This is a genomic window from Lunatimonas lonarensis, from assembly GCF_000390185.1.
Taxonomy (GTDB): Bacteria; Bacteroidota; Bacteroidia; order Cytophagales; family Cyclobacteriaceae; genus Lunatimonas; species Lunatimonas lonarensis.
This window is the reverse complement of sequence record NZ_AQHR01000041.1, coordinates 1-57671: the sequence shown is the minus strand read 5'-3', so window position 1 is coordinate 57671 and position 57671 is coordinate 1. Positions and strand designations below refer to the sequence as shown.

Below are 57671 nucleotides of genomic sequence, written 5' to 3'. Positions count from 1 at the left end.
TTACTACAGGCGTATAAAATTCAGTCGCCTGAGGTGGAAGTTTTACCTCTTCTTGCTGGGCAAACAGCGGAGACGCCATAAAACAACCGGCCACCATGGCGGCGGATAATAAAGAAAATCTCATGTGTGTTTTAAGTTTACGGTTAATTAATAAATCAAATTAAACCATTTGCCGCTAGAAAACCACGCCTGGGCAAAAAAAATACGTGGTGTTTCCCTCGGTCAGAGGTGGGGACTAATTCCCAACTACCAAAAAAAAAGCCTGACCCATCTAATGGATCAGGCTTTTTCAAATAAGAATTTTGAACCGATTAGTCACCACTCGCCACCAAGGCGGGTGTATTTCGGTTTACGATTGGCCAGATACCCGGAGAGGGTACGCTTACACCTCTTGTCTCACCACGCGCTGCATCCTGTCCAAAGTAATAGAGCGGATTGGCCCGATAGGTGACCTGACCTGTGCCCATTACGCCAAAATCAGCTGCATCCAACAGTGAAGGGACAACAGTCACCTCGTTGGTAAATAGAGGCCAGTTCGCAGGGTTTCCGCCAAAATTGCTCTGATTGGCCACGTCATTTACGAAACGGTACAACGTTCGTCCATTAAAATCGGTAAAATACATGGTGTTTCCGGTGCCTACGGAGATGACCCCCTCCGCATTCACCACATAGCTTTCACCATTATTTCCCACCAATTGGTCGTTTGCAAGCATTACATCGTAATCGGGTTTTGCTACGTACCAATTGCCGCCCCCGGCTCCTTCTCCATTAAAGTCGCCTGCCGTTTCATCGTTTACAAAGGTGTATAGAGGCCATCCGTTGTAGGTAGACTGCATTTCTCCGTTTACATCAATTTCACCTACCAACTCCGGGTCAAATCCGTTACCGGTGATGTTGATGGACGTAGCATGGAACTTAGGCCAATTGTTGGCGCAGCCTCCCGTACAGTTGTTGTTTCCTTTGACATCCCTGGCAAAATAATAAAGGGTCATGCCATTGCCGTCGGTAAATACCATGCCATACTCCGCAGAATCGACCATACGAAGCGTTTTGGTGATTGCTTCGATTAAGGACGGCGGTAAAATCACCGCATCGATCACGTGGACGATGCCATTGCTAGCCTCTATGTCTGCTGCGGCCACGTTGGCGACTCCATTAAAGGTAACAGTAGACCCAACCTGGGTAACAGTAACCGCTTCGCCATTCATTGAAGTCAATTGCTGATTTGCGGTAAGGCTATTGGAAGCCGTCGCACCTGAAAACACATGATAAAGCAACACGGCCTCCAATACAGCGACATCAATGTCAGCAATTGAGTTCCAGCTAGGCTCTGAATCCAATAAAGCCTGAAAAGCTTGATTCGTGGGTGCCAATACGGTAAATGGCCCGGCACCGGATAGACTTTCTACCAATCCCGCCCGGGTCACGGCCTGAACGAGTAGCGAAAGATCGGGAGTATCGGACGCTAGTTGGACGATGGACGGGGGACCTTCAGGTTCCTCCGGAAGGGGATCTTCATCGTTACAGCTCAGGACTAGGCCGAAAACCATAAAAAGGGACAGAATTTTCAATAATTTCATGGCAGTTTAGTTTTGTTTCCAAAGGTTAACTACGATAAGGGTTTATTGTTTCGTTTATGGGAATTTGGCAGGGTATGATATACCTAGGGATGGATATAAAAATCGCCCTATCCACAAAAACCGGAACCTGGCTACCAATACCCTCTAAATTCCGTACTTTTGCACCATGCAATCTACCATCTCATCGCTAAGCCCAGACCATTGGGTCGATTATGAACTCATCGACACCGGAGGTTTTGAAAAATTGGAGCGTTTTGGCGCGTATGTGCTAAGCCGACCAGAACCTCAGGCGATTTGGGACAAGAGCCTGAATGAAGCGGAATGGAGAAAACTTGCCCATGCCCACTTTGCCAAGGAAAAGGGCAATCCGGAGAAGGGAAACTGGGAGATACTGAAAAAAATGCCCCAAAACTGGGAGATCCAATACAAAAATCCAATGGGGCTCCGACTAACGTTAAATTTATCGCTGACTTCCTTCAAACACATCGGGATCTTTCCGGAACAGGCCGTGAACTGGGATTACCTGTCTGAGACGTTGCCTGCCTTCCAAGGCGCTAACCCAAAGGTATTGAACTTGTTTGCGTATACGGGTGCGGCCAGCGTCGCTGCAAGAGCACACGGAGCGGAGGTCACCCACTTGGACGCCGTGCGTCAGGTCATCACCTGGTCCAAATTCAACATGGAGGCTTCCGGCCAAAGTGATATTCGCTGGATCATCGACGATGCGCTCAAATATGCCCAGCGCGAAGTGCGAAGGGGTAACCAATACCAAGGGATTATTTTGGATCCTCCCGCCTATGGTCGAGGTCCCAAAGGAGAAAAATGGGTTTTGGAAGAAAACATCAATGAGTTGCTGAAACTTTGTGGACAGCTTTTGGATCCTGAAAGAAACTTCTTCATTCTAAATCTTTACTCGCTAAGCTTTTCTTCGCTGATCGCCGAAAACCTCGTAAAGGGCAGCTTTAAATCCGTGCTGAACCCTTCGCACGGAGAATTGTTTCTACAAGACAATTTCGGTAAAAAACTGCCTTTAGGGATTTTTTACCGATTTCGAAGTATGCCAACCGGGAAACCATAATCAATACCCTATAGTACCTAATTCACCGAAATGAACAACCGTCAGCTCTTTTTGAACCACTTGGCCCAAACAACTGATTTCCCTTTGGCGATAGAGATCGAAAGGGCCGAGGGAATCTACCTGTATGGCCCGAACGGCGAAAGGTATGTGGATCTTATTTCGGGTATTGGTGTCAGCAATGTGGGTCACCGGCATCCTCGGGTTATTGCCGCCATCCAGGCCCAACTGGAAAAGTACCTTCACCTGATGGTGTATGGGGAGTATGTTCAAAGTCCCCAAACGCTCCTAGCCCAAGCTATCTGCCAAACCCTTCCAAGCCAATTGGACAATGTGTACCTCGTAAATAGTGGATCCGAGGCAGTGGAGGGAGCAATCAAGTTGGCAAAGCGATACAGCAATCGCCGGGAAATTCTTTCCTGCGTCAACGCCTATCATGGATCCTCTCATGGATCGCTATCCGTAGGAGGCAATGAGATGTTTAAACGTGCCTACAGACCGCTTTTACCCGGGATTCGAACCATCCCCTTTGGAGAAGAGGAGTATCTTGCCCACATCACTGAACATACGGCAGCTATCATCATGGAGACCGTTCAGGGAGAAGCTGGTGTACGATTTGCCGATCCAGCCTATTTCGCCGCCCTACGTTCCCGTTGCGATGAAACAGGAACGCTTTTGATCCTAGATGAAATACAATCGGGATTTGGAAGGACAGGAACCTTTTGGGCATTCGAGTCCTATGGCATTGTGCCGGATATCCTCGTTTGCGCAAAAGGCATGGGGGGAGGCATGCCCATTGGTGCGTTTATCGCAGGTAAGGAAGTGATGGGATCCCTGAAAACCAACCCTCTGTTGGGACATATCACCACTTTCGGAGGTCATCCGGTTTCCGCCGCGGCATCACTTGCCACCATTCAGGTCATTCAAGAGGAGAACCTCGCCCAACAGGTGGCTGGTAAAGCGGCCTTGTTCAAAAAACTGCTGGTACATCCCCGCATCAAATCCTGCCGTCATGTGGGACTGATGATGGCGTTGGAATTCGAGTCCTTCGAAGTGCTGAAACCTATCATTGATCGGGCCATATCCAAAGGAGTAATTACCGATTGGTTCCTGTTTTGCGACGATTCCATGCGCATTGCCCCTCCACTTACCATCTCCGAAGAGCAAATTGCTGAGGCATGTAACGTCCTCCTAGATGCCATCGAACACCAAGGTTGACTTTTTTGTTGTCAAGGTATAAAAGGTAAATTATCCAAATGAAAAAAGAAGACCAAAAATCCTTCCCTATACAGCTTTCAGAAGAGGAATGGCGTGCCAAACTTGACCCGGACACCTACTATGTCCTTCGACAGAAGGGAACCGAAAGACCCTACACGGGCGCCTATTATCTAAACCACGAAACCGGAATCTATGAATGTGCTGGGTGTGGCAACGATATTTTCCACAGCGAGGACAAATATGACAGTGGATGCGGATGGCCCAGCTTTACCAAGCCGGTGTCCAAAGAGGCCATAACCGTAAAAATGGATTACTCCCACGGAATGATACGCGAGGAAATACTTTGTGCAGGCTGCGGAGGACACTTGGGGCACCGCTTTCCGGATGGCCCCAGCGACCGGGGAGGGATACGGTACTGTATCAATTCCATTTCCATGAATTTTAACCCCGAGCATTAACAAAATAGGGGTTTTAGGGGCAGATCCTCCAATCCTGGGCATGAAACTTGCAAGTTGATGGCATAATTCAATCTCCTTTGGTTATTTTTGTAAAAAAATAGCCGAAGTAACGCCAATTTTACGTAAAAAGTCATGATGAGAACAAATCATTCCCTGCTCATTTTTCTGTTTTTCACCTTGGGAATCGCCGCTAGCACTGGATATGTAAATGCCCAAGAAGAAGGACTTGACAAGGGTACGATCAGCAGTCAGTTTGATTACGTCAAAAATGTATCCACCAATTACCAAGATTACAAGGTAGTCAAACGGGCTCATCTGGATCGGCTCGAGTCTAACATCAACGACTCCATTAACTCATTTCACAGGCAGGTGGCGGAGTTAAAATCCCAAATCGACACGCAAAAGTCGTCTATAGACCAGTTGAACCAACAGATATCCGAAACAAACCAACAGCTTAGCGATGCCGTAGAGCAACGCGACAGTTTTTCTATTTTTGGCGTTTATTTGCACAAGGCCCTCTACAATAACTTAATGTGGGGTATCGTAATCTTCCTTGCCACGGCTTTGGTGGTTTCTTATTTTAGGTTCCGACGCAGCCATGTGGTGACGGCAGAGACGAAAAAAAGGTTGGAAGAAATTCAGGAGGAGTACGAGCAACACCGAAAAAACACACTGGAGCGCGAGCGCAAACTCAACAGGCAATTGGTCGATGCCCTAAACAAACGGTAACGTGACGAACCTGGCTTCTATCGCAATAGACATGGACGGCGTCCTTGCCGACGTGTACGCCCAGTTTTACGACATGCACTTGGCGGAAACAGGCGAAGAAATCCCCCAAACTAGCATGCAGGGCGTGACGGAACATGCTGCTTTCCCCTTGCTGGAAAAACACGTCAGAACCGCTGGATTTTTTCGCAATGCCAAGGTGATGCCCTCCGCTATTTCAGTGGTGGAAAGGCTAAATCAGCGATACGAGGTTTTCATCGTTTCGGCAGCCATGGAATACCCAAACAGCTTGTTGGAGAAATACGAGTGGTTGCAGGAACACTTCCCCTTTATCACCTGGAAGCAAATTATTCTTTGCGGATCTAAGTCTCCCATAGCTACCGATATCATGATCGACGACCATTTCAAAAACCTAAATGTGTTCCGAGGGTCAAAATCGTATTTGTTCACCCAGCCCCACAATATCTTCGCAGATCCTGGAAGGCACTTGAGGGTAAATGATTGGGACGAATTGGCCAGCTACCTGCTCTAGTGCAACAAAAAGCCGGTTGGGCACTTGCCCCAACCGGCTTTTTTCATGCCAAGCTGGCGAACGACTCTTAATCTCCGCTTTCAACCATTCCTTCCATTCCTTTGTGCTGATTTGGCTTGGGAAGAAAGGCAATAAATACCGCTCCCAATAATGCCACGGCGATTAGGATTGAAAAGCCCAGCGCGTAGCTCTGCGTTTCCTCATTGTACAGCCAACCTAAGATTACCGGGAAAACCGATTCGGCTACCCCATCCGCTACCAGGATAATGCCCATGGTACGGCCCAGGGCTTTCAGTCCAAATAGATCGCCCGCCATCAATGGAATAATCATGTAGTCACCGCCTAGGCCAATCCCGAAAATTACCGCAAAAATGTAGATCCGTCCGGTAAACTCCGGCATCAAAAGCAAGGGGATCGCCAATGCCACAATCAGATAGATCATCAACATCACATACTTTCTGTTGATCAAGTCTGCCAGCCAGCCCATAAGTACACGGCCCACCAAACTGGAAAGCAACACAAAAGACATCACCCGTGCAGCCTCGGCCTGCGTATAGTTCAGGTCACTCAAATACAACTTGATATGCTGGCCAATGCCTCCTACAACACCTATGGAGCACATGCTGCCCAACGCGAGGAGATAGAAATTGCGGTTTCTAAGGATTTCTTTTATCGGTGTGCCTTTTATTTGGGCTTTTTGCTCAATGCGCTTAGAGGGGGAATCTTTGATGAAATAGGAGATCGGAAAGATGATAAAAAAAGCCAAAATCCCCAGTGAAGCCAGGGCAATATGCCAGTCGAAAATACTCTCCAGCTTTGCGGCTATGAGCGGTACAACCGCGCCACCGGCACCGATGCCCAAGTAGGCTATGCCCATGGCCTTTCCTCGGTTCTTATCAAACCACCTGGAAATCAACACCTGACAAGGAAGTGGGCCCCCAAATACATAGCCCAGCGCATTGAATACATAGAAAACGTAAAACATCTCCAACGAACTTGAAAATGCCAAGCCAATGAATGCGGTCGCCAACATAAAGGCTCCGGTCATCATAAGCTTTCGGGGACCGTATTTATCGATCATCCAGCCTGCCAAAAATCCAAACAGGGGCGCAACAATAAGTTTTCCAACAGCATTGCCGGAGGTGACGGTGGCCCGTGACCAGCTTCGCTCCTCCATAATAAAATCAAAAAAGAAGGGAAGGCCGTAATAGCCAAACCCGACGATTGCAAAAAGGGCAAGAAAGGCAGTAACAATGACATACGTCTGCGAGCTTTGGGACGCTGCGTTCTCTATTTCGGAGGCTTGGGAGTGTGCGTTCATTTTTTTGGGTTGATTGGGGTTTGTTTCAAAATGGTAATAATATCGCTTTTCCACTAATAATTTGCGGTATGGGAGGTCATTTATTTTAGATTAAGGGAACCAATACCGAAGTAAATCAAAAATGATAAATCGAACCTATTGGAGGATCCGCTAGGTTCGATTTATACTCAGAGTCTAGGGAGGCTCAATCCCCCATCGACCATGACTACCTGTCCGGTGGAATAAGGGAAGTCACCTTTGGCCAATGAGGCCACGGCCAACCCTACGTCCTCAGGTAGGCCCCAACGGGACTGAACGCAAAGACCGTTTGCGAGAAGGCGGTCGTATTTTTCTTTAACACCGGAAGTCATGTCGGTAGCGATAATTCCCGGACGGACTTCGTAAACCGGAATATTATACTCACCAAGCCGCACGGCAAAGAGTTGTGTAGCCATGCTCATTCCTGCCTTTGCTATGCAGTATTCTCCCCTGTTCACTGATGCGATGGTCGCTGAAATGGAGGATACATTGATCAGGCATCCCTCAAAATCCGGGTTTTCGGCCTTCTGGGAAATCATCCAGTTGGCCGCAGCTTGGGAAAGAAAATAAGCTGAATTAAGGTTGGTTTTCAGGACATAATCAAAACTCTCCTCCGAAGCCTCCAAAATATCCTTCCGCTCCTTCGGAGCAACGCCTGCATTATTGACGAGGACATTTAGCCTGCCATATTCCGCCTTGATCTTAGCAAGTATCTCTTGGCGCTGCACCTGATCTCCCACGTCACCGCGGCAATATACCACCGACGCCCCAAGACACCTAAGTTCGTTTAAGCTGTCCGCTGTGTCTTCCTCTGCCCGCATACCGTTGATGGCAAGGTCAAAACCGTTCTTTGCCAAGCATTTGGCGATCCCAAGGCCTATGCCCCGGGATCCACCTGTTACCAATGCTACTCTTTTCATGTTAAAGCTCCGGAATATCTACCCAACATCTCTTTTCCCAACTCTCCAGGCCCTTTTCCGCGAGTTGGATGCCTTTGGCTCCCTCCTTCATATTCCATGGGAAAGGCTCGTCCAATACCACATGCTTCAGAAACAATTCCCATTGTACCTTAAAGGCATTATCGAAATGCTCCTGCTCGGGTACCTTAGACCATCCTCCATAAAAATCAATGGGCTGCACAATATCAGGGTTCCAAACAGGCTTTGGCGTATTACCGTAATGCTGGATATAGCACTCACGCAGTCCTGCCACCGCAGAGCCCTTCGTGCCATCAACCTGTAGTGTCAGCAAATCATCACGCCTAACTCTCACCGTCCAAGAAGAATTGAAATGGGCTATCACATCCCCCTCCAGTTCAAAGGTAGCGTAAGCAGCGTCATCCGCGGTACAAGTATATGGCTTACCGGATTCGTCTATACGTTCCTTGATGTGCGTGGCACCGAGACAGGAAACCGCCTTGACCTTTCCGAAAATATTATCCAACACATACCTCCAGTGACAAAGCATGTCGACGATGATACCTCCGTCATCCTCTTTTCGGTAGTTCCAGGAAGGCCGCTGCGCGGGAACCGAGTGCCCTTCAAATACCCAGTACCCGAACTCGCCCCTGACAGATAAAATCTCCCCAAAGAAGTCGTTTTCTATCAGTCGCTTCAGTTTACGAAGGCCTGGCAACCATAATTTATCCTGTACCACCCCATGCTTTACCCCCGCTTCCTCACAAAGCTCGAAGAGATCTAAAGCAGTTTGGGTGTCAACGGACACGGGTTTCTCACAATAGACATGCTTCCCGGCTTTCACCGCCTGTTTCACGGCATCTGCCCTTCGTCCGGTTGTTTGCGCATCAAAATACACCGTGTAGTAGGGATCATTCATTACGGAGTCCAAATCGGTGGTCGTTTTGGTGACGCCCGACATTTTGCTCAACTCATCCAATTTGGCCTGGTTTCTGCCCACCAAAACCGGATCGGGCATGATGGTGTCGCCATTGCCCAATTTCACCCCACCCTGCTGGATGATCGCGACTATACTCCTCATTAAATGCTGGTTGGTGCCCATTCTTCCGGTCACCCCATTCATGATAATGCCTATCTTATGTTCCATTTTACTGTTTTTTGTTATTGTAGTTTATTGATTAAAGCAAAATCGATTAACAGCTTTTGTAGCTTGCTACGATTTTTTGCAGGAATTCATCTTGGTCTCCGGCCCAATGTCGATCAGAGAAAATTTCAACTTCATTGAATCCCCTGAATCCGGCTTCTTCTACCCATCCCCGGATCTGTTGGATCGGGATGCACCCCTCTCCCATCAAACCACGGTCATTGAGCATGTCCACGGTCGGACTGACCCAATCGCAGATGTGAAACGCCAACAGATTCCCATTGGCTCCGCACCGTTTGATCTCCTGTTCCAGATGCGGATCCCACCAAAGATGGTAGACGTCAGCGGCGATGCCCACAAAATCAGAACCTATCGACTCTGCCATGTCGTTGGCCTGCTCCAGGGTATTGACTGCCGACCGGGTATCTGCATACATGGGATGCAACGGCTCGATGGCCAGCTTCACGTTATTTGCGATGGCATAGGGCAAAACCCGTTCTATCCCCTCCTGTATCTGTTTTCGGGACACCGTCAGAGACTGCCCCGGATCCGCGCCACACACCAAAACGATCATCTCTGCTCCCAGAGCAGCAGCTTCATCCACCGCTTTAAGGTTATCATCGATCGCTATTTGACGCTGCGCAGCGGAGGTCGAGGGAAAAAAACCCCCACGAACCAAGGAAACTATTTCCAACCCGTGATTTCTAAGCCTTTCTCCCGCCTGGGCGATGTTTCGGCCCTCCAGGTATTGCCGCCAAACGGAAATACCCTTCACTCCAGCCGCTTCGTATCGTTCTCCCGACTCCTCCAAACTCCAGGGTTTAGTGGTAATCGTGTGGATGCACAATTTACGTAGATCAACAATCGGCGCTACACTCATGACAGGCAATTAAAAAAGGTGTAGTACGGCTCGTCGCTGATTACCCGGGTCACATATAGAGCCAGTTCCCTTGCGTGATAGTCGCCCCACATGCTGGATTCCTCGCAGGCAATTTTCCTTCCGGATGGCACATTATCCCATCCATTTGGCTGATGGTAGATGGAATGGAGCAGTATGCCCTGATGGTTTGGATTGGTGGAGAGGTAAGGCTCCTGAAGCAAGGTCCGCAACACCGTTAATCCGGCCTGCCAATACTTCGTGCCTTTTTCTTGATCCCCGCGCTGTTGAAACAACTTACCTAAACGCAGAAGACCCTGTGCGCCGATTGCTGCCGCAGAGCTGTCCACGGGTTCAAAGGCATTGTACGGGTCAGCGGCCCTGGAAAGGTAATCTCCCAAACGATGTAAATTGGGAGCCCCTGTATCCCAGTAAGGAACCCCGTCGACCGGTGTGTGTTCTATGTAAAAATCGCAGGTAGCCTGTGCTGCCTTGAGCATAAATGCCTCAATATCTTTTCGCGACCCATAGGCACCCAAATTCTCATCACTGAGCCCATCAATGTATTCCAGTTCCTCGGCAAATCCACACATCGCCCAGGCCAGCCCTCGGGTCCAGGTAGAGAATCCCGTATAGCCCTGCTGTGCGTTGGGGCATCGGAAGTTGCCGTCGTTTGTGTTAAATACACTCTCATGGGCTGTTCTGCCCCATAGATCGTAGCTATCCCTTCCGGCACCGTAGAAAACGGAATAATCGGCGGTTGCCTTTGCGTGTTGCAATCCCCGAACGAGCAGGTTGACCCGCACGTCGTTTTCCTGCTGGAGGACATGGCCCAAACTGTGGCTTAGCATTAATATACGTACCGTACGTATGGTGTCCACGAACAGCGAATGGGGCCCGTTAAACGAGTAAATATAACCTCCGTCTTTGATGGGCGTCCAACGGCTAGCCTGAACCGCTCCGGATATTTTTAAGGCAAGCTCATAGAAATTCTTTTCCCATTCGTTGAATGGAATTTTCCCTTCTACCATCAGGCGAAGTAAATTCCCATAGGTACTTACGTTGTTGAATCCGTGATCGTGTACACCGGTATGGCTGATATGGGGCGCCATGAGCTTTAGCGTCCTTTCCTTTCCGGAGGCCAAAAAGCGCTCTTCGCCCGTTGCGTCAAACTGAAGGATCGAAGATCCAAATTGAAACCCCTGGGTCCACTCGGTCCAGCCCCGGGTATCGTACTTTCCGTTTACGGTAAAGACCGGCGAACCCTTATCTTGAGGGTAATCGCGCTCGATCGCTTCGATCTTCTCGCCAGATAACTGCCAGAATTTCTCCAATAAACCTTTTAGGTCGTTGGGCTTAAGTTCAAAATCAATTTTTATCATTTTGCGTTGGAAGTATGTTTTCTTTTTTAAGAGAATATAAAAGGGAGTTAAATCCAAATTTTCAACCGAATCAGATGCACCCAGGAGTGTGTACTTTTCTGATTTCGATATAAAGGTAGCTTGCAAAACAGCCAAAATAAAGGTATTTTACAGTCTATTTCTGGTACTTTTCGTTCTCTGCCTGCCTGAACTCGGAAGGGCTCAGGCCGGTTTTCTTTTTGAAAATCCGGCTAAAATACGAGGGATCCGCATAATTCAGCTGATAGGCAATTTCCTTGTTCGTAAGGTCCGTATAAATAAGGTACCGCTTCGCCTGCAAAATCAACCTTTCGATTATCAGGTCACCCGCTGTGGTACCGGTAATTTTCTTTACGTACTTGTTCAGCAACGCGGGCGACAACGCGAGATGGTCTGCATAATACTGCACCAGATGTTGCCGCTTGAACTGCTGCTCGACCAGTGTCTGAAACTGCTGCGCCAATGCATAATGCGGATCGCCCATCTTTTGCTTTTCCGCAAAAAAATCAACGTAATGCTGTTGGCACTTAAGAAGGAAAACCTGCAAATAACTACGTAATATCCCGTTGTGATAGGCTCCTTTTTGCTGTAATTCCCTTCCCATCAAGCCAATGAGATCAAGTAGTTCTCCAAAATTTCCCGCATCCAGATTAAGGATGGGTACCCGGTGGGGATTGTTGAAAAAAGCAAGTTGGAAAAGGAGGTCCTCGTGGAAGGTGTCAAGGGAATAAAACTCCTTCGAAAAAACCATCAGGTACCCGTGGTAATCCTCCTCACGGGAAATCAGGTGAACCTGACCAGGAGAAAGAAAGTGGATACTATTGGGCTGTATCTGATGGGTATTAAAGTCTATTTCATGCTTCCCCGCCCCTGTCACGAAAACGCACACCTCATAATACTTGTGCCGGTGGGGTCGGTCGGTCTCATGGGGGTAGTGGGGATTGGCAATGGTTTTACCCTGTACTTCATACAACTGAAAAGCTTGTTTTTCAGGCGTACGAGGCATTTCATAGGTCTTTATGGGTTCCATTGTTGTACTTTATGGGTATATGAAAAGCATTCAGGGCTCTTCTGCACCAAAAATACACAATGGGACGCTAGAAACCACCAAGCATATTAGGCAAATCCACGAGGCGACGCACCGTAGTGCTTTTTGAACAATTTGCTGAAATACTTCGGATCGTTGAACCCGCATTCAAATCCCACTTCTGAGATATTCATCTTCTTTTTTTGGAGGAGCTGCTCTGCCTTTTGTAGGCGCAATTTGATGATCATATCAGAGGGGGAGGTATCCAACACTTCTTTGAACAGCCGGTAACATTTGATTTTGGAAATACCCAACGTAGAGCTGAGCGATTCTACCCTGAAATTTGGATCAGCATATTGTTGTTTGATAATGCGGAGTGCCTCCCGTATCAATCGCTCGTTGGGAGTCAAATGGTCATCTTGGGAGTTTTCATCCGACATTGGGATGAGCGAATGTTGTTTTCGCTCTTCCAGATAGCGTCTCCGTGCTTGAATAAGGCCATGAAGCTTCTTTTTAATATATTCCACGCTGGAGGGCAACTGAATGAATGTTCCTACCCCAAGATCGGCGAGCTTTTCCTGTAGTCCATATTCCAGTAGTTCGTAAAAATAAAGCACGGGTAAGGCCACGTTACTTTCGTTGGATTCCTTTACCGACTGCATCAGATCCAACAGCGGCTGGCTGATCTTTACGTTATACAAAATCAACGCATCTATGGCAGTATGTTGCACCAAGGATACTAATTTCAGTGGGTTTTCCTCTTCGATCAGGTTTACCTTATCGTGGCCAATCAGTTTGACCATACCGTCCGTTTCAAATCGATTTCCCAAAATGACTACATTGAACCGGTCCAAAACGACCCGGTCTTCCATTTCCATACTTTCCCAGGTCAGGGTCCCATGGGGATTTTCGGCGAATACAAAGGGAATGCAGACCTGTAGGGAAACAGAACCCTCCGAGGAAAACTCCATCCTCCCGCCTAAATCAGCCAAAATCCGCTGGGCACTTCGCATGTAGAGGCTGCCATCCATGATCTGCTGAAAATTCGCCGTTAAAATATTGCTATTCGATCGCGTCTGTATACAGACGATTTGGTCGGAAACCGAGGCCTTGATGGTCAGTTGAGAGTGTTTCTCCATAAACTTGATAAGCTCTCGGAACAGGCAGTGAAAAAAAAGCTTGACGCGCAATACATCCATGCTCACCCATTCATCGCCGAGCTGGTAGTCATAGGTTAGTTGGATCTGCCTGGCTAGGAGCTGTCCCCGAAGTTCGTGTGTGAGGCTTTCATATAAACTCGATAGCACGGTCAGGGACGCCGTTGATTCCTCCAAATGATCCAATACCGATAACTTCTCCCAATCCCTAAGCTCTCGGATCAACGCGTTGATATGGGTAGAAACATCTTCCTGTACTTCTTTTTGGCCCAATCTCCCCATATCGATATCCTTCTTGATATGGGCAAGTGGAGGCCCAAACTGGTTTAGCACGAATTTTTTAAACTTTTCTATCTCAAAATCCGGATTTTTTTGCTGGTTATGATACTCCAAAAGCTGCGACTTCTGCACGCTGATCTCCCGGTTTTTTCGATCCAAAGAGGCGTTGATCTCCATAAGCTTTTTCTTTTGTTCCTCGATGGTTTTCGTACGTTCATCTATCAGCGACTGGAGCTTTACGCGCTGCCTCCTGTTGTGCAAGTGCCGCCATTGGATAAACAACAAAAAAACAGTACATATCAGAAGTGTCCAAAAGAACGGCGACTTCCAAAACGGCATGGGAATGTCCACGGATAGGGAAGCTACCTGCAGGCCTGCGGTATCCGATTCGTTTTTTGCCAACAGCCTGTAACTTCCCGGAGGGACATTTTCATACCGAATGGTATAGGTGGGATCAACCGTCTTCCACTCGGTCTCCAGCGGTTCCAACTTATAAACAATACGGTTATAGGGATTTGCCGTGAATTGGATGGCCTGCACATCCGCCTTGATACTGCTTGGATATTTAATCTCGGTACCTGGCGGATTCTTAACCGTACGCAGCTGGATTTTTGGTGGGTCAAAGCTCAGGTCAAGGGCTTTCGGGTGGAAATAATTCAACCCCTTTACACCTGCAAAAAACAGCGTTCCGCGCTCATTTTTGTAGTAGGCCCCTTCCGAAAACTCCCCGGACTGCCAGCCTTCCTCCGGCGGTAGTACGGTCACTTCAAAGGTCTCCCTGTCAATAGCCGCTATTCCCTTTGTAGTGCTTACCCACACGTGTTTGTCGCCGGCCAGCAGACCGTAGGCCAATTGGCTAAAAAGCCCACTCTTCTCCGTAATCTGTCGGAGAATTCCTACCCCCGGACGGTAAATGGTTATTCCCCCTAAAGTACCAATCCAAAGGTCGCCTGTCTTATTATCGGGCAACAAAGAGTACACACTATTATCAAGAAGGCCCTGGGCATAGGTCAAAAACTCCAGCGCTGCTCCTCTAAACCGGATCACTCCGTTGTTTTCCGTTGCCAGCCATAGCGCGTCATTGCTCCTGACTATTTTGCGGATATGGTAACTCTTTAGTTTTTCCTGGCCCTCAAAAGGGACAAAACGTTGTGATTCCAAACTGAATTTGGAAAGCCCTCCCCAACAGGCTACCCAAAGGCTGTTTTCCTCCGGATCCTCAACAATATCGTAATTTCGGCCGCTCATGAGATGGGGCGTTCCCTCTCCTGGGAAATAGTGCATCGCCCCGCTGTCGGTAACTCTCACCAATCCGGCATAGGTTCCTATCCAAACAGAACCCTGACTGTCACGAAAAAGACTGCGGATGCGTTTCCAATCGGAATTCGACCGGGCCGGCTCGATGGCAAGCTCCATGAATTTCCCTTTGTTTTTATCGTACCGATACACGCCGGAGTTGTAAAAACCCAGTAAAAGGTTGCCTGCTTTATCTTGGTGAATAGCCCGGATGGTTTCTAATGGCAGCTCACTGAATCGCTTTGAATGGGGAGAAATGGAATTGATACTTCGTGAGTTTTTATAGGCCATGCTTAAGCCACCGTCCTTTAGGCCCAACCAAACATTGCCAAATACATCCTCATGAAGTGCATATACTTCATTACTGCGCAGGCTGTAGGGGTCTGATGCATCTACGGTATAGTTGTGAAAACTTCCCTGATCCCCATCATCTTCGTTAAATGGCAATATGAAAAGTCCGGTGGTCGTAGAGGCAAACCATAGGTTTCCCTGATTATCCCTGAGTTGATCTTTCAACTGTATACCAGGAAAGTGCTTTTGGATTACCTTTCCATAAGATATTTTGCCAGACTGAACCCGATCCGATTCCCGCCCCTTTACAAACCGGCCATCGGCATAGATGTAATGGATGCCTCCAACCCTTAATGCAACCATTTGGTCCCGATTCAAACCAAACTCATCAACCTCCTGCTCAAAAGAATAGTTTTCAAACTCCCCAAAAGCGGTCTGCTTGCTCACAGTGGTCAACGACGACTTTACCCACAGGGTGCCGGATTGATCCGTGAAAAGATCATAGATGTAATTCCCGGCTAAGGAAAGGCTATTTCGGGGATCGTGCTTAAACACCTGAAAGGACTTCCCGTCAAAAAAATTCAGCCCATCCCATGTGGCAATCCAAAGCCCCCCTGACGGATCGTTGATGATTCGATTTACTGAATTGTTGGAAAGCCCATGTTCAACGGTGTAGGTCTTGAACTTGATATTTTGGGCACCCCCCACCAACGCCACCAAACAAAGGCAAAACGAAAGGGCGAAACATCGCATGTGTCCAGGAATGATTCTTAATGGTCGCATGAAATCTCACATTTTTTGAAGGCGTACCACTGCGTATTGTTTATGCAGTGGCTGTCCACCTGTGGCTGGCTCGGCTTCATGGTTGGTTGGTAATAAAGGTGCAGGTAAAAACAAAGATAGTGTATTCTCCGTATCTATTTATTACCGATTCGTTACCATTTTGGGCAATTGGATCCTTGGTTTTTTGTATACGTGCAGGCGATCCGCATAATACGGGTGAAAGTAGCAGACCAACCAGGTAATGTAGATCATAGAAAGATGCTCAATTGGTAGTACAGGTAATTTGTTTGGAGAGATGCCCATAAACCCGGAAAATCCCGAATTATTCATATCCCAATCGTGTTGTTGATTAAATTAGTATCAGTTTGGTATGGAAGTTGCGACCAATGATTTTGGTAGGGTTTTCTACCATGCAGTTTTTGATATTTTATTTCTAACCTTAAATCGTAAAAACGTATGAAATCAGCTAAAGTATTGTTCGGAGCCCTCGCAGGTATTGCTGTCGGCATTCAGATAGGAATGTTAATTGCACCAGAAAAAGGGGTTGATACCCGTAAGAAACTGTCAAAAAAGGGTGAAGCCTACCTGAGCGATTTCAACAAGCAGCTCGACAGCCTTTTGAAAGGATTTTCCGACAAGTTTGACAAATTCAACAAGGAAATTTCGAAAGTGGCAGAGGAGACCAAGTCAAAAAGCAGCGAGTTGATTGCTCAGGCAAAAGACAAGGTAAAATAATCCAACCGGATTCCATTCAGCATGGTCAATGGGTATTTTCCATTGACCATTTTTTATCACGTAAAACCAAACATTTCATATGTCGCTTAAAAACAAGACTGCATTTATTACCGGAGGAAATACCGGCATCGGCTTTGGGATCGCAATGGCCCTTGCCAAAGAAGGGGTAAATGTAGCCATTAGCAGCAGGTCGTTGGACCGTGCAAAGGAAGCCGCTAAGAAAATAGAAGCTGCTGGAGTAGATGGGCAGGTAATGGCGTTGGAGGTTGATGTGAGGGATTTTGAAGCGCAAAAAGCAGCGGTTGCAGCCATACAAAAAGAATGGGGCAAGCTCGACTTTTTTGTTGCCAACGCCGGCATAGGGCACTTCGCACCCATTCAGGAACTAACCCCAGAACAGTGGCATGAAACGATAGACACCAACCTCACCGGTGTATTTTATGGGATCAAAGCCAGTGTAGATGCGCTAAAGGCTACCAAAGGGTTCTTCCTTACCATATCCAGCTTGGCGGGCACCAACTTTTTTGCAGGCGGATCAGCCTATAATGCCAGTAAATTTGGACTGACCGGATTCTCACAGGCCATAATGCTGGACTTAAGGCAGGAGGGCGTTCGGGTCAGCACCATCATGCCGGGCTCGGTAGCTACCGGATTCAACAACCATGAGGTGAACGAAAAAGACGCATGGAAAATCCAAATAGAGGATATTGGCGAAATGGTGGTTTCCCTCTTTAAGCTGGATCCCCGTACGCTTCCAAGCAAGATTGAAGTTCGACCAAGCCAAACCCCGGCCAAATAGGGACAATTTGGGGAATAAATTCCCCGTAGATAAACCTTAGCCCTGATCATTTCGGCTAAGGTTTATTTTTTTCAAAGGCCAACGGTCCAAGTTTAACCAGACTGATTTGCTCGTAGGGACTGTTTTCGCCTTTTTCATACAAACACAATACCTCCCCTGAGGGAAATACGGCCAGTGCCGAATAGGCCGAGGGCCCGTTGTAAAGGGTAACCCAGGTTTCCCAAGTATTGCCATGGTCCTTGCTTACCTTGACCTCCATGTGCTCCCTTTTCGTGCTTGCCGGATTTGAAAAGAGGAGAATTGGCGATGCCCCATGAGCCTTTCCATCGTAGCGTATCAAAGCTGCCTGGCAGACCGGTTCTATTAGATCCTCTAGGTGGACAGCCTCACTCCATGTTATTCCCCCATCCCGACTTTTTGACTGGGCCCTTCTGTTCTTTCCATAATAAGACCGCATATTAATGAGTAACGTGCCCGCTTCATCGTATAACTCTACCAGTTGGCTTTCATTCATTTTGGGTTGGATGACCCCACCCAACTGCCAGGTTTTGCCATGGTCATCGCTAAATATACTGTGTGCACCGTATTCAAATCCCCCGCCGGACAGCGTACCGGTGGGCTCATCGTAGCTATGGTTGGCGGGCACCACCAGTCTGCCCCTGTAGGGCCCTTGGCTAAGCTGTACACCCATGCCCGGTCCGGTCGCATACCAGCCCCAGGAAGGATGCTTGGCTACCGCCGTGATATCTTCGGGAGCAGACCAAGTCAATCCGTCGTCATCGCTGCTGCTTACAAACACCCTGCGGGTATCTTTCGCCCGCTTGGCAATGATATCCCGTTCATGGTCGTCGCCCCGATTCCAGGTAAGCAATAACCAAACCTTCCCCGTTTCGTGGTCTACCACCGGTGCTGGGTTGCCACATACATGCTCGCCGTCATCCCAGACGACAACCAAAGGTCCCCAGGTCTCTCCCCCATCGGTTGACCTACGCATGACCAGGTCGATGTCTCCCGTATCCGAGGTACCGTGCTTTCTTCCCTCTGCAAAAGCCAAAACAGTCCCTTTGGATGTCACAACCAACGAAGGAATACGAAAGGTGTGATAGCCATGGGACCCATTTACAAAAAGATCCCGTTCCCAGAGAATGGGGTTGGATGCCCTTGCATCGAGTAGGGGCATAAACGATAACAGAACACAAACGATCAGTACGGTTAGGGGATTTATTTTCATAGGAATACAATGGGTTTATTTACTGCTGTTGGCCCGAAAGGATGCTACAGGTTATTCGCTTCGTTCGACTGGCAGGGGATATCTTCTTATCTCCAGTAGATTCTCCCGCTGTAGGAAGGTATTTGCAATGGTTTTAACTTGATCCGACGTCACGCCAACCACCCGGTCTCGTGCACCCAAAATCGTCTCCAGTGGCATATCCGAGGAAATGGCGGCCTGTAATTGACTGTGCCAAAATCCATTTCTCTTCATATTCTCATCCAAACTTATCCGCTTTGATTCCCGCACCTTGAGAAGATCTTTTTCTTCCGGTCCGTTTTCCTGGATTTTTTTGATCTCTTCCCAAACCACATCAATCAGCATGTCTACGTTATCGGGACTACAAGGAAAAGAAATCGAAAAGCTGAAGGATTCGTCCGGCACCCGGGAAAGGGCCCCTCTTGCCCCTACCCCATACACCCCCCCGATCTCCTCTCGGAGGGTTTCAATAAGCCGGATCGTGAGGATCTCACCAAGGTACGATACCTGCTGGTTTTTGTCAAGATCATACGCTGCGGGACCACTGAAATACATGATTACCTGGCTTTTGTCATCACGGCCCACTTCTATGCGTTCCTGTATCCCACGGGGTATTCGGATACCCAAATCCCGGTACTCATCCCGCCGGGTACCATCACCCGGTAGGCTACCCAGGTATAACTCAATCAGTGGAATTACCTGTTCCAGGTCCAGATTCCCTGTGAACAAAAATTCAAAGTTTGCCGCATTCGCAAAACGCTCCCGGTAGATCTCCAAACCCCGCTCCAGGTCAATCAGATCCAACTGCTCCGGATCATAAATACCCATGGCACGCAGATTACCTTGGTTTACGATCTCGCTTACGCGCTTGTTAAACTGAAAATCAGGATTGGACTGTGCCGTTTCCAGCTGGTTTCGTTGATTTTCGATATACACATCGAATAACTCCCTATCTAACCGGGGAGCGGTAAAATACAGGTGCACCAGTTGAAGGGCCAACTCCAAGTCCCGAGGAGAGGTGCCTCCCGATATGGTTTCTCCATAGGTGGATAGGTTCGGTGTCACAGACACATTTTTGCCGGTCAACACTTTTCGAAGAGCTGTTGGACTAAAGTCTCCTATGCCCATCACATTAACCATGACACTAGCATAACTGGCCGCATAGTGATCCTCATCCGGATAAAGCGAGGCGCCTCCTCTCCCCATCCCGGTAAAAATGATCTCATCATTCTTGTAGTCGGTAGGTTTAAAAGAAACCCGCATACCGTTACTCAGCGTTACGGTAGTAACTTGCACTTCATCGTTGACGGTCATTTCCACCACTCTTCCCGGCGAGGGGAGCGTAGACATCAACACCTCGGGAAATACTTCCTCGTCGTATGGTTCTAAGGGTAAAGCCTTTACTTTTTCAAACAATAACCTGAGTTCTTCCTCCGAGGGGAGATCGCTGCGGTCTGCTTCGGGTGCCGTTACAATAAGGACGCGGTTTTCCTCCCTAATCAGCGTTTGTGCCATGGCGTTGACGTCTTCCAAGGAAATGGCAGGAACCAACGCTTGGTACAGGTGATATCGGATCTCCTCTCCCTCTGCAAAGGAACCTGTCAAAAAATGGGAAACGTAACGGCCAACCAGGTTTCTGGACTCCATTTTGTCCATCTCCTGAAACCCTCTATCCGCGCTGTTCAAAAGGGAGCGCTTCACCCGATCAAGCTCAGAGTCGGTGAAACCATACCGGAGCACCCGCTCGTTTTCGGTCAGGAAGGATTCTACGCCACGGAGGGTATTTCCGGTCGTGACTGCACCCGAAGTGGTAAAGAAGTCCAAATCCCGCACAAAGGATCCAAATCGGGCACCGGCATAAACAAAGGGAGCTTGGGGGCGTTGGCGGATTTCGTCCAAGCGCTGGGTCAACATGCCCCCCAACATAATACGGATGATACGGTTCCGATAGTCCGCTACGGTTACGGTAGGCTTGGGCTTATGCTTGTAGAAGAGCTGCAGCTGGATGCCAGGCGCTTCCTCATCCGTCAGCACGGTTATCAACGTCTCCTCATGCTCGGGCACCTCAAAGGAAACGCGATCCGGAGCATCGGAGGGGTTTTTCAGGCTACCAAAATACCGAGTGATCAGTTCAACCAAGGTGTCGGGAGCTACGTCTCCTGCAGCTACCACTGCCATGTTGTCCGGACGGTACCAATCCCGGTAAAACCTCCTTAAATCTTCGTAAGGCGCGTTGCGGATAATGTCCATATCTCCGATAGGTAGACGCTCCGCATACCGGCTACCAAAAAGCAGCAAGGGTAAGTATTGGTCCCGAAGTCGCTGATCCACGCCCTGACCTGTACGCCACTCTTCCACGATGATACTCCTCTCGGCATCGATATCCTCAGCCTCCAACAACAGCCCACCGGCCCAATCCTTCAAAACCGTAAACCCATTGTGCAACTTTTCCGGATCGTCGGTGGGGATGGGAAGTATGTATACCGTTTCGTCAAAACTGGTGTAGGCGTTCAAATCCGCGCCGAAAGAAACCCCTATGGATTGAAGGTAACTGATGAGCTCGTTTTTTTCAAAATGCTCCGTGCCGTTAAAGGCCATGTGTTCGACAAAATGCGCCAGGCCAAGTTGTGACTCATCCTCCAACACAGATCCGGCATTTACCACCAACCGAAGCTCCAGCTTGGACTCTGGCTTGGGGTTTTGCTGGATAAAATAGGTCAACCCATTTTCCAGAACGCCTGTGATCGCCCGATTATCCAAGGGCACTGTGTCCTGTAGGGAGACCTGCGAAAAAACGCCAAATGGACTCGCAAAAGACCCGATAAATAAAAGGAAGGCAAGGAGAAAATTAGGTATGCGTTGTAGTATGTGCATTTTGCGAAACAACCGGTAACGTGTCAACTCATTTATAAAAACCAAAGTAAGGCATTTTTGGTGATCAGTGCCCCTCTTTGCCTGTTAAATTAAACGTGTTGGCCGATTAATGTTGCAAATGGTGGATAACCGACCGATATTTATCCACCAAACGAAGGCACCATGCGAAAATTTCTCCTATACCCCCTAGCTTATTTGGGGCTCCTTGCCTGCCAACAACAGCCGTTGGCAAAATTCGAAATACAGGTGGATCTAGTGGAAAGGTTTGAAGTCCCTATCCATATAGATGTTGCCGGCATCGTCGACGGAACCCAGGCGGTTTTTCTGATGGATCCCGTAAGCGGTTCGAAGTATCCCGCTGAGCTGAACGGCGAAGGGTCGTTGGCTACGGTACTGCCCCATCTTCCTAAAGGGACGCAAGTCTTTCACCTTTTTGCCGGGACGATTCCCAGTGATCGCAGCGTTTCCGTGGAAGAAACCGATTCCGGCATCCAGGTTAATAATGGAGAAAACAAGGTGTTTTTTTACCAAACCGCCATGGCATTTCCAAAAGAGGGGCTGCCGGACTATTACAAACGCAATGGAATGATCCATCCCCTGACCAGTCCGGGAGGACAGGTGCTGACCGATGACTTCCCTGCCGGGCATGTCCATCAGCATGCGATCTTCAACGCGTGGGTGAACACGATGTTCAGAGGAGAAAAGGTGGACTTTTGGAACCAACACCAAGGAACCGGAACCGTAGAACACAAAGAAGTGCTTTCTATTTCGCCGGGAAAATGGCGTACGTCTTTTGCGGTCAAACAAAGCCATATTAGCTTAAAGCATGGCGAAGTATTGGAAGAAACCTGGGAGCTGACCACCTACCCCACCGAAGGATTCTTCGTTTTTGACCTTTGTTCAGAACAAATAAACACGAGTCAAGACACCCTGCACCTATTGGAATACCACTATGGTGGAATGGGTTTTAGGGGAAGTAGGGAGTGGAATGTGGTCGACTCCATTCATTATACCAACGAATGGAAAATCCTTACCAGCGAGGGTCACACCAAAGAAAGTGCCAACCATACAAAGGCCAAATGGATCAGCGCCTATGGCGAAATCGGCGGAGAAACCGCAGGCGTAACCGTATTTGGGCATCCCGATAATTTCCGTTATCCCCAAATTGTCCGGGTACACCCGACTATGCCCTATTGGGTCTATTCGCCGATGTATGAGGGTGGTTTCCATATAGCACCTGGCGCACGCTTTAAAGCAAGGTATCGATTCTACGTTCATCAGGGAATTCCAGATGAAAAGATCCTGGCAAGTATAGAAGCAGACCTAACCCGTCCTATATCTATTAAAGTATTACCTTAGTTAATATTAATTAACTTGCTGATTTTCTGTATTTCATGTGAACTTAATGCACGATCATAAACAGCCAATCCGCCCAGTTGGCCCTTAAAAAAATTGCCCATACCACGGCTGAGAACCACCGCCCCAACGGTAAAATCCGAGCCGTTATCACCCATCCCATCCGGGAAAAAGTAGGGATTTTTGGATTGGACCAACCCATCTGGCAAACCCTCGAATCCTTTGGTATTTCGTATCAATTCCGGCTGCCGTTCCTCAAATTCGCCATCCAAGTAAGATCGTATATGGGTACCATCGTACGTAAACGCGATAAAATGCCAGCTGCCCTTACTAAGTGTTTGCCTGCTTGCTGAGTAATCGGAACTATAAGGAAAGGGCGGCGTAGGTTTTCCCGTGAACGAAATATGCCCACAGACCTGGTCCCCACCGTTATAATGGGGCAAATGCACAAAGAGCCCATACTGTCGCCTGCCTCCGTCTGTATGTTCATTCCACATGCCTCCCACAAAGCCTGTACCCCCTTCCCAATTGACCCATGCCATGACCGTAACCCCCTGATTCTTTCCATGGATGTTTAACCGGCCGGTATGTTCGTTTGGAATCGCAAAATAGGCCGAATCCGATAAATAGGCGGCATACCCGGAAACCGGGCCACCGACTACGCGGGGGATTGGCCCGTTGATCTCCCGCAGGGGAAAATCCCCCACACCCTTCGCCATCCTTGGGTTCCCCTCCTCCTCCGAAAAATCCCAGAATGCAACCAACCCTTCTGTTTCAGACAGATAGGATTCAAGCGGAGACAGCGATCCTTTGCAAGCAGAAAGCAATGATCCAACTAGCACAGCCCACAGAGCGATATCCAAAAACCTACGAACCACCAAAACCTTTAACATTAAAATAAAATAGTTATTTTGCGAAAGTAACGATATTAAACGAACATTGTCTCTCAAACCAGTACACACATACGCATGAAATTTCGATCTTTTCTGATTACGCTGATAACCGTGGCCCTTATGTCCTGCCAAAACGAACAAGACACCTTTTTACAGAACAAAGTGATTGCCCACAGAGGCGCATGGAAGACAATGGGCCTTCCCCAAAATTCGATTGCTTCCCTTGAAGAGGCCTTTCGAATCGGCTGCATGGGTTCTGAATTTGACGTTTGGATGACGAAGGATGGTGTGCTCGTGCTCAACCACGACGCTGACTACGAGGGGTTGGTTATAGAAGAGGCTACCTATCAGGAAGTTTTATCCCTTCGCCTCCCCAACGGCGAGCGATTGCCAACCGTGGAAGAATACCTCCGAAGGGGAATGCAGCAATCCAAAACCAAACTGATCATGGAAGTGAAGCCTACGCGATTGGGAGATGAAAGAGGCAGGGAGATCGCGGCAAAAGTGATCGAGACCGTGAAAGCAATGGGTGCTGAAAAATGGGTGGAGTATATCACCTTTGACAAAAATATCGGAAGCGAGCTGATACGACTGGACCCAACCGCCCTTGTTGCCTACCTTACCGGAGAAAAAAGTCCCCAGGAATTGAAACAAGAGGGGTATGCGGGTTTTGATTACAACCTGAAAGTGTTGCGGGAAAAACCCCAGTGGATAAAAGAAGCCCAGGACTTGGGCCTAACCGTAAATGTTTGGACGGTCAACAAAGAGGAAGACATGCGCTGGTTGCTCGAACAAGGGGTGGACTTCATCACAACCGACGAACCCGAGCTATTACTCCAGTTGGTAAACGAATAAAGACCACCCTCCCTACTTATGTCAATCAAAATGCCTACCTCATCCATTTCGCGGGTATTACATACCGGCTTCGTTTACTTGATTCTTGTCGGAATGTCCTTCGGGCAGACAACGACCCCCAAAGCAAAACACGTGATCATGATCGGACTGGATGCGTTCAGTTCTAGGGGTTTACAGAAAGCGAATACTCCCGCCATGGACAAAATGATAGCGGAAGGAGCATTGGCACCTTATGCACGCTGTGTATTGCCTACGGTAAGTACCCCAAACTGGACCTCTATGCTGACCGGTGTGGATCCGGTACAGCATGGCATCTACGATAACAGCTGGGAGAGGGACGCCCGACATTGGGATCCGATACGCACAGGATCGGAAGACGTATATCCCTCCATTTTGTCCTGGATCAAAGCACAGCGGCCCGAGGCCAGAATGCATTTCTTTTATGAGTGGAGCGGCCTTTCCCGCATGTTTGAAATGAGCGTTGTTGACCGGCATTTCCGTTCCAAAGATGGAACCGAGGTATTTGATAAGGCGGTCGAACATTTTTTTGAGGAGCTGCCGGAGTTCCTGTTTCTGGGAATCGATGAAACCGACGGTGCCGGTCACAAGTATGGACACGACACGCAGGGCTACTACGACGCAATCACCTACTATGACCAAAAGATCGGGGATTTCATCCAACGGTTGGAAGCCGCTGACTTATTGAAGGAGACCTTTATCATGATCACGGGCGATCACGGGGGCATCAATTACGGGCATGGGGGCAGGACTCTTTATGAGTTGGAAATCCCTATTTTATTGTATGGCAAAGGCGTGACCCGAGGCAAAGTCCTGGAGGAACCTTATTTTATCTATGACGTAGCCCCTACCCTTGCGTATTATTTGGGTGTTATGCCTCCGGCAGGTACCATCGGAAGGGTAATGGAGGAAGCATTTAGTCCTGCTACCGGCTCAAAGGCCTATGTGCCTATCCCCCACATAGAACCTAAAGGTGGGTTTATCAACGCCTCCCAGGTGGATCTGACCCTAACCCTTAGCAATCCAAAAGGATCCCTCTACTACACCTTGGACGGAACGGTACCCACCGAGCGATCGTCCGTGTACAATGCGCCCATTCGGATTTCAGAGGATGCCCTGCTTAGCGTTGTGCATGTGGTGGACGGACAAGCAAGCCGGGTTGAAGTCAGTGATTACCGTCTAGCCACGGGAAACAGAAAAATTGCTTGGAAGTACTACGAGGGCAGCTTTACTTCGTTGCCCCCACTGGATAAGATGGCGCCGCTCAAATCCGGCAATAGCCATGAAATCAGCTTGGATGAAATCACGCACCGAGAAGACCAATTTGCGCTCATGTTCAATGGAACCTTGGCCATTGAAACCGAAGGAGATTATGTCTTCTATGCCAATTCGGATGATGGAAGTTTCCTTTTTATAAACGGAGAAAAACTTATCGACAACGACGGTTCGCACGGCCTGACCGAGGTGAGTGGAAAGATAGCCTTGACCAAAGGCACCCATTCCATCGAAGTTTGGTACTTCGATGATTTTGGAGGGCAGGATTTGAACTTGAGCATTCAGGGACCCGGCATCCCAAAGCAGATCCTGACCCATCGGTTTTTAAAGTAACTTAACCCCAAATCCCTGCGCCATGGCTGCTTATGTAATTGTGGAGGTCTCCATTCACGATACCGAAAAATACGAAGCTTATAAACGGTTAACCCCCGCAAGCCTCGCACCTTTTAAAGGACGTTTTTTGGTGAGGGGCGGAAAGACGGAAACACTGGAGGGCGACTGGAATCCGGAGCGGGTAATCGTGTTGGAATTTCCGACATCGGAACAAGCCCGTGGCTGGTGGCACTCGGATGCGTATGGCATCGCACGAAAAATACGTCAGGAGGCTGCCCATACACAAATGCTTCTTTTGGAAGGCCTGTAAAAAAATCGGCACTCCCCTGCTTTCGTCGTGTATGGCGAGCACAGCCTTAAAGTCCGTTGACTCCAAGAATTACCATCAGATAAACCCAAGCCATGAAAAACCTCAGCCTGTTCTTCCTTTCTGCCTGTATTCTGATTGTCTCAGAACCACCCAACTGTTTGGCACAGCTTACCTTGGAACCTTCCGATCCTGCCAAGCAGACTGATATCCCTGATTTCTATAAAGGTACGCTAACTGACATAGACAGGGCACTGTCTACGGTCAAAAAGGGACGGGTGGCCCAAATAGCGGTTTCTGCCGGAGGCTTGCCCTTGTATGCGGTTTACTATGGAGCGAAGGAGGATTTTGCCCGTCAGGCAAATTATAACTCTGCCGTAGGGGCACGAAATCCCGCCTACTATGCAAAAAAGGGGGCCGCGGCAAAACCCGTGATTTACTTCATTGGCCCCGTACATGGACAGGAAGCAGAGGGAATAGTAGGCCTGGTCAATCTTTTGGCCATTGCCGAAACCGGAAAAGACCTACGGGGAAAGGCCTGGCCGGAGCTGAGCGAGATGTTTGGGACAGCCCGTGTAGTCATCGTTCCGACCGGTAACCCCGATGGCCGTAGACGGGTGCCCTACGACAGCTTTGTAGGCCTGCCCGAAGAGACAATGACCAAATATGGGCAAGGCACCAAAAAGGATGGCACCCTATGGCGATGGCCGCAGGCGAAATCCCTCCATCCCATGCGGGGTGATGTGGGCATTTTGGGAGCCTATTACAACGACGCAGGCATCAATATCATGCACGATGAATTCTTTGCGCCGATGGCCGAGGAAACCAAAGCCATTATGAGAATCGCCATGGAAGAGGCCCCGGATATTACCGTTTCACTCCATTCTTGTTCCTGTGCGCCTTTCGTCATCCAAAATGCCCATGCGCCCTTGTTTATGAAAGAGCGGATCGACGCATTTGCCAGGCAGCTTAACGACCAATATAGGGCCCTTCAACTTCCCAATAGAGGTGCCTCCTGGAAATTGTCTACCGAAGCCGACGACCCAACCTTTCCCCCTCAGAACTCATTCAACCTGGTGAGCGCGCTGCACCATGCCAGCGGGACCATGGCCTTCACCTTTGAAAGCCCCCACGGAACGGTGGAAGATGGTGCCACCTATGAGCAGATCCTTGATATTCAGCTCGTCCTTTACCAGGAAATGTTCCGGTACATTTCGGCTGAGCGGTTGATTTGGCAATGATTGGATGATTTCATTCGATTGAATAGTCTAAACCACTCGCAAGTGGGTATACCATTCAGCATCGAAAAAGAAACGCAGACCCATTTTCATTAGGTAAACACCAAGTTTATTCTTTTCTTTAGCTAATTAGTCGTAGTATATCTTACAGTTAACATACAATTGAGCCGTATGGCCACCCTGACGGAAGAATCCGGGCCATTCCCGTTCGACTCCCAGCCTGCCGATAGGCCGGTACATAACCACTTAAAAACAAATTAAAAACCAATGAAAAAACCAAAAAACGAGACCTTGGAAAGCTCGCGCCGGAACTTCATCAAGAATGCGGCCATTGCTTCCTCCATTTTGATCGTCCCTCGACACGTCCTTGGAGGTGTAGGGTACACAGCACCTAGCGACCAGTTAAACCTAGCGGCCATAGGTGCCGGAGGAAAGGGTTCCAGCGATATCAAAAACGCTTCCGTAAACGGCCGGGAGCGCATTGTTGCACTTTGTGATGTGGACTTTTCAGGATCTGCCAAACGTTCGGTAGAGGCCTTTCCAAAGGCCAAGCTCTATGCAGACTACCGGGAGATGCTGGACAAGGAAAAGGACATTGACGCCGTCACCATCTCAACGCCCGACCATGTACATGGTCCTGCAGCGGCCTACGCCATGGAGCGAGGCAAACACGTGTACGTCCAAAAACCTATGACCCACAATATCCGGGAGGCGAGAATTCTCACGGAGATGGCGCGAAAAAATAAAATCGTAACCCAAATGGGCAACCAAGGCGGGTCTAACCCCTTGCTGAAGATGGTTCAGGGATGGATAGACTCCGATAAGATCGGAAAGGTATCCAAGGTACAGATATGGACCAATCGTCCGGTATGGCCACAGGGAGGGCCAATGCCGGCCTCCGACCCAAGCCAGAAGCCAAAAGACCTGGACTGGGATTTGTGGCTCGGCCCTGCCGAATACAAACCTTATACGCCAAACATGCATCCCTTCAACTGGAGGGGCTGGTGGGATTATGGAACCGGCGCATTGGGCGATGTGGGATGCCATTTGATCGATATTCCATTTAGAACACTGGGCCTGATGTACCCGACGGATGCGGAATGCAGTGTGGGAGCCGTTTATTCGGGCATGTGGAATGCGGATTTTAACCCGGAAGGCGCCCCTGCTACCTCCTTTATTACCCTACATTTCGACGCCACGCCGAAGTCCAAATCCCGCATTGAGATGACGTGGATGGATGGTGGCATACGACCGGCACACCCTGACATCATCCCAGCCGACCACGACATAGGAGGAGCCAACAGTGCCAATGGCGTGCTGATCATTGGCGAAAAAGGAATCATCAGTACCAACATCAACGACAGTTCACCCCTCATGCCAAAACTATACCTCAACGACGGTACCCAGGATTTCGGTCCCGAGGTAGAGGAAATGGAGGAGCCCGAATATGGGCACCAGCGCAAGTGGGTAGATGCCTGCAAGGCCGGGTTCAACAGCAAAGAGCACAAGGAACTCACCTCCTCTTTTGACTATGCCGGTCCGATGACAGAGACGGTTCTGATGGGCAACCTGGCCATTCGCAGTTACCTGCTTAGGAGAGAAAACAGCAAAGGCCAAATGGAATTCTTCGCCCGTAAAAAGTTGCTTTGGGACGGTGAAAACATGCGGATCACCAACCTGGAGGAAGCCAATCAGTTCGTTGGCCGTACGTACAGGGAAGGGTTTAAGGTGTAGTTCTTCTAATTCCAAGTTGTGTAAAAGCACCCCTCAGAAAATTGACTTGGGGGGTGCTTTTTATTATGATCTAAATGTTGAAGAGACCTGCTGGAACACATTCGAAAATCCAAGAAAAACTATTTCACTGCATTTACAAAAGACTTAGCGTTTAACTCGAACCAAAACCTCGAACCTTTCCCTTCTTCACTTTCAACACCTATTTTCCCTCCCATGGCTTGGATAAATTCCTTACTAATGTTTAGCCCTAAGCCTGAGCCGCTTGTTTTTGTTCCGGGAACTCTATAGTATTTTTCAAACAGACGGTCTTGAAAGCTTTTGGGGATTCCCTTTCCTTGGTCAATAACTTCGAAAAGAATTTTCCTATTTGATTCTTGAAAACAATTGATCCTAATGGTTGACCCTTCAGGCGAATACCTAATTGCATTGGAAAGCAAGTTAATCAGTACCCAAGTCACTTTGTTTTCATCTCCAATGGCATGTAAATCAGGTTGGATGATTAGCTCTAAATTAATTTTCTTTTCATTAAGCTGTAATTTTAATGCCTCAGATGCTACCGTAATTACCTCCTTAGGAGGAAAAACTTCCTGGGTAAGGGAAATATTACCGGTTTCCGCTTGGGTAATGTCCAAAAGCTCGCCTGTTATTGATAATAACCTGTTTTTATCTTCCAATAGCCCTTTAATCAGTTTAGATTGGCTATCGTTTAGGCTACCTGTTCTTTCATCCATGAGTAATTTTAATCCCATGCCGATGGAAGAAATTGGGGTTTTCAACTCATGAGAAATAGTAGCTATAAATTGAGTTTTTGCCTTATCTCGCTCACTAAATTGGGTAATATCTGTCAGTACCACCACATATCCAACATTTTCTAATTTATCATGCTTATCTTTTGAAATATTAATAGGGATTATTTCGCGTGAAAAGGTCTTTTCTTCTTTATCAAGGACAATTTTGATTGTTTTTGGAGTTAAACTTTCTTGGCCGCCCAAGGCAAAATCTGTTGCAAAAGATGCGATGATATCATTGATTTTGGCTATTGATTGTATGTGCTCACCCTTGATATATTCTTCTGACAAATTCAAGACATTTTTAGCAAAATCATTAATAAAAAGAATCTTATGGTTTTCGTCAATCCCAATAATTCCTTCATGCATTTGGTTAATAATTGCCTCTATTCTCTTTTTTTCGCTGAAAAGTAAGGAAAAATTTGAGGCTTCATATTCTTTTAGTCTTGAAGCCATAAGATTGAAAGAAGATGCTATTTCTCCTAATTCATCATTTTCAGCAACTTTCAATTGGTGATCATATTTTTTACTGGCTATAGCTTTGATACCTTCATTGAGTTTTTGTAGAGGGTCGAAAATAACCTCAGGAAAACCTATTATGAAAATTAAACTCAAAATGCTACCTGAAATACCTGTAATCGCCATGTATAGGACAACTCGTTCCGCTGTTTGATTGGCAGTGTCATTTTTCCTCAATAGCGTCTGAATATTCAGTTCATAGATTTTTGTAGCCAAGTCTTGAATAGTAGCTATCTGTATTAGCAAAAACTCACTTGGTATATTTTCATTTAAAGAGATTTTCAATAATTCAACTTGTTTAATTAGCTCATCAGTTAATTTATCCTCACCCGGTTCTGTAATATTTGCTTTTTGTTTTTCAATACTTTCAAGTATAGCGTCAAAAGCAAAACCTCGTTCTGCCTTGCTTTTTGAATCTTGTTTTCCAATGGTAAGTATAGTTTTGTCCAGAGAGGTTTTGATGGATTGCATATAATCCAGTGTTCTGTAATTATCTTTAATAATTGCCTGAGAGTCATCTGCTAATTGACGGACAAAAAGACTTCCTAATCCAGCTAATAAAAGGATCAAAAGAAATAGGAACCCAAAAGATAGGTAGAGTTTAGTTTTTAGTTTCATTAGATTAGGTAACTACGATTAAGTCTATATCAGTTGGAGAAATTAGCTGAACAAGATTATGGAAATGGTTTTGTCCGCTAATATTTCTCCATATACTTTGTTTAGGTTTCCCAATTACAATATTGGTAGCTTGATGATTCTTGGCTGCTTCAAACAATACATCAGCAATTGTCTTGTGTTCACTTGAAATAACTCTTGTACCCTGGTGAATAGTTTGATAATGTATTTCTTGGATTGGATTGGCTCCTTTGGAATTGCTTTCATAAATGTACACATTGGCACCTAGAGTACTTGCAAGCTTTAAGTTTTGAAGAAGCTTGGTTTCAGTTCTTACATTTATCTTTTCTGTTGATTCTTTAGGAGTTTTTACATATACAACAAACCATTCAGCATGATAATTATTGGCCAGTCTAGCTGTTTTTCTGATCACCTTTTTTGCCAAAACCTCTTCAGTACTGACACAAGCCATGAAACGCTCAATAATGCTACTTTGCTGTTGCTGAATAAAATTTATTTTTGACTCCAGGTTTTTTGCAACTTGTAGAAGTGCCAATTCCCTCAATTGAAGGATTTTTTTTGCCTGAAAGAAATTGGATAAGGCCTGTTGTATTTTTTCTTCTTTGTAGATTTTCCCTTCTTTGAGACGTTTGATTAGGTCATCAGCAGGCAAATCAATACTGACCACCTCATCTGCTTTCCTTAGAAAGGTATCGGGAATTCGTTCGGTGACTTCGATCCCACTCAACTGCTTGACCTTATCATTAAGGCTTTCCAAATGCTGTACATTAAATGCGGTAATCACGTGAATACCAGCATCAATTAAAACTTCCACATCCTCCCACCTTTTGGCATGTAGGCTGCCAGGTATATTGGTATGGGCAAGTTCGTCTACAATCACAATTGATGGTTTCAATCGAAGAATAGCCTCTAGATCCATTTCCCTCAATACTTTACCTTTGTAAAACACCTCTCTTAAGGGGATAAGTGGAATGCCTTCAATCAAGGCTTCTGTTTCTTCCCGTCCGTGAGTTTCAATAAAACCAATGCGTATATCTACTCCTGCCTTTAGCAGATCGTGGGCTTCCTGAAGCATTCGGTAAGATTTACCTACGCCGGCAATCATACCGATATATACTTTCAATCTCCCTTTTTTGGACTTTTGAATCAGTTGAAGAAAGTAATCAGGAGAATTTTTCATTTACGCAGTTGGATTAAATCACTCCACCACCATTTGGGTGGTGGAGGGTTTGAATTAGGGTAAGGTTATAGCAAGTGAACCGATCAATAAGAAATTTCCTTGTACCAATTGACCATCCTGTAAGAAATTAGGAGTGCTGTTCTGTAATTGCCTAGCTTCTATCCTGAACAAGATATTTTGAGAAATTTTCCTATCTAAATTTACCGAATAGCCCGTAGCTCTGAATCCATCAGGCGAATTTGCCTCGATGATTACCCCATTTTGATCTTGATAGTATTCACCTCGGAAAGCCATTCCCCAATTTTCATTGAAGTCCAAACGTAGAATTCCTATTGGTGTATACCAATGCTCAAAGCCCCTTGAAGCCCCAGCTTGAACACTTTCAAGTGCCTCTTGCTGAATGCCGTAATCAAACCCGAGTATTAAAGCTACTTTTTGACTAAGTTGTATTTCTGCATACAAGTTGTTGAAATAGCGCATTCTTTTATCTTCTTGAGGGAAATCATTTCCAATAAAGGTACTCCAATTGAGCGTTAGGTTTTCAGTAGGCGTGTGGGTTACTCTGGTACCAAAAGCTGGGCTTGTATTTCCTGGTAATCTTTGGATGCGTTGCCAACCATTGAAAACACCAGCCTCAAATTCCCATTTACTGTTTGGAGTATAGGTCATCTTAGCTCCTGAGAGGAAATATGGCGAGTTTTCAGCTAATAAACTTCTGGTTAAAGTAAAATTTTCTGAGGAAATTGCTGATTCAAAGCCAATATGGGAAGCGAAAATACCTGCATCAATCCATAATTTCCGTTCCTTGTCTATAGCTACCCCAGCATAGGCTTCAAAGACATTCTTTAGCAAATCCTGTTCTGCTGCCAGATTATATTGCGCATAAGTACCCACCATCAATCCCAAGCTGCCCCGATAAAATCCACCGTCAATATCCGCCTGAACCAATCCCAAATTTAAATTTACTTCGTTGTGACGGGTATGGTTGAAAAGGAAATCAGGACGTTCATTGGAGAAGGGCCTATTAAAATCAAATCCATAGTAAATATCTGCATGACCACTTATGTTAATTAAAGGTTTATTTGTTTCTTGAGCTGTAGCGCAGAAAGCACTAAAAGAAATAGCAATTGTTATAATTAATTTTTTCATCTTAAAATAATTGGTGGTTTAATCTTTATTTGTGAGTTCGTCCAAGGCTAAATTTAATTTAAGGACATGAACAATATCTTTTGGACCAAAAAGTCCAAATAAAGCTCCCTTGTTGTGTTCTGATATAAGCTCAGTAACTTGAGAGAGTTCTAGATTTCGGGCATTGGCTACCCTATTAGCCTGAAAAATGGCTGCATCCAAGGAGATGTATGGATCCAATCCACTACCTGAGGCTGTGACCAAGTCAATTGGAATATCTGCCTTACTTTTTTCCGGATGGTTTTCTAATAAATAGTTGATTCGTTCTTCCACTTGAGAAAGGAAGATTTCATTTGTAGGTCCGAAATTGGACCCTCCTGTGTCAGAGGCGTCATAATCCACATCTGATGGCCTGCTCCAGAAATAATGTTGGCTACTGAAGTTTTGGGCGATGTGTTCAAAACCTCTTAACTCTCCGTCAAGAATTATTGGTTTTCCATTGGCGCTGTGAGGCATTATTTTTCCAATACCCCAAATTGAGATAGGATAAATTAGTCCAAACAGAACTAGTGTAATCAGTATGATTGAAATACTTTGACGTATCATATTGTTTTTTGGATATTATATGAATAATGAGACTATAGTATCTATGGCTTTAATTCCAATAAAAGGTAAAATAATACCTCCTAGACCATAGATTAATAGGTTTCTACTTAGTAGAGCCGAGGCCCCAATAGGCCTATATTTTGAGCCTTTAAGTGCTAATGGAATTAAAGCAGGGATGATTAAGGCATTGAAAATCACGGCAGAAAGGATGGCTGATTGCGGGCTGCCCAAATTCATAAGATCAAGGGCTGCAAGACCAGGAATGGACGCCGCAAATAATGCCGGAACTATGGCGAAATATTTGGCAACATCATTCGCAATGGAAAATGTTGTGATATTGCCTCGGGTGATCAGTAGCTGTTTACCGATTTCTACCACCTCCAGTAATTTTGTAGGATCAGAATCCAAGTCTACCATGTTGGCTGCTTCCTTAGCAGCTTGGGTACCAGAGTTCATGGCAACACCCACATCTGCCTGGGCCAAAGCCGGTGCGTCATTGGTGCCATCCCCCATCATGGCTACTAATTTGCCCTCCGCTTGTTCTCTTTTGATGTAATTCATTTTATCCTCAGGTTTAGCCTCAGCGATAAAATCATCCACACCCGCCAGGTTTGCAATAAATTTGGCAGTAAGTGGATTATCACCTGTGACCATGACAGTCTTTACTCCCATCTTTCTGAGCCTATCAAATCGCTGTTGTATTCCAGGTTTGATTATATCCTCCAATTGAATAACCCCTATGGCTTTTTTATCAACAGCAACTGCCAAGGGAGTTCCTCCTTTTTCAGCTATTTTAGCAACTTCCTTTTCCAAGAAGGTGATCGTTTCATTGGAAGATTGATCAGCCCATTTTTTAATGGCATCCCAAGCCCCCTTTCTGATTTTTACATTTTCCGAAAGATCAACACCGCTCATTCTTGTTTCTGCGGTAAAGTTTATAAACTGTGCATCTTGGGGCACTGAGAGTTCAAACTGATCCTTTTTCTTAGCTAATTCAACTACTGATTTACCCTCAGGAGTAGTGTCTGCTAATGAACTCAATACAGATGCTTCAACCATTTCCTCACGAGCTGTATCAGGTGCAGGTACAAAAGCGGTAGCCTTCCTATTTCCTATGGTGATTGTTCCTGTTTTATCCAATAATAAAACATCTATATCACCGGCGGTTTCTACAGCTTTTCCGGATTTGGCAATGATATTGGCTTTGAGCGCTCTGTCCATACCTGCAATGCCAATTGCTGAGAGCAGTCCGCCAATAGTTGTTGGAATCAGGCACACAAACAATGAAATCAAGGCTGCTAAAGACAAGCTGATATTTAAAAAATCAGCAAAAGGTTTTAGCGTAACGGTCACAATTAGAAAGACTAAGGTAAAGGCTGCTAACAATATGGTGAGTGCTATTTCATTGGGTGTTTTCTGCCTGTTGGCCCCTTCCACCAAACTGATCATTTTATCCAAAAAACTTTCGCCTGGATTGGAACTGACCCTTACAACAATCCGGTCACTCAACACTCTAGTACCACCTATGACCGTATTTTGATCCGATCCAGCTTCTCTGATTACAGGTGCAGATTCTCCCGTAATGGCAGATTCATCAATAGATGCCAAACCCTCTATCAGTTCCCCATCAGCAGGAATAAGATCGCCAGCCTCACAAACAAAGACATCACCTTTGGTTAAAATTGAACAACTGACAATCTCTTCCTGGTCGTTTCGCAATATACGTGCAGGGGTGTCCTGTCTTGTTTTTCTTAAGGTATCAGCTTGGGCTTTTCCTCGTGCTTCTGCCACAGCTTCTGCAAAATTTCCCAATAATACAGTTAGAAATAGTAATAACGTGATCACTAGGTTGTATCCAAAAGAACCCAGAAAATCATTTTGGGAAACCAAGGAGACTATTGTCACCACAAGCATGATTAAAGTCCCAAGTTCAACGGTAAACATTACCGGATTTTTGATCATCAGGGATGGATTCAATTTCACTACTGCTTGTTTCATTGCAGTGGAAAAATCAAATGAATTAGTATTGTTTTTCATCGATATTTCATTTAAAAGGAAAAGAATTCAGCAATTGGACCTAACGCCATCACTGGGAAGAATGCCAAAGCTGCGACAATTAGGATGACTGATAAAAGAACGGCTCCAAAAGTAGGTGTCTCCAACTTTAAACTTCCAGAAGACTCTGGAACTGTCTTTTTTAGGGCAAGCGAACCAACAATTGCCAAAGGACCTATAATGGGTAAAAACCTACCCAATAACATGACTATACCGGTCATAATATTCCAAAAAGGTGTATCGTCATTCAGGCCTTCAAAGCCTGACCCATTGTTGGCAGATGCTGATGTGAATTCATACAGCATTTCTGATAGTCCATGAAATCCGGGGTTATGTATCCAATCCGTATAAAGTGCTGGATTTTTTGCTGCTAAATAACTTGAAATGGCTGTTCCTGTAAGGATTAGGAAAGGATGTAAAATCACAATCAAGGCTGCAATTTTTATTTCTCTGGCTTCGATTTTTTTACCCATAAATTCAGGAGTACGCCCGATCATCAAGCCTGCAATGAAAACGGCCACTATTACAAATACAAAGAAGTTTATAAATCCAACTCCCACTCCTCCATATATGGCATTGATAAACATATCCAACAAGAAAATACCTCCGGACAGTGGTGTGTGGCTATCGTGCATGGAATTGACAGAGCCATTAGAGGTTGAGGTAGTAGAAACTCCCCAAAGTGAAGACGCTGCTGCACCAAATCGAACTTCCTTTCCTTCCAGATTTGTTGGATCGGACAATCCCAGTTTTGTAAACTCAGGATTGCCTGATAATTCCTGACTAATTGAAATTGCCGTAAATGAAACAAACAAGATAGACATCACCCCAATGAATACTAAGGCAAGTCTTTTTCTATCTGTATAAAATCCAAAAGCAAAAACCAATGCCATAGGAATTAACAGGATAGCAATATTTTCAGCTATGTTGGTTAGGTAATTGGGATTCTCGAATGGGTGGGTAGAGTTAGGACCAAAGAAACCTCCTCCATTAGTCCCCATTTGTTTAATTGCAACCATTGGAGCTGCAGGACCCGCTGCGACCAATTGCGATTCACCTTCCAAAGTTTGGACCTCTTGTAATGCTTCAAAGTTAGAAGGTGTGCCGTTGGCCATCAGAATTATTGCCAGAATTACTGATAGCGGAAGCAGTATTCTGGTACAGCTTTTAACCATTAGATTGTAAAAATTTCCAAGTTCAGATGTAGAGCGATTAATCAATCCTTGAAATAAAAGCGCACAAGCTGCTATTCCTGTCCCAGCACTTACAAATTGCAACCAACAGAAAACCAGAAGTTGTGTGTAATAAGAGGCTCCGCTTTCTCCACTGTAATGTTGGAGGTTGGTATTGGTGGTAAAGCTGACAGCGGTATTAAAGGCCAAGGTTGGCTCCCAATTTTCAAATCCATTGGGATTCCAAAAGGGATGAAAGGATTGCAACACCAAGAAAAGAAAGGCTACGACAAAAAAGCCAATGTTGATGACAACAAGCGCTTTCATATTGTCTTTCCAATCGAGTTTTTGATCAGGATTCACGCCGGAAATCCTAAAAATCCATTTTTCTATGGGCGACATAAAGTCAGACCATACGCGTTCTCCTTTAAATATTTTGACCATATACTTCCCCAATGGCCATGCTAGTAGTAAGGAAAGCAGGAAGATGAAGATTACACCTATAATTTCTGTATTCATGGTTTAAAATTTTTCAGGTTTCATAATCGCATAAGTAAGGTATGCGCATGCTAGAAGGGATGAGATTAGTATAAGTATCATATTATCAAATTGAGAAGTTAATGTTAGAGATCATCAAAGAACTTGATGGTTTTGAAAATTGCTGACAATACTGCTACTCCGAGCAGTAACATGCCTATGGCTATGATTCCGTTCATAATTTTTTTTAAAAAGTCTTTGGCAAGTCATGAACCTATTTTGAAAAAAATCCAACTTAGATCTTCATGATGCTGATTACCAGTCCATTAAAAAATTAAATTAAAGTTGAGAGGAGTTCTTAAACAGTCAAAACCCTTCGGATTCCGAAGGGTTGATTTCAAAAATGGAAGGGGTAGGACAAATTTGAGAAAAATATTTATAGACCTGAAGATGTCCAAGTTTTCATTTCGGAGTTTTCCTCATAAACCAAGAAACCTTCGATTGCCTTGTTATTTTCTATAAAAAACCGGGCTTTTTCAGGCCCCCAAATCATACAGGCTGTTGCAAAAACATCTGCTTCAAGTGCTGTTTGGGCTTTAATGGTTGCACTTAACAAGTTGTGTGAAACTGGAAATCCCGACTGAGGATCAATAATATGCACTCTTTTATTACCATTCTCATCTATATAGTATTTTCTATAATTACCAGATGTACTGAGCGCCTGATTATCTAATAATGTAATATGCAACAACCTAGGACCTGATGGATAAGGTGATTCAATTCCTATTTTCCAAATCTCACCTGTTGGATTTAAGCCCTTACAGCCCATTTCTCCGCCGATTTCTACTTTAAAATTTTCCACACCATAGGAAATAAGCAGTTCAGAAAGCTTATCAATAGCAAATCCTTCACCCATTGCACTAAAATCCAACATAGTTCCAGGAATCTTACTGATTAATTTGCCTTCCATAATTTCGACATTATGAATTGAAACCAAAGTCAACAAAGAATCAACCTTTTGTTGAGTCATTGTAGTCCTATTTCCGAAGCCAAAACCCCATGCATTGATCAATGGCATCATCGTTGGATCAATCACTCCACCAGTTTTGGTATGGTATAAAATAGCAAGATCTAACATTTCTGGCAGGTATGACGCTTCTAAAAGCTCTATTTCTCCCAAACGATTGAAAATTGAGATTTCAGAGTCTGGTATATAAGTATTTGCAGAGAAATTGTATGCTTCAAAAAACTCATTGATTTCCAAACTGAAATTTTTATCTCCCTGATAATGAATTTGAAAGTAGGTTCCAAGAGCCTCTCCTTCAATTAAAATGTAAGGAATTGTTTTATTTTTAAAGGTATTTAAAAGTGCTAATGCTAAAACAAGGCATCCGATTATGATTGGGATATAGTATTCCTTTTTCATTCTATTTCAAAATCATGTATTTTTTTGTAAAGTGTTGTCAGCCCAATTTCCAAAACTTTTGCTGCTTGTGTTTTATTCCCATTGACATGTTTGAGTACCCGAATGATCTGAGCTTTTTCGGCAGATGCCATTGTCATTGACTCAGGCTCGTTGAATTCTCTTTGGTAGCTTGGGGCTAACTGTTCAGTTGTGAGGGTATCTCCATCACATAAAATGACAGCACGTTCCACTAAATTCCTTAGTTCTCGTATATTTCCTTTGAAAGGTAATTTTTGTACTTCACGAATAAATTCAGGAGAAATTTTCTTCACTTTCGTATTTGCTTTCACTGAGAATATTTTCACAAAATGATCAACTAACTCTGGAATATCTGTTCTTCTTTCTGATAGTGAGGGGAGATGAATCTGGATTACTGACAGTCTATACAAAAGGTCTTCTCTAAAATTACCAGCAGTTACTTCTTCTTCCAAATTGCGGTTTGTAGCAGCGATTATTCGAACATTTACTTGTTTTTCTTTGGTATCTCCTACTTTGATAAAAGTACCTGACTCTAGTACTCTTAAAAGTTTTGCTTGTAGCTCTAATGGCATCTCACCGATTTCATCTAGAAATAAAGTGCCAAGGTTGGCTTCCTCAAACAGCCCTTTTTTATCCGATACAGCTCCTGTAAAAGCTCCAGCCTTATGTCCGAATAATTCACTCTCCAAAATTTCTCCACTGATTGCGCTACAGTTAATAGCTACAAAACTTTTATCCGACCTTTTACCTTCATAATGAATAGCCTGAGCAAAAACTTCCTTTCCTGTCCCTGTTGCTCCAGTAAGTAAAATTGAAATATCACTTTGGGAAACTTTTCTAGCCAATGCTTTAGCCTCTTGGATTCTTTCACTGTTACCTAAGATACTATCAAAATTATATTGTTTAGATAGTTTGCTTTTAAGTTTGGTAAGCTCTTTTTGAAGCAATGCTTTTTGGGATGCCTTTTCAATTAAAGGGATCAACTTATCATTATCGTCTCCCTTAACCAGGTAATCGAAAACGCCATGTTTAATAGCCTTTACACCATCTTGGACTCTTCCAAATGCAGTCAATAAAATAAACTCTATTTCAGGAAATTTTTCTTTAGATTTTATACAGAAATCCACTCCGTTTCCATCAGGAAGCTTCACATCACACAGTACTACATCAGGGACATGCAATTCAACTTTTTGGTTTGCTGAAACAATATTACCAGCTTCAAAAACATCATAACCCTCATAAACCAATAGCTTAGATGTTAAACTCCTAAGTTTTTCTTCATCATCAATCAAAAGGACTTTAATTTTCATCTGAAATATGGTTTTATAATCAGTAGATTTCTGTAAAGATTAAAATATCTTGGCTGGAAGATAGCATTCTCAACACTAAAAATTATTTACTTTCTTTTCAATCTATTCAGGTTAACAAACCCAATTCTTATTCCTCCAAACTCAATATTTCCCGAATATCATTAATATGACCGAACAATAATAAAATATCCCCTGCCTCAATTTTAGTTTCGGCAGTTACCACCCCTGTTACTTTTTTACTTTTTGACTTTACTCCAAAAATATTGGGTTTTTCTTCCATCTTGATTAAGGTAAGAATGTTAATGTTGTAATCTTGACGGATTTTTGTTTCTGCAATGGTGAGTCCCACATACCTTTGCGGTGCTTTTACTTCGATGATATTGTAGTTATCCGATACGTCTAAAGAGTCAATAACCCCCTTCATCTGGAGACTTTTAGCCATTCGCTCCGCAGAGTCTTCCTCAGGATGAATAATTTCATCCACTCCAATAGCTTGGATGACAGTTTCATGCACTTTATTGATAGATCTAGAAATCAACCGCTTAATATTTAATTGTTTAAATAGTGCTGTAACCATAATAGATGCCCCAAAATCTTCTCCAATGGCAATTATTACTGCATCCGCTTCTTTACATGGAAGATTTCTAACTGCATGAATATCTGTAGCGTCCATAGCTATTGCATGTGTAATTTTGTCTTTTACAGCTTCTACTTTATCCTCACTGGCATCAATACCGATGACTTCATGTCCATAACTGGTCAATCGTGCGGCTAGGTGGCCACCAAAATTCCCCAATCCTACAATTATATATTTCATGATTTTTTGATTTTATGTAATGAATACTCCCTCTTCTGGATATTTATAGCGTAATGTTCTCGCTTTCCGGACAAATGCCACCAACACTGTAAGGGTACCTACCCTTCCCAGAAACATAATTACTGTAACCACAATTTTACTTCCAGTGGATAAATCTCCCGTGATACCCAGGCTTAGTCCTACAGTTGAAAACGCAGAGAAAATTTCGAAAGCAACACTGACCAATGGCATTTGGGGATCAAAAAGAAGCACCAAAAATACCCCAAGTCCAATCACTAAAAAGGACAAAACGATAACTGCAAATGCTTTTCTGAGGGTTTCTCCTCCAATCTGCCTTTTAAATATTTCAACTCGGTCTTTTCCTTTTGCAATACTGACCACATTCAATACTGCTACTGCAATTGTGCTTGTTTTCAGTCCTCCTCCTGTAGATCCTGGGGATGCACCTATCCACATCAGAATAAGATAAATCAGAATAGTTGGTAAAGCTAATGCAGACATATCTACAGTATTAAATCCAGCAGTTCGAGGCGTGACAGTCCCAAAAAAAGCAGTTACAAACTTTCCATATCCCGATAGACCCGCTAGGGTATGGTTAGACTCAAAAATCCAATAGGTTACAAAACCAATCAACAGTAAAATACCTGTAGTATAGACGATCAGGCGTATGTTGACATTCACAACTCTAGGTGCGTGTTCATATGCTTTTTCCTTGGCTATCATTTTAGTAGTATCTACAGCCACATGTTTGAGGTAGTTAAAGTATCCAAGCACTACAGGAAAACCAATCCCTCCCAAAATAATCGTAAAAGCGATAATCAAATGAACTGTATATTCTTCTCTAAAACCGACCTCATAAAGTCCATCTCCAAGAATGGAAAACCCGGCATTGCAAAACCCGGAAATGGCGTGAAAAACCGAGAAAAATACCTGGTCACCTGTACTATCAAAAAGCCCTTGATCAATTACTTTGAAAATCAAAAGGGCAGCAACCCCTTCAGTAATTAGTGTGAATAAAATAATTTTTAACAAAGTGGAATTGATAGCACCAATATTATCTTCGTTGATGTAATCTTTTAAAAACAACTGGTTTTGTAAGGAGTAAGAGCCTTTAAAGAAAAAACCAAAAAATGAAGTGAAGGTCATCATTCCCAATCCACCAACCTGAAATAGAATCATAATTATGAACTGGCCCAAAAATGTAAAATCTGAGGAAGTATCTAAAACGATTAATCCGGTAACGCAGACTGCCGATGTGGAAGTAAATAAGGCGTCAATTAGGCTAATACCTTCGTTGCTTGCATTGGGAAGCAAAAGTAACCCTGTTCCAATAATTATGACAACTAAAAAACTTAAAATAAACACCAGAGCAGGGTGGATTTTCAATTGATTAACTGAAAGTGTCAGTTTGCTAAGCTCAATTACAAATAGAATAGACACTATTACATTTGTAAAAACAGATGTCCAGCTTTTGATTATTGGAAAATCCTCCAAAAAAATGTTTAAATGAAGGATAGCACTTGCAAGTAGGCATAGAATCAATAATATTTCAATTATCAGTCGGGGGTTACTATACACCTCACGTTTAGAAAAGATTCTAAGGGAAAAAAGTACCACGAGAAAAAACAATAAACCTTCAAAAAACATCCCGTACTGACCGGTTTGAATAATTTCTCCATAACCTAGATTAGCGATTACAAATCCAAAAGCCAGAAAAATTGAAAGCTGGAGGATATATGCGTTTAGATCAAAGATTTTCTTTATTATTTTTAACTGTTTGTCTGGACTGGGAAATAATGGATTCACGATGGCAGAAGTAAATTAAGGATTAGCCTCTTTTCTTTTCATCAATTTAGGAACTGATGAAATTTTCCCAAATCTACCTTTTCTTTAGATATGTTTAAAGCTTTGAGCAAATTAGTCTAATTTATTTTGGAGAATTTCGAACTTTCTCTAAGTGAAAAGTTTGCTTGAATTAGGCATTGGATATTTCGGGTAATGCTGACCCCTCTAAAAGTGGATTTGGTACTGTGATCTGTTAGACCGAAAATTTTACATTTTTTTTTCTGAGGCTTTCCCCATCTGGGTGTTGAGTCGACTACACCCCAATATTTCAAAACTACTAACAAAGTTGCAATCCCTTCAATGCCATTTACAATGGCTTTTTAAAGAACTTCTAATTGCACAAAAGTCCGCAATCTCGAATACATTCTAGCTGAGTTTCGGGCCTCCGGTACCGGAAACTCCAACGGCCTGTATGCCTTTGCCGCCGAGTCGGGGTATTTTACCCTTCAGCAGCAGAACACGGCCGTGAAAGGCCTGGCCACGGGATCCAAATCACGGAGACAGGGCAACAGTACCGAGTGGATCAACAGCGTGACCTATTATGATACCTATTACCAGCCCATACAGACCATCTCCACCCATCAGCTGACGGGCACCGTAAAGACATCCACCCTATATGCCTTCTCCGGAGAAGTAGAGAAGACGGTGAATACCTATTCGTACTCGGGAGGCACCACTCGGGTGGAAAGAAGGTTTACCTACGACCATGCCGGACGGCCGCTAAAGGTTTTCCACAAGATCAACGGCAACGACGAGGTGATGCTGGGCCACTTCCAGTACAATGAGCTGGGCGAGGCCACAGACATCATCCACCACAGCCGTAACAACGGCAATACCTGGCTGTACAAAACCGGCCTGAAGTCCACGATCCAGGGATGGACCGACGAGATCCTCTACACCTATTCAAACGGCGACCCCGTATTCCGCCAAAAACTGGATTACCACAAAGCCAGCGGCACGAGTAATACTACAAGGCTGGACGGGATCATTACCTCCAACCAATGGAAACACTACGGCACCGAACCGGAAAGGGCGTACAACTACACCTACGACACCCCAAAGCGGCTCACCGGATCCATCTACAGGCAAAAGACCGGATCCACCTGGAATAGCGACGGCAACTTTAACGAGAGCCATATAAGCTACAGTGCCAACGGGAATATTACCGCACTGAGAAGAAACCGCGACAATGGCGGTACGGTCGTACAGATGGACCAGCTGACCTATACCTACACCGGCAACCAGCTGACGGCCGTGGCCGATGCAGCCCCGGCAGCCCATAAAGCGGGCGGATTCAATGACGGGAATACCGGCACCGATTATACCTACAACCAGAACGGATTCCTGTTGACCGATGCGAACAAGGGCATCACGGGAATAACCTATACCCGGCAGGACCTGCCTGCCCAGATCAACTTTGGCACTAACAATATCAAGTACACCTACAGTGCAGGAGGCGGTCTGATGACGGTTTCCTATACCGGCACGAACGGGTTCCCCAACCGTACCCAACAGTATGTGGGAGAACTGGTATTTGAAGGTACGACCTTGAAGGAAATCCGCCACGAATATGGCCGGGTGCTGGCAGATGCGGGCTACCGCTACCAATATTACCTTACCGACCATCTAGGCAACACCCGGGTGGTACTTCAGGAAGATCCTGCAAACTTCACCGTGCTGGCGACCTTTGAGCCGGACAACCTGGAGACGGAATCCATGCAGTTTATGGACTATGGTGAGGCACCCCATATCGCCTCCTCCCTCTTTGACCATACCGGCACATCAGAAACTGGCTATGCCTTGCGTCTTACCAATGGGGAGAACGGTCCATCGAGATCCGTGGCGGTACTTCCGGGAGATACGGTACGCATGGAAGTATTTGCAAAATACTTGGATCTCAATAACAAAAAAACAGATCCTGCTTTGATGATGCTTTCCCTGGCTATAGAAGCCGCCAACCCGGGTAGCCCAGGAATAGATGGAAACTTATCCACAGCATCAAGCCGCATAGCGGGTTCAGATCAGGGGCTGGCCGGGCTACTGGTAGGCAAGGAAAAACGAAACGACGCTCCCCCCGCCTACCTGAACTATCTCTTCTTCGACAAGGAGATGAACTACAAGTACGGAGGTTATGTACAGATGACCGAGGCAGGCTATGAGGACGGCACCAACCGGGAACACGAGAGATTATACAGCGAAGTAGTAGCGGATGAGCCGGGATATTTCTATATTTATCTCTCCAATGATGGAACCGAAGGAGGAGAAGCCTACTTCGATGATTTCTCAATCCTAACCCTTGAAAGTTACATCGTACAGCAAACGGATTATTATCCCTACGGACTTATAGCCCGTAATTTTGTTCGGGCTGGAGAGAAGGAGACAAAAGAGCTGTTTCAGGGCAAGACCTATGACGAGCTGACGGGTTGGTATGATTTCCATGCACGGCAGTATGATGCGGCGTTGGGGAGATGGTTTGGGGTGGATCCCCAAAACCAGTTTGCCTCTCCATACTTAGCCATGGGGAATAACCCCGTGATGTATGTGGATCCTGATGGGGAGTTTGTTTTCATCATACCTCAGATAGGATTTAGCAAAAACGGTGGGCTGAGTTTAGGACTAGAGGTCGGCGTGGGAATCCCTGGAGTGTTGAGTGCATCGGTGACGGGAGGTTTCAGTACATCGGGAGGGGGATATTGGTCTGCGCAGGGATATGCGGGAGGATTTTATGGAGGCTACGGTTCCAGTGGAGCTTTTGTTGGATGGGGATATAGATATGCGGGGTTTAATGCCGGGGTAGGATACAGCAAAGGAGGGTGGAACGCTGGCATCGGTTATGGTGGGACATCTGACAATTTTAACGGTTCTTTTGGAATCGGCTGGAGCCAAAAGGGAGGCTTTGATCTCAATTCGAGCGCAGGTTATACAAAAAGTTTTACTTCGCCTCAGGCAGATATGATGACAGGTGGCGAAATATATTCTGAACGAAATCTGCTTCAGAATAGTGATCTGGAATATTATTACAATACCTTGGACAAGCTTGTTCTCCCTGATGGTCAAATAATATCAAGGGAAGAGTTGCTTTTAACCATGATGAGTCATGATGAACTAAAGAAAATATATCCAAATATTCGCAAAGGGAATTCACACTATCTTGGGTATAAAGACGGGAAGCATCATGTCAATTTCAGTATCGCGGATTATGAGACTACAAAATCAAATATAAGGGCTGTGGCCATCCATGAAGTCTATGGCCACGGGATCAAAGGATACAGTGATGCTGCCAAAAATCATCATAAAGCCTATTTTGCTTCAATTGACAGTAAATATTGGACTTCAACTACCACTGCGTTTAGAACACATACGGCACAAGCCATGTGGCTGACCTGGACGAGGGCAGGAAACTACGGGGGGATGCCTGCCAAATACATGAACGTAATCTACAACTATCATCCACATTACAGAAAATGAGAGGGAAAAGAGTATTAATATTGGTTGCTGCCCTGCTTTTTGCGTTTTATAGCAATGCCAGCGATTGTATCAGACTGTCCAAGGATGAAATATATCAAGAAGCAGACGGGGTGTTTTTGGCAGATGTATATGAAGTTTCGGATACTGAATTCCGGATCCGGGTTTTGGAAGTATACAAAGGGAGTTACCCCGATACTTTAACCGGAATCATTGATCAAAATGTTATTATTCCAGACCGGGGAAGTACCTGGCTATTTTATAGTATGGATTACGAGGAAGGTGTTTTCATTGCGGATGCATGCAGTGGATCCAAAAGTTTTACTTTTCCTCATGGAGCACACGATATTGCCTATCTTGTTCCGCCCCCACCTGAAATTTTAAGGTCTCCCGCGCAAATGTTTGTTTTAGAGCAGGTTTTGAAGGACAAAGCTTTAAATGAAATGTATTTTGAGATATCCAGCTTGAGACAAAAGAAATTGGAAGGATATCTCAAAGACCTAGAGTCAAATAATAGCAGTTTGGAAGACCAACTGGAACAAATAAACCGAAATCACAGAATTTTACTGTGGCTTTCAGGGCTCGTTCTTGTATTGCTGGTGTTTGTTATTGTCGGGCGCTTCGGAAAAGAGAGGTGATTTTATCTGTGAATGATGGAATTTTTTATATAGAACAAAAAGCCCCGGAGCGATCCGGGGCTTTTTGTTTTCAGTGGGTGTATGTTTTTTTTGTCCTGTAGTCCCTGATGACCAGGTCCATGTAATGGTATATGCGCTGTTTTTCCTCTGCGGGCAGACTCTCCACATCGTCCAGCCGTCTGACCATCTCCTTGTCGTAGGCGGCGTTCAGTCCCTCGCCCAGGAGGTAGTCGACGGAGACGCCGAATGCCCTGGCCAGCTTGACGATGGCCTCTATGGAGGGCGAGTTGTCGCCGCGCTCGTACTTTCCTATCATTATCCGGGACGATCCGGCATGTCCGGCGAGTTCGTCCTGGGACCAGTTTTTGGCCTTTCCACCTCCCACGTGTTTGACCACACCGGCACCTCGGAGGTAGGGCATGCCCTGCGGCTGGCCGGGGGCGAGACCGGCCCGGCCCGCTCGGTAAGCGTCCTTCCGGGTGATACCGTAAGAATGGAGGTATTTGCGAAGTACCTGGACATCCGGCAAACGAAAGTAAACCCGGCTATGGTCGCCATCGCCATGGCGATGGCCGGGAGCAGCCCAGCAGGTGTGGGCGTGGACGGTGCCCTGCCCACCCAGTCCCGGGTGGCCACGGGGGACGGGAACGGCCTGGCGGGCCTGTTGACGGGCAAGCAACAGCGTGCGGACGCGCCACCGGCCTACCTGAACTACCTGTTCTTTGATAAGGAGATGAACTACCAATACGGCGGGTATCCCGAGTCGCTCCGCTCTCGGGACAAGCTGTCCAGATGACCGAGGAGGGCTATGAGGATGAGGACTGAGCGTGAAGAAACAGTCCGGTGGACTGTTTTAGCGAGGGGCCGGCCTGCGGGAGGGTTGCGGATGAGCCGGGATATTTCTATATTTATCCCGATTCTCGGGACAGGCTCTGAGTAATGACGGCACGGAAGGTGGCGAAGCGTTCTTTGACGATTTTACAATCCTCACCCTTGAAAGCTACATCGTACAGCAGACGGATTACTATCCGTATGGACTTGTATCCCGTAATTTTGTTCGGGCTGGGGAGAACGAGACCAAGGAGCTTTTCCAAGAGGACCGAGCGTTAAGAAACAGTCCGGTGGACTGTTTTAGCGAGGGGCCAGGTTGAAGGGCGGGTATGAGGATCTGACCGGGTGGTATGACTTTCATGCCAGGCAGTATAGCCTGTCCCGATAGCGCTAGCGTATCGGGAATGCGGCCCTGGGGAGATGGTTTGGGGTGGATGCATATACCCATAGCATGCCAGGTGTTTCGCCGTTTAACGCAATGGCCAACAATCCGGTAATGTTTTTGGATCCGGACGGTAACGAGCAGATAACACTGGCGGTACTTGGTTTGGCAATGTTGAAAGGGGCCTTGATCGGGACAGCAACTTCGGCAGCGGTGTATTCTGCAACATACCTTGCATCAGGAATGAGTGGTAGCGGACAGTTTTGGAATGGCTTTGGAAATGCGGTAGTTATGGGTGATGTAACGGGTGCAATTGGAGGCGGTATAGGCGGTGCATTCGCGAATAGCGCATTTTCGCAAACCCTTGGATATAATTTGCTAAATAGCACCTCAAGCACCGTAGCAGGGAATCTTATTTTAGGTAACGAAATTTCCCTTGGTACCGTGGTAGGTGGGATTGCAGGCGGGTTTGCCGGAGCAGGACTTCCCCAATTTTCTGGAGTCAAAGGGGGTGCTTTAGTAAACATTGGAGCTGAAATCGGATATGGGGCTGTAAAAGGTGCTGCAACAGGTGCAGTTACTGGAGGGATTGGCGCCGCAATTGACAAACAAAATATTGGAAATGGAATAAAGCAGGGGGCACTTGCGGGAGCTGTTGGAGGAGCTACTTTGGGAGGTTTAAACATCGCAGCCATGGGGCCCGCATTATATTCTGGTCCAATGGGAAAGAATACGGCAGTATTTAGAAGTGGAGGACTTTTTACTTTACATTTAGCAAAGGGCGAGGGTATTACTCTTGGTCGGAATCTTGTAGTAAAAGAATCGGGATTGTTTTCGAAAGATGCCCCTCTCCGAATACATGAATACGTACATTTTTTGCAACAACGAGAGATTGGATATTCTAATTTCTATGCAAGAATCCTTAAGGAATATTACCAATCGGGGAAGGGGAGTGGAAAATGGTTTGACAGCTATGATACTCCCGGTCATTTAGAGTATCAGGCGCAAATGTTAGAATCATTTTTTAGTTATTATATCACTAGGTTTCTAAAACGTTAGAATATGGCTAGAGCATTTATCTGGATTTTCTTATGCATTTTTATTTCATGTTCGATTTATAATTCAATCGATTTAGTTGATAGAAATTTGAGTCCAAAAACTCAATTTTTGCTTGATGATAACCATTCGATCTTAACTATAAAGGGTTTATTGTTGGACTCGAAACCCGTTTCCACACCAAGTCTCATAATTTTCACCATTCAACTGGATCTACGGAGCGCGAATATTCGCTTTGAATCCAATAAGGCAATTGTTTACTTTAAAGAACAAAATTCGAATATATTACATGAAATATTAACAACTGATAGCAACATAATTGATCAGCGTTTACCCCAGAACCAGAAAAGAAAATTTAAAATTATTGCTACAATTCATCACTCAATGGTAGGCGATTTGAAAAGTATTGATAAAATCGGCTTAAAGTTACCTCAGATTATGGTCGGAGATGAAAAGTTGGATTTCGGAATTATTGATTTTAAGTTACACAAATAATGTAACTGGAAACCTATTCATTGGTTAATTAACCAAATTTTAATTTCATAGGGGATAGAGGGAAAATTACTCCCACAAGTCCAGCGAACGGCGGCAGAAAAGAACGGCCTCGCGGGGTTGCTGACAGGAAAAATCAAAACAACGACGCTCCGCCCGCCTACCTACACTATCTCTTCTTTGACAAGGAGATGAACTACATCCCGATAGCTATCGGGAGGCGGTTATGTACAGATGACCGAGGCAGCCTACGAAGACGGCACCAACCGGGAACATGAGAGATTATACAGCGAAGTAGTGGCGGATGAGCCGGGATATTTCTATATTTACTTATCCAATGACGGCACGGAAGGTGGCGAAGCGTTCTTTGACGATTTTAGTATACTCACTCTTGAAAGTTATATTGTCCAGCAAACAGACTACTATTCATATGGTCTAATAGCGAGAAACTTTGTACGGGCTGGGGAGAAGGAAACGAAAGAATTATTTCAAGGCAAAACCTATGATGAGCTGACGGGATGGTATGACTTTCATGCCAGGCAGTAGGATGCGGCTTTGGGGAGATGGTTTGGGGTGGATCCGCTGGATCAGTTTGCCTCGCCTTATCTGGCGATGGGCAACAATCCGGTGATGATGGTGGATCCGGATGGGGAGTTTGTGTTTACAGCAATTCTTCCGGGCATAGGAACATTTATAGATGCCGCACTATGGGGGGCAGTAATAGGAGGAGCGGGCTATACGGCTAATGTGGCCTTTAGTCCCGGTGGTTTCAACAACTGGAATGGAGGACAATTCTGGCGATCAGTGGGAATGGGAGCTGTTTCAGGGGTAGCGACTGCCGGTATAGGTTCTATGATGGGGCCTGTCGGGAGCCAAGGCCTGGCAGGTGAGATTGGACGGGCGATGATGCACGGGCAATCAAATATGATGATCGGGGCGGCATTTGGTCAGAATCCTTCTATGGGATCATATTTGACAGGCTTTGCTTCGTCTTTGGCCGGATCCTCCTTTATGATGTATGGTGGGAAGTTTGCTAACAGCACTGCAGGTTTATACGGTTTTTCAGGAATGGCCGGGGGGCTTACTGCAAGCGCAACAGATGGTAATTTCTGGCAAGGGGCTGCCGTCGGCTTGATGAATGCAGGACTGAACCATGCCAAATCGAATATAGATGCTGCCGGGGCAAGGTATTTCGCCAACAAAAAAGCGTTTTACGACCACCTTTGGAAAAATTCCTTTGATGCGGATGGCAACCCGATTAGAGAAGTAAATGGTTGGGAACTCGAAAATGGAGACGCGATCGCTTTGGACTACAGTGAAAATACCATTAGCAGCTCAAACTGGAATTCATTAAGATCTGGAAAAATGAAAGGAGGGGGAGTAGGTGTGGAATTTAAAGATGTAAAATATAAAGTCATAACTAGCGCTCACACACACCCTAGAAATGATTTTAACTCCGCTGGTAAATTATATGCACCTAGGTTAAGCATGAGTGACAAACTTCATATCGATGCTACTGGATTTAAAACGATACACGTCTTGTATAACAAAAATATTTGGTTATTAGGATCTGGAAACCAAAAAAATTTAGGAGCATGGTAAATTTTAATAAATGTATATTATTAAGTATCTTATTGTTTTTTATTGGAAACTGTTTTAAAAATAATAAGAATGAAATTCCTTGCCAAAACTTTAATCTTTGCAGATATACTCCTTTAATTGAATACTTCCCTCATAATCAATTAGAAAACAAAGCTTTAGTCAAGATTAGAGAGTACCTAATTAATCTAGAATTGGACGAACGATTCTTTTATGTTGGTGAAATTCAATATGCTGACGAATTGAACAACTTATATCAATATGCTAACTATACAATTTTAATAGAATTGTTGCATTTAAAAACTGTTACATATATTGATAGTGTGAGAAGTATAAATAAAACTTTGGATGAAGAGGTCGATGAGGAATTTATCGAGATTTACGTTCCCACAACAGGAAATATTTCTGGAATGGACAGAGTATTTTACTATTACGCAAAGACCGATACTCTAGATGTTATATTGATACAGTAAAGTTATTTAATTCTAGAAACGACACGCTTGCGGAAACCTGTTCAGTTGTCTTAAGTCTTAAATGGACCTTGCTATCGTCAGAGGCATTTTTGCCGATATGGGTGTGGACTGCGGTATCATCCCCCAAGCTCAACGGACGGCGACGGAAAACAGCAGCCTTGCGGGCCTTCTGACAGGAAAAATCAAAACAACGACGCCCCACCCGCCTACCTAAACTATCTCTTCTTCGACAAAGAGATGAACTACAAGTACGGAGGTTATGTACAGATGACCGAGGCAGGCTATGAGGACGGCACCAACCGGGAACATGAGAGATTATACAGCGAAGTAGTAGCGGATGAGCCGGGATATTTCTATATTTACTTATCCAATGACGGCACGGAAGGTGGCGAAGCGTTCTTTGACGATTTTACAATTCTGACCCTTGAAAGCTATATCGTACAGCAGACGGACTACTATCCGTATGGGTTGATAGCCCGGAAGTTTGTCCGTGAAAATGAGAGGGAAACTAAGGAGCTGTTTCAGGGCAAGACCTATGATGAGCTGACGGGATGGTATGACTTTCATGCGAGGCAGTATGATGCGGCTTTGGGGAGATGGTTTGGGGTGGATGCATATACCCATAGCATGCGAGATGTTTCGCCGTTCAACCCAATGGCCAACAATCCGGTAATGTTTGTGGACCCGGATGGAAATGCGCCTATTACCCTTGCTGCGCTGGGAATTGCAATGTTGAAAGGCGCATTGATCGGGGGTGCTGGATATACGGCAAGTGTTGGTTTCAGCAAGGGTGGGTTTGACAATTGGCAATGGGGTCAGTTGGCCACCTCTATGGGCATGGGGGCTATTTCGGGTATGGCTACGGCTGGTATAGGTTCTATGATGGGTGCCGTTGGCAGCCAAGGATTCGCCGGCGAAATAGGACGGGCAATGCTCCATGGACAAGCAAATTTGATGATTGGATCGGCGTTTGGTCAAAGTCCTTCATTCACGATGTATGCTTCAGGAGCCTTTGGTTCATTAACGGGATCGTCCTTGCCTAACGCTGGTTCGTTGGGTCAAATTGGGGGGTCAGCCCTAGCGGGAGGGGTTGCATCAAAAATGTTTGGGGGTGATTTTTGGAGAGGGGCAGCAGTAGGGGCGACTGTGGCAGGATTGAATCATATGGCAAACCATGCAGTAGAATCATTGTTATTAAAGCATTATATTAGAGGACTACATGGCGTTGCAGATATGGATGCAGAAAGTAAGTACAGAGAAAATAACGCACACATAGCAGATCAGATAAAGGAGAAATATTTCAAAGGTTATAGTCTGAAAGGAAGGGGCCTTAAGTCAAGGAGCTTTGAAAGTGGCATGTACGATGGGGAAGAAATTCATTTATTTTTACTAAAAAATGATGTAACCTTAGATAGTTATGACAAATATAAAAACTTGGTGGAATTTGGATTAAACAGATTCTGGAAAGGTGGCCCGACCATCGCTCTAAGGCAGGGAACGCTAGACTATTTTTTCGCTAGCTTCAAAAGCATCCAAGCTAGGGACAACTTCTTCATAAAGCACTACGATAATAGATTTTTTAGAAGGTATAATGAATTTGTTAATAGGTTTGGTGGTAAATAAAATGAAAATGAGACTCTATAAGTATTTGATATATTGTATATTTCTCTGCGTTCCAATTTTTGAAGGGTTTTCAAATGATCTGTTACAAAAAAGATGGATAAACCTAAATCCTTTAGATTGCGAAAGTATTATTATACTTGATTTGCGTGAAGACGAGTCCTACTTTTTATCCAGGGAAGAAAAAATAAAAATCAGATGGGAACTCAAATCCAATAAATCCTTAATAATTACTACTGAAGAAGGTGAAATATGGAAATTAAAGTATAAGATTAAAAATGATTTTCTACAGTTACAAATGGCGGAACAATCCATAACAATGGCAAATATAGATTGTATCACCAATATCGATAAAAGTTATTCCTTCTTGATGGGAGATTTGACAGAATCCTGTTGGGTCGACCGCACCAGGTTTAGGGTAGACAGTTACTTTGATTTCATGGACAACGGGCTTGGAAACTTTAGTTATGAAAATGATAGTGATGTCCTTAATCAGAGAATACGGTGGCGATTAGAGGAATTCTCAGATTTTTACTATTTGAATATCCGTATGGTTATGGAATATAAAATACTGTTAGTAGAGTGGAATGAAAGTTTTATAAAAGGAATGATGGTTAATTCTGGAAAATTAGAAAGTGTGATTCTTGAAAAAGAGATCTGGGATATTCCCAAAAAGTATGAAAAAGAGAGATTGTTGGTAGGGGATTGGGAGCTGCAGAATTATAAACCTTCAGTTATTTATTCCAGAGCTCCATTGTCCATATCTATTAGGTTCGAAAACGAATCTTTTCATTATGTTTTAAAACACGTCTACAATAACGAAGAAAGTAGTGAAAATGGTTTTTTGAAGCTAAGCAAAAATACTATGGTCTTACTTTTGGAAAAAACACCTGCCCAAGAGCCTTTATGGTTTGAGATCATAGAGTTGACTAGAAATAAGCTTTCATTGAGCATATCAGGAGACAGTTATATATATCGAAGAGTAGAGAATTGATAATATTAGCACTCGAAAGGACATTAAAGATTGTACAGCGAAGTAGTAGCGGATGAGCCGGGATATTTCTATATTTACCTTAGTAATGACGGCAGGGAAGGTGGCGAAGCGTTCCCCTGACTTTGATCAGGGCAGGTTTGACGATTTTATAATCCTCACCCTAGAAAGCTACGCCGTACGGCAGACTGCCACCGCACCGCCTGGCCCAAAGACTCCCGTCTTTGTCCTCCCTATGGAATTATAGCCCGTAATTTTTTTCGGGCTGGGGAGAAGGAAACGAAAGAGCTGTTCCAATCCAAAAACTATGAGGAACTGACGGGCTGGTATGACTTTCATGCCAGGCAGTATGATGCGGCGCTGGGGAGATGGTTTGGGGTGGATGCATATACCCATAGCATGCGAGATGTTTCGCCGTTCAACGCAATGGCCAACAATCCGGTAATGTTTGTGGATCCGGATGGAAATGCGCCTATTACCCTTGCCGCGCTGGGAATTGTGATGTTGAAAGGAGCATTGATCGGGGGTGCTGGATATACGGCGAGTGTTGGCTTTAGTAAGGGCGGATTTGACAATTGGCAATGGGGTCAGCTGGCTACCTCTATGGGCATGGGTGCTATTTCCGGTATTGCTACGGCTGGTATAGGTTCTATGATGGGTGCCGTTGGTAGCCAGGGATTTGCGGGCGAAATAGGACGGGCAATGCTCCATGGACAAGCAAATATGATGATTGGATCGGCGTTTGGTCAAAGTCCTTCATTCTCGATGTATGCTTCAGGAGCCTTTGGTTCATTAACGGGATCGACCTTGCCTAACGCTGGTTCGTTGGGTCAAATTGGGGGGTCAGCCCTAGCGGGAGGGGTTGCATCAAAAATGTTTGGGGGTGATTTTTGGAGAGGGGCAGCAGTCGGGGCGACAGTAGCTGGATTGAATCACTTGCATACGTCCTATAGAAGATACCGTTTTGAGCGATATGATGGAATAGAACACCCGGGAGTCCTAAACTTGAAAAATGCCGCAAGAAATAAAGTTGCTGTTCATCTATTAAAAGGTATAAAACATCATATGATTAATGGAACAGATATAGACCTTAATGGCTTATTTGACTGCTTGAGTTCGGAATGTTTGGGAATTGGAGGAACACATTTACTTTCCAGGGTAAATCAAGGCGCTGTAAATTCATTTTTTGGGCCAAGCGGTGATTTCTTCGCATCTTTTTCGATTGGTGATAGAAACGTAAAGATGATGTATGAAATCCCATTTCACGGGTCAAGCAAAGGATTGGTTTTTCCACATCACAATTATCAAACTAAGACATTCGAAAATGGAAATTGGGGAATAAGGTGGGGTGGAACAGCTGGTTTATTTTTGAATTTTAGCAACCAAACTAAATTTATGAGTAACTGGATATTTGGAAGATGAGAGCAATTGTATCTATGCTAATGGTATTTATCCTCTGTTTTTGTTCGAGTAAAACAGAATTAAATGATGAGGAAAAGTTGATTTTTGACGCTATGAAAGACTATCAACTTATAGGAGAAGATGGAAAGGTCGCTTCTTTAATAGATCTTACGTCGGAATTTGAAGAAATTTTAATTGAAAAGAAATTTCTTGATTCTGTATCAAAGGAATCCTATACTGAGTTTTATTTAAAATACGTGGTAGGCGATTATTATATAGATATGAAGGAAATATACAAAAAAAATAATATATTTATAAGCATGACTTATCCCTCTAACTTAAGTAGGGGTTGGTATATTTTCGATGAAGTTCTGAGGTTACAAAATGGCGATGAACTTGAACATTTTACCATAAGTAAACTACACCCAGTTTTAGAACGGATGCTTCTTTCAAGTGTAATAGAGCCTGATCTTTTCAAAGAGTATTTAGAAGCAGTAAATGATAGTGATTTTGAAAAGAAGAATATTTACAGGGTGCCACTGTTGGTTTTAATATATGATAGTTTAGAATGGAAAGAGGATGATTCTCCAAGTTGAAAATACGCTTTTACCACTTGACTAGCTGTAAAGGATTTACCACGGGATCGAAATCACGAAGACAGGGCAACAATACCGACTGGATTAATAGTGTGACCTATTATGACAAATATTACCAGCCCATCCAGTCCATTTCTACCCTCCAGTTGCAGGGTACGGTAAAGACATCCACCCTATACGCTTTCTCCGGGGAGGTACAAAAGACTGTAAATACCTACTCGTACACCGGGGGTTCCAAAAAGGTGGAACGCAGATGTACCTACGACCATGCCGGACGGCCGCTAAAGGTTTTCCACAAGATCAACGGCAACGACGAGGTGATGCTGGGCCACTTCCAGTACAATGTAAGCAGTCGGTTATCCCCCTTGTTGGTTTAGGCAGATGT

53 protein-coding genes (1 of these 53 running past the window's edge) are annotated in these 57671 nt (G+C 45.1%); 28 read left to right on the top strand and 25 right to left on the bottom strand.

Going from position 1 to position 57671, the window contains the following annotated elements:
• Both ADIS_RS05895 and ADIS_RS22225 read right to left on the bottom strand, forming a co-directional pair.
• A protein-coding gene (locus ADIS_RS05895) for a 3-keto-disaccharide hydrolase (RefSeq protein WP_010853457.1) crosses the window boundary here: on the bottom strand, nt 1-124 show its beginning. Its footprint begins 641 nt before the window's first position; only the first 124 of its 765 coding nucleotides appear in the window; it begins with the start codon at nt 122-124; its stop codon lies off the left edge, out of view.
• Nucleotides 125-311: 187 nt separating this feature from the next.
• Nucleotides 312-1580: a fasciclin domain-containing protein gene (locus ADIS_RS22225; RefSeq protein WP_010853456.1), complete on the bottom strand. Its 1269-nt coding sequence runs from the start codon at nt 1578-1580 to the stop codon at nt 312-314.
• Between the two features lie 166 nt (nt 1581-1746).
• Between ADIS_RS22225 and ADIS_RS05885 the strand changes: the two genes are divergently transcribed.
• The 5 genes from ADIS_RS05885 (at nt 1747) to ADIS_RS05865 (ending at nt 5589) form a co-directional block, all read left to right on the top strand.
• The gene (locus ADIS_RS05885; RefSeq protein ID WP_010853455.1) at nt 1747-2658 is read left to right on the top strand and encodes a class I SAM-dependent methyltransferase; all 912 of its coding nucleotides are present in this window, start codon (nt 1747-1749) and stop codon (nt 2656-2658) included.
• 30 nt (nt 2659-2688) lie between these two features.
• A complete protein-coding gene (locus tag ADIS_RS05880; RefSeq protein WP_010853454.1) occupies nt 2689-3873 on the top strand; it encodes an aspartate aminotransferase family protein in 1185 nt (394 codons plus the stop codon).
• 38 nt (nt 3874-3911) lie between these two features.
• Nucleotides 3912-4331 carry a peptide-methionine (R)-S-oxide reductase MsrB gene (gene msrB / locus ADIS_RS05875; protein WP_010853453.1) on the top strand — a complete coding sequence of 140 codons (420 nt, stop codon included), beginning with the start codon at nt 3912-3914 and terminating at the stop codon, nt 4329-4331.
• A gap of 132 nt (nt 4332-4463) precedes the next feature.
• Nucleotides 4464-5060, top strand: a complete 597-nt coding sequence (locus tag ADIS_RS05870) for a kinetochore Spc7 family protein (protein WP_155907178.1) — start codon at nt 4464-4466, stop codon at nt 5058-5060.
• Nucleotide 5061: 1 nt separating this feature from the next.
• Complete coding sequence (locus ADIS_RS05865; protein ID WP_010853451.1) at nt 5062-5589, top strand: 5' nucleotidase, NT5C type; 528 nt, start codon at nt 5062-5064, stop codon at nt 5587-5589.
• Nucleotides 5590-5656: 67 nt separating this feature from the next.
• On the opposite strand, the gene ADIS_RS05860 is transcribed toward ADIS_RS05865, so the two are convergent.
• From ADIS_RS05860 to ADIS_RS05830, 7 genes are all read right to left on the bottom strand, one after another.
• Nucleotides 5657-6910, bottom strand: a complete 1254-nt coding sequence (locus tag ADIS_RS05860; protein WP_155907176.1) for an MFS transporter — start codon at nt 6908-6910, stop codon at nt 5657-5659.
• A gap of 167 nt (nt 6911-7077) precedes the next feature.
• A complete protein-coding gene (locus ADIS_RS05855; protein ID WP_035804874.1) occupies nt 7078-7848 on the bottom strand; it encodes a 3-ketoacyl-ACP reductase in 771 nt (256 codons plus the stop codon).
• Between the two features lies 1 nt (nt 7849).
• Complete coding sequence (locus ADIS_RS05850) at nt 7850-8992, bottom strand: Gfo/Idh/MocA family protein (RefSeq protein WP_010853448.1); 1143 nt, start codon at nt 8990-8992, stop codon at nt 7850-7852.
• 46 nt (nt 8993-9038) lie between these two features.
• Nucleotides 9039-9869 carry a sugar phosphate isomerase/epimerase family protein gene (locus tag ADIS_RS05845; RefSeq protein ID WP_035804871.1) on the bottom strand — a complete coding sequence of 277 codons (831 nt, stop codon included), beginning with the start codon at nt 9867-9869 and terminating at the stop codon, nt 9039-9041.
• A complete protein-coding gene (locus ADIS_RS05840) occupies nt 9866-11248 on the bottom strand; it encodes a glycoside hydrolase family 88 protein (protein WP_035804921.1) in 1383 nt (460 codons plus the stop codon). The genes ADIS_RS05845 and ADIS_RS05840 overlap by 4 nt, the downstream gene beginning before the upstream one ends.
• Before the next feature lie 154 nt (nt 11249-11402).
• Complete coding sequence (locus ADIS_RS05835) at nt 11403-12296, bottom strand: helix-turn-helix domain-containing protein (RefSeq protein WP_010853445.1); 894 nt, start codon at nt 12294-12296, stop codon at nt 11403-11405.
• 86 nt (nt 12297-12382) lie between these two features.
• Nucleotides 12383-16099 (bottom strand): two-component regulator propeller domain-containing protein, encoded by a 3717-nt coding sequence (locus ADIS_RS05830; protein WP_010853444.1) that lies wholly within the window; start codon nt 16097-16099, stop codon nt 12383-12385.
• Nucleotides 16100-16555: 456 nt separating this feature from the next.
• On the opposite strand from ADIS_RS05830, the gene ADIS_RS05820 reads away from it, so the two are divergent.
• Both ADIS_RS05820 and ADIS_RS05815 read left to right on the top strand, forming a co-directional pair.
• Nucleotides 16556-16834, top strand: a complete 279-nt coding sequence (locus ADIS_RS05820; protein ID WP_010853442.1) for a YtxH domain-containing protein — start codon at nt 16556-16558, stop codon at nt 16832-16834.
• A gap of 79 nt (nt 16835-16913) precedes the next feature.
• Nucleotides 16914-17633 carry an SDR family oxidoreductase gene (locus ADIS_RS05815; protein WP_010853441.1) on the top strand — a complete coding sequence of 240 codons (720 nt, stop codon included), beginning with the start codon at nt 16914-16916 and terminating at the stop codon, nt 17631-17633.
• Between the two features lie 55 nt (nt 17634-17688).
• On the opposite strand, the gene ADIS_RS05810 is transcribed toward ADIS_RS05815, so the two are convergent.
• Nucleotides 17689-18864 (bottom strand): sialidase family protein, encoded by a 1176-nt coding sequence (locus ADIS_RS05810; protein ID WP_010853440.1) that lies wholly within the window; start codon nt 18862-18864, stop codon nt 17689-17691.
• Nucleotides 18865-18915: 51 nt separating this feature from the next.
• Nucleotides 18916-21756, bottom strand: a complete 2841-nt coding sequence (locus ADIS_RS05805) for a M16 family metallopeptidase (RefSeq protein ID WP_010853439.1) — start codon at nt 21754-21756, stop codon at nt 18916-18918.
• Between the two features lie 162 nt (nt 21757-21918).
• Between ADIS_RS05805 and ADIS_RS05800 the strand changes: the two genes are divergently transcribed.
• Nucleotides 21919-23115 (top strand): DUF6807 domain-containing protein, encoded by a 1197-nt coding sequence (locus ADIS_RS05800; RefSeq protein ID WP_010853438.1) that lies wholly within the window; start codon nt 21919-21921, stop codon nt 23113-23115.
• Here the strand turns inward: ADIS_RS05800 and ADIS_RS05795 are convergent.
• Nucleotides 23112-24005 (bottom strand): LamG domain-containing protein, encoded by an 894-nt coding sequence (locus ADIS_RS05795; protein WP_010853437.1) that lies wholly within the window; start codon nt 24003-24005, stop codon nt 23112-23114. The genes ADIS_RS05800 and ADIS_RS05795 overlap by 4 nt on opposite strands.
• 75 nt (nt 24006-24080) lie before the next feature.
• On the opposite strand from ADIS_RS05795, the gene ADIS_RS05790 reads away from it, so the two are divergent.
• From ADIS_RS05790 to ADIS_RS05770, 5 genes are all read left to right on the top strand, one after another.
• Complete coding sequence (locus tag ADIS_RS05790) at nt 24081-24860, top strand: glycerophosphodiester phosphodiesterase (protein WP_010853436.1); 780 nt, start codon at nt 24081-24083, stop codon at nt 24858-24860.
• A gap of 18 nt (nt 24861-24878) precedes the next feature.
• The gene (locus tag ADIS_RS05785; protein WP_155907174.1) at nt 24879-26486 is read left to right on the top strand and encodes an alkaline phosphatase family protein; all 1608 of its coding nucleotides are present in this window, start codon (nt 24879-24881) and stop codon (nt 26484-26486) included.
• 22 nt (nt 26487-26508) lie between these two features.
• Nucleotides 26509-26796, top strand: a complete 288-nt coding sequence (locus ADIS_RS05780) for a DUF1330 domain-containing protein (protein WP_010853434.1) — start codon at nt 26509-26511, stop codon at nt 26794-26796.
• Nucleotides 26797-26888: 92 nt separating this feature from the next.
• Nucleotides 26889-28034, top strand: a complete 1146-nt coding sequence (locus ADIS_RS05775) for a M14 family metallopeptidase (protein ID WP_010853433.1) — start codon at nt 26889-26891, stop codon at nt 28032-28034.
• A 264-nt stretch (nt 28035-28298) separates the two neighbouring features.
• Nucleotides 28299-29765, top strand: a complete 1467-nt coding sequence (locus tag ADIS_RS05770) for a Gfo/Idh/MocA family protein (RefSeq protein ID WP_010853432.1) — start codon at nt 28299-28301, stop codon at nt 29763-29765.
• A gap of 119 nt (nt 29766-29884) precedes the next feature.
• Here the strand turns inward: ADIS_RS05770 and ADIS_RS05765 are convergent, their stop codons facing one another.
• The 11 genes from ADIS_RS05765 to ADIS_RS05720 all read right to left on the bottom strand — a co-directional run bounded on the left by ADIS_RS05765 (nt 29885) and on the right by ADIS_RS05720 (nt 43703).
• Nucleotides 29885-31690, bottom strand: a complete 1806-nt coding sequence (locus tag ADIS_RS05765; RefSeq protein WP_010853431.1) for an ATP-binding protein — start codon at nt 31688-31690, stop codon at nt 29885-29887.
• A 4-nt stretch (nt 31691-31694) separates the two neighbouring features.
• The gene (locus ADIS_RS05760; protein WP_010853430.1) at nt 31695-32888 is read right to left on the bottom strand and encodes a universal stress protein; all 1194 of its coding nucleotides are present in this window, start codon (nt 32886-32888) and stop codon (nt 31695-31697) included.
• A 54-nt stretch (nt 32889-32942) separates the two neighbouring features.
• Nucleotides 32943-34037, bottom strand: coding sequence for a porin (locus ADIS_RS05755; protein WP_010853429.1), 1095 nt, complete (start codon nt 34035-34037; stop codon nt 32943-32945).
• A gap of 18 nt (nt 34038-34055) precedes the next feature.
• Nucleotides 34056-34622 carry a potassium-transporting ATPase subunit KdpC gene (kdpC, locus tag ADIS_RS05750; RefSeq protein ID WP_035804868.1) on the bottom strand — a complete coding sequence of 189 codons (567 nt, stop codon included), beginning with the start codon at nt 34620-34622 and terminating at the stop codon, nt 34056-34058.
• 15 nt (nt 34623-34637) lie between these two features.
• Nucleotides 34638-36659, bottom strand: coding sequence for a potassium-transporting ATPase subunit KdpB (gene kdpB, locus ADIS_RS05745; protein WP_010853427.1), 2022 nt, complete (start codon nt 36657-36659; stop codon nt 34638-34640).
• An 11-nt stretch (nt 36660-36670) separates the two neighbouring features.
• The gene (kdpA, locus tag ADIS_RS05740) at nt 36671-38368 is read right to left on the bottom strand and encodes a potassium-transporting ATPase subunit KdpA (RefSeq protein ID WP_010853426.1); all 1698 of its coding nucleotides are present in this window, start codon (nt 38366-38368) and stop codon (nt 36671-36673) included.
• Nucleotides 38369-38371: 3 nt separating this feature from the next.
• Nucleotides 38372-38449, bottom strand: a complete 78-nt coding sequence (locus ADIS_RS23660) for a potassium-transporting ATPase subunit F (RefSeq protein ID WP_081634875.1) — start codon at nt 38447-38449, stop codon at nt 38372-38374.
• A 313-nt stretch (nt 38450-38762) separates the two neighbouring features.
• A complete protein-coding gene (locus ADIS_RS05735) occupies nt 38763-39752 on the bottom strand; it encodes an FAD:protein FMN transferase (RefSeq protein WP_010853425.1) in 990 nt (329 codons plus the stop codon).
• Entirely contained in the window at nt 39749-41080 is a 1332-nt protein-coding gene (locus ADIS_RS05730; RefSeq protein WP_010853424.1) for a sigma-54-dependent transcriptional regulator, read from the bottom strand. The genes ADIS_RS05735 and ADIS_RS05730 overlap by 4 nt, the downstream gene beginning before the upstream one ends.
• Before the next feature lie 127 nt (nt 41081-41207).
• Nucleotides 41208-41897 carry a potassium channel family protein gene (locus ADIS_RS05725; protein WP_010853423.1) on the bottom strand — a complete coding sequence of 230 codons (690 nt, stop codon included), beginning with the start codon at nt 41895-41897 and terminating at the stop codon, nt 41208-41210.
• A gap of 12 nt (nt 41898-41909) precedes the next feature.
• On the bottom strand, nt 41910-43703 hold the full coding sequence (locus tag ADIS_RS05720) for a TrkH family potassium uptake protein (protein ID WP_010853422.1): 1794 nt from the start codon (nt 43701-43703) through the stop codon (nt 41910-41912).
• Nucleotides 43704-44207: 504 nt separating this feature from the next.
• Here ADIS_RS05720 and ADIS_RS05715 point away from each other — a divergent pair.
• Together ADIS_RS05715 and ADIS_RS05710 are read left to right on the top strand one after the other, a co-directional pair.
• Nucleotides 44208-47210: an RHS repeat-associated core domain-containing protein gene (locus ADIS_RS05715; RefSeq protein ID WP_010853421.1), complete on the top strand. Its 3003-nt coding sequence runs from the start codon at nt 44208-44210 to the stop codon at nt 47208-47210.
• On the top strand, nt 47207-47845 hold the full coding sequence (locus ADIS_RS05710; protein WP_010853420.1) for a hypothetical protein: 639 nt from the start codon (nt 47207-47209) through the stop codon (nt 47843-47845). The genes ADIS_RS05715 and ADIS_RS05710 overlap by 4 nt, the downstream gene beginning before the upstream one ends.
• 70 nt (nt 47846-47915) lie before the next feature.
• On the opposite strand, the gene ADIS_RS05705 is transcribed toward ADIS_RS05710, so the two are convergent.
• Together ADIS_RS05705 and ADIS_RS23405 are read right to left on the bottom strand one after the other, a co-directional pair.
• Nucleotides 47916-48161: a helix-turn-helix domain-containing protein gene (locus ADIS_RS05705; RefSeq protein ID WP_238325389.1), complete on the bottom strand. Its 246-nt coding sequence runs from the start codon at nt 48159-48161 to the stop codon at nt 47916-47918.
• Complete coding sequence (locus tag ADIS_RS23405; RefSeq protein ID WP_238325388.1) at nt 48161-48481, bottom strand: hypothetical protein; 321 nt, start codon at nt 48479-48481, stop codon at nt 48161-48163. The genes ADIS_RS05705 and ADIS_RS23405 overlap by 1 nt, the downstream gene beginning before the upstream one ends.
• Before the next feature lie 28 nt (nt 48482-48509).
• Here ADIS_RS23405 and ADIS_RS23545 point away from each other — a divergent pair, with 28 nt between their 5' ends.
• The 13 genes from ADIS_RS23545 to ADIS_RS05645 all read left to right on the top strand — a co-directional run bounded on the left by ADIS_RS23545 (nt 48510) and on the right by ADIS_RS05645 (nt 57663).
• Entirely contained in the window at nt 48510-48641 is a 132-nt protein-coding gene (locus ADIS_RS23545; protein WP_262493036.1) for a hypothetical protein, read from the top strand.
• A gap of 486 nt (nt 48642-49127) precedes the next feature.
• Nucleotides 49128-50117, top strand: a complete 990-nt coding sequence (locus tag ADIS_RS05695; RefSeq protein ID WP_155907172.1) for a hypothetical protein — start codon at nt 49128-49130, stop codon at nt 50115-50117.
• A gap of 3 nt (nt 50118-50120) precedes the next feature.
• Nucleotides 50121-50609 (top strand): hypothetical protein, encoded by a 489-nt coding sequence (locus tag ADIS_RS05690; protein ID WP_035804856.1) that lies wholly within the window; start codon nt 50121-50123, stop codon nt 50607-50609.
• A gap of 231 nt (nt 50610-50840) precedes the next feature.
• Nucleotides 50841-51152 (top strand): hypothetical protein, encoded by a 312-nt coding sequence (locus tag ADIS_RS05685; protein WP_010853415.1) that lies wholly within the window; start codon nt 50841-50843, stop codon nt 51150-51152.
• Nucleotides 51153-51161: 9 nt separating this feature from the next.
• Entirely contained in the window at nt 51162-52208 is a 1047-nt protein-coding gene (locus ADIS_RS05680; RefSeq protein WP_010853414.1) for a hypothetical protein, read from the top strand.
• Nucleotides 52202-52678 (top strand): hypothetical protein, encoded by a 477-nt coding sequence (locus ADIS_RS05675; RefSeq protein ID WP_035804854.1) that lies wholly within the window; start codon nt 52202-52204, stop codon nt 52676-52678. The genes ADIS_RS05680 and ADIS_RS05675 overlap by 7 nt, the downstream gene beginning before the upstream one ends.
• A gap of 61 nt (nt 52679-52739) precedes the next feature.
• Nucleotides 52740-52892 carry a hypothetical protein gene (locus tag ADIS_RS22905; RefSeq protein ID WP_010853412.1) on the top strand — a complete coding sequence of 51 codons (153 nt, stop codon included), beginning with the start codon at nt 52740-52742 and terminating at the stop codon, nt 52890-52892.
• A 23-nt stretch (nt 52893-52915) separates the two neighbouring features.
• Complete coding sequence (locus ADIS_RS22215; RefSeq protein ID WP_010853411.1) at nt 52916-54301, top strand: RHS repeat domain-containing protein; 1386 nt, start codon at nt 52916-52918, stop codon at nt 54299-54301.
• A gap of 7 nt (nt 54302-54308) precedes the next feature.
• Complete coding sequence (locus ADIS_RS05665; protein ID WP_010853410.1) at nt 54309-55292, top strand: hypothetical protein; 984 nt, start codon at nt 54309-54311, stop codon at nt 55290-55292.
• Nucleotides 55293-55377: 85 nt separating this feature from the next.
• Nucleotides 55378-55536 carry a hypothetical protein gene (locus ADIS_RS05660; RefSeq protein ID WP_155907170.1) on the top strand — a complete coding sequence of 53 codons (159 nt, stop codon included), beginning with the start codon at nt 55378-55380 and terminating at the stop codon, nt 55534-55536.
• Nucleotides 55530-56711, top strand: a complete 1182-nt coding sequence (locus ADIS_RS22210) for an RHS repeat domain-containing protein (protein WP_316931197.1) — start codon at nt 55530-55532, stop codon at nt 56709-56711. Before ADIS_RS05660 ends, ADIS_RS22210 begins: the two co-directional genes overlap by 7 nt.
• On the top strand, nt 56708-57286 hold the full coding sequence (locus tag ADIS_RS05650) for a hypothetical protein (protein ID WP_035804850.1): 579 nt from the start codon (nt 56708-56710) through the stop codon (nt 57284-57286). The genes ADIS_RS22210 and ADIS_RS05650 overlap by 4 nt, the downstream gene beginning before the upstream one ends.
• 17 nt (nt 57287-57303) lie before the next feature.
• Nucleotides 57304-57663, top strand: a complete 360-nt coding sequence (locus tag ADIS_RS05645) for a hypothetical protein (RefSeq protein ID WP_035804848.1) — start codon at nt 57304-57306, stop codon at nt 57661-57663.
• Nucleotides 57664-57671: the final 8 nt, after the last annotated feature.

Excerpts from the sequence above, each read along its gene's own strand:
- ADIS_RS22225 (WP_010853456.1), bottom strand. The coding sequence starts at position 1,580 with ATGAAATTATTGAAAATTCTGTCCCTTTTTATGGTTTTCGGCCTAGTC.
- ADIS_RS05885 (WP_010853455.1), top strand. The coding sequence starts at position 1,747 with ATGCAATCTACCATCTCATCGCTAAGCCCAGACCATTGGGTCGATTAT.
- ADIS_RS05880 (WP_010853454.1), top strand. The coding sequence starts at position 2,689 with ATGAACAACCGTCAGCTCTTTTTGAACCACTTGGCCCAAACAACTGAT.
- msrB (WP_010853453.1), top strand. The coding sequence starts at position 3,912 with ATGAAAAAAGAAGACCAAAAATCCTTCCCTATACAGCTTTCAGAAGAG.
- ADIS_RS05870 (WP_155907178.1), top strand. The coding sequence starts at position 4,464 with ATGATGAGAACAAATCATTCCCTGCTCATTTTTCTGTTTTTCACCTTG.
- ADIS_RS05860 (WP_155907176.1), bottom strand. The coding sequence starts at position 6,910 with ATGAACGCACACTCCCAAGCCTCCGAAATAGAGAACGCAGCGTCCCAA.
- ADIS_RS05855 (WP_035804874.1), bottom strand. The coding sequence starts at position 7,848 with ATGAAAAGAGTAGCATTGGTAACAGGTGGATCCCGGGGCATAGGCCTT.
- ADIS_RS05850 (WP_010853448.1), bottom strand. The coding sequence starts at position 8,992 with ATGGAACATAAGATAGGCATTATCATGAATGGGGTGACCGGAAGAATG.
- ADIS_RS05845 (WP_035804871.1), bottom strand. The coding sequence starts at position 9,869 with ATGAGTGTAGCGCCGATTGTTGATCTACGTAAATTGTGCATCCACACG.
- ADIS_RS05840 (WP_035804921.1), bottom strand. The coding sequence starts at position 11,248 with ATGATAAAAATTGATTTTGAACTTAAGCCCAACGACCTAAAAGGTTTA.
- ADIS_RS05835 (WP_010853445.1), bottom strand. The coding sequence starts at position 12,296 with ATGGAACCCATAAAGACCTATGAAATGCCTCGTACGCCTGAAAAACAA.
- ADIS_RS05830 (WP_010853444.1), bottom strand. The coding sequence starts at position 16,099 with ATGCGACCATTAAGAATCATTCCTGGACACATGCGATGTTTCGCCCTT.
- ADIS_RS05820 (WP_010853442.1), top strand. The coding sequence starts at position 16,556 with ATGAAATCAGCTAAAGTATTGTTCGGAGCCCTCGCAGGTATTGCTGTC.
- ADIS_RS05815 (WP_010853441.1), top strand. The coding sequence starts at position 16,914 with ATGTCGCTTAAAAACAAGACTGCATTTATTACCGGAGGAAATACCGGC.
- ADIS_RS05810 (WP_010853440.1), bottom strand. The coding sequence starts at position 18,864 with ATGAAAATAAATCCCCTAACCGTACTGATCGTTTGTGTTCTGTTATCG.
- ADIS_RS05805 (WP_010853439.1), bottom strand. The coding sequence starts at position 21,756 with ATGCACATACTACAACGCATACCTAATTTTCTCCTTGCCTTCCTTTTA.
- ADIS_RS05800 (WP_010853438.1), top strand. The coding sequence starts at position 21,919 with ATGCGAAAATTTCTCCTATACCCCCTAGCTTATTTGGGGCTCCTTGCC.
- ADIS_RS05795 (WP_010853437.1), bottom strand. The coding sequence starts at position 24,005 with ATGTTAAAGGTTTTGGTGGTTCGTAGGTTTTTGGATATCGCTCTGTGG.
- ADIS_RS05790 (WP_010853436.1), top strand. The coding sequence starts at position 24,081 with ATGAAATTTCGATCTTTTCTGATTACGCTGATAACCGTGGCCCTTATG.
- ADIS_RS05785 (WP_155907174.1), top strand. The coding sequence starts at position 24,879 with ATGTCAATCAAAATGCCTACCTCATCCATTTCGCGGGTATTACATACC.
- ADIS_RS05780 (WP_010853434.1), top strand. The coding sequence starts at position 26,509 with ATGGCTGCTTATGTAATTGTGGAGGTCTCCATTCACGATACCGAAAAA.
- ADIS_RS05775 (WP_010853433.1), top strand. The coding sequence starts at position 26,889 with ATGAAAAACCTCAGCCTGTTCTTCCTTTCTGCCTGTATTCTGATTGTC.
- ADIS_RS05770 (WP_010853432.1), top strand. The coding sequence starts at position 28,299 with ATGAAAAAACCAAAAAACGAGACCTTGGAAAGCTCGCGCCGGAACTTC.
- ADIS_RS05765 (WP_010853431.1), bottom strand. The coding sequence starts at position 31,690 with ATGAAACTAAAAACTAAACTCTACCTATCTTTTGGGTTCCTATTTCTT.
- ADIS_RS05760 (WP_010853430.1), bottom strand. The coding sequence starts at position 32,888 with ATGAAAAATTCTCCTGATTACTTTCTTCAACTGATTCAAAAGTCCAAA.
- ADIS_RS05755 (WP_010853429.1), bottom strand. The coding sequence starts at position 34,037 with ATGAAAAAATTAATTATAACAATTGCTATTTCTTTTAGTGCTTTCTGC.
- kdpC (WP_035804868.1), bottom strand. The coding sequence starts at position 34,622 with ATGATACGTCAAAGTATTTCAATCATACTGATTACACTAGTTCTGTTT.
- kdpB (WP_010853427.1), bottom strand. The coding sequence starts at position 36,659 with ATGAAAAACAATACTAATTCATTTGATTTTTCCACTGCAATGAAACAA.
- kdpA (WP_010853426.1), bottom strand. The coding sequence starts at position 38,368 with ATGAATACAGAAATTATAGGTGTAATCTTCATCTTCCTGCTTTCCTTA.
- ADIS_RS23660 (WP_081634875.1), bottom strand. The coding sequence starts at position 38,449 with ATGATACTTATACTAATCTCATCCCTTCTAGCATGCGCATACCTTACT.
- ADIS_RS05735 (WP_010853425.1), bottom strand. The coding sequence starts at position 39,752 with ATGAAAAAGGAATACTATATCCCAATCATAATCGGATGCCTTGTTTTA.
- ADIS_RS05730 (WP_010853424.1), bottom strand. The coding sequence starts at position 41,080 with ATGAAAATTAAAGTCCTTTTGATTGATGATGAAGAAAAACTTAGGAGT.
- ADIS_RS05725 (WP_010853423.1), bottom strand. The coding sequence starts at position 41,897 with ATGAAATATATAATTGTAGGATTGGGGAATTTTGGTGGCCACCTAGCC.
- ADIS_RS05710 (WP_010853420.1), top strand. The coding sequence starts at position 47,207 with ATGAGAGGGAAAAGAGTATTAATATTGGTTGCTGCCCTGCTTTTTGCG.
- ADIS_RS05705 (WP_238325389.1), bottom strand. The coding sequence starts at position 48,161 with ATGATAGGAAAGTACGAGCGCGGCGACAACTCGCCCTCCATAGAGGCC.
- ADIS_RS05695 (WP_155907172.1), top strand. The coding sequence starts at position 49,128 with ATGCCAGGTGTTTCGCCGTTTAACGCAATGGCCAACAATCCGGTAATG.
- ADIS_RS05690 (WP_035804856.1), top strand. The coding sequence starts at position 50,121 with ATGGCTAGAGCATTTATCTGGATTTTCTTATGCATTTTTATTTCATGT.
- ADIS_RS05685 (WP_010853415.1), top strand. The coding sequence starts at position 50,841 with ATGACCGAGGCAGCCTACGAAGACGGCACCAACCGGGAACATGAGAGA.
- ADIS_RS05675 (WP_035804854.1), top strand. The coding sequence starts at position 52,202 with ATGGTAAATTTTAATAAATGTATATTATTAAGTATCTTATTGTTTTTT.
- ADIS_RS22905 (WP_010853412.1), top strand. The coding sequence starts at position 52,740 with ATGGACCTTGCTATCGTCAGAGGCATTTTTGCCGATATGGGTGTGGAC.
- ADIS_RS22215 (WP_010853411.1), top strand. The coding sequence starts at position 52,916 with ATGAACTACAAGTACGGAGGTTATGTACAGATGACCGAGGCAGGCTAT.
- ADIS_RS05665 (WP_010853410.1), top strand. The coding sequence starts at position 54,309 with ATGAGACTCTATAAGTATTTGATATATTGTATATTTCTCTGCGTTCCA.
- ADIS_RS05660 (WP_155907170.1), top strand. The coding sequence starts at position 55,378 with ATGACGGCAGGGAAGGTGGCGAAGCGTTCCCCTGACTTTGATCAGGGC.
- ADIS_RS05650 (WP_035804850.1), top strand. The coding sequence starts at position 56,708 with ATGAGAGCAATTGTATCTATGCTAATGGTATTTATCCTCTGTTTTTGT.